Origin of the sequence: Gillisella vitis, assembly GCF_001541345.2 — a bacterium.
GTDB classification, from domain to species: Bacteria; Pseudomonadota; Alphaproteobacteria; order Rhizobiales; family Rhizobiaceae; genus Allorhizobium; species Allorhizobium vitis.
On the sequence record NZ_LMVL02000011.1, the window covers coordinates 1 to 57,671 of the forward strand.

Sequence of the window (57,671 nt, forward strand, 5' to 3'; positions counted from 1 at the left end):
GTGCCAGGCGTGATTGGCACGATACCGCCTCCGAAATAACCGACCGGGATGCCATCGTAAGAAAAGATCTGGTTTGCGTTATCATCGAACGGCAGGTGCTCCATCTGACGTAAGCTAGTGGAGCGACAACGCACTTCAATGCTTCTGAGAGCGGGGTGATCTGACCTTATTTGGGGGTAACAGTCTCGCTAGTGCTCCGAGGGCCTGAGAATCAGCGCCAGAACAACAGCAGACCAATCCCGACGACAACAGGCACAATCCACCCGTAGTTCTGGATGCGTTTTTCGATCTTGGTTTTTGCCGGCGGCGCCCCGAACAGGCTGCCGATAATCATTTCGATGAGTGTACCCATGCTGGCTAATCTAGCAGCGACGCATGCTTGATCAAGGGCTCGCATTTGAAGAGGTTCAAGAACCTTATTTCACGGTCTAGTATCAGCGCGATCTTGGCAATAGTGCCGCTTGAGTGGCTATTTGCCATCGGACCAAGTGAAAGCGGCAAGGTCGAGGCCGCCTTTCTCTCTTCCTCCAAAGATCTCGAAATGAACAACAGTTCCACCGCACGTAATGACCATCGCGAATATTCTATTTGCGTGTAAGCGGGATGATCTGCCCCCCTTGGTGCAAGTTTTCCGCCCGCCGAGGCGGATTGGCCTTGAACTCAACCACCCGCGCCGTTTCAAGTTTCAACCAGCCAGAAGGCAGAGCTGACAGACTTTCAACATCGTGTGGGAAAAGGGGAAGGTCATGGCAAAGAGCCTCTTTGCTCACCTGTCCTGCGTCAACTAGTGCTTTGAATATATCGGAGAGTAGGCTTGGCTGCTGTAGCCCCCAAGTGTCATCATATGGCTCACCTTTGGTGGAGTACCCTTTTGAACTGTAAATTTTGAACAGCCGTTGAGCGCCATCTTGGTCCAATATATGCAAGCGTTTTAAACGCATGATCTGTGCTTTGATCGAGACTTTCCACCGAGCCTTAAGGCGTTCGAGTTCCCAAATAGCTGCAGAATCAACTTCCAAGCTAAATTGGCTGGCAGGCAGCAAGAATGCAGACGCAAAATTGTGTGCTTGCTCTTCGATGAGCTTGAAGTTCTCTTCAAATTCACTTTCGGTAACTGACCGATGAAGAAGAATATGCGCTAGCTCGTGGGCAGTGTCGAACTGCCTGCGCGAAAACGAATGCTTATCATTCGCTAGAAGAATATAGGGCCTGCCATCGTGGCCCCAACGGCTCAGGCCATCAAGCCTGTCCGTCTCCATTTGTTCTGCCGCAACAATAACGCCTATGCTCTCAGCAAAGACTACCATGTCTAATATCGGGCGGAGGCCAAGACCCCAATGTTCACGCGCTTCCTGCGAGATTGCCTCTATGTCCTCGTCGCGCAGGGTCTTGAAGCTCCTACCGTGTAGCACGTCAGGTATATTTACCTCGGGCAAGTATGCATAGTGCTCCGCCACGGCCGCTATGTCTTCAAGCCAAATCAGACGAGCCTTTTGGACCAGCCTGTCACTTTTGAGGGCTCCGGCAAAAGAGCGGAAGAACGATGGACCTGCGCCTTCCATACGCGGTGTTAAGAAATAATCCTCAGGGAGGGAGAGGATGGCGGAAAGCTCTGACAACGCTTGCGGTTCTGGATAAGAGTCGCCTTCCTCCCACCGCTGCACCGTGCTTGCCGCACGCTGCATCATGTCTGCAAGAGCCTTCCGTGAGGAAATGCCCCGAGCTTGCCGCGCTTCTGTAAGCTTGGCTCCCACAAATGTCTGTATTCCGTTACGCACTTCTCATCCTAAATCACTTTTCGTTCTGATCACGTGAACCGTCTCCGCTCGCGTCTTTGAAACCACCCTTAATGGGCTTTAGCACCACACGACGCTTTGCCGACGCAGCTCCATCCGCCCCGTAATTTGCCAAAAAATCATCAATATCAGACTGATAGATGAAGGTTTCCTGCTTGCTGTCTAGAACGGAGAGCGTAAGCGATGCGATATTCCCAAGCACATTCGGATCACGTCGTACCATAATAAGGACCAGTCGTTGCCGATCACTGAACATTTCGGGAGGATGAAAAAAATCGGGCAAAAGACCGCGATTTTGATAGCAGAGAGCCCTTCGAGTTGCGTTCTTAACCGGCGTATCAATAAGCTCTCTATGCGAGGCGAAACCGACCATTGTATGTCCTAATACGCCAGTGGTTAGATGGACAGGAGCAAGCTTCACTTCGTCGGGCGTGTATTCAACGGGAACGGACTTTACAAACTCTGCGCCGTTACGTGCCAATATCTGCTCAAATGCCTCATCTATGATGTTGTATCTCATAAGACCAACTGACCTGCTTTGGCGATAACGTGATAGCGGTAAGCCATCTGTTACCGCTTTGTGTGAAGTGCTGACAGCGACGTCCGCTTGTTCGGCAGCTCGGGGGAACAGCGTCCTCACCTCAACGAGCATATTGCGGGGTATGTCACGCCGTATCGCAGCTTCAAACTCACGTTTACGCTCATCAGGGATCATTTATCGTTCCTTGCGTTACACATCTCGATTTTGCATTAAGCGGAAAATGACCACAAAATTTTGCATTTTTCAATGGTATTCTTTGTCGCTGACTTGAATTACGCAGTGTTTTCACAGGTTATGGGGTGAGCCGGAATATTGTACCAGTGCTGGCCCACCTGCACCGGTTAACCGGGCGTCTCGGCGCATCCCAGAAAATATCCTTTTTAGGTATGGTCTCATTTAGCCTAAGAGGTGGGTGAGGCTCGTTGTGGTAAGGCGCACATGAGTTCGGCTACTGCTGGATATCTGGCATCGTAGTAGAAATCGAAGTTTTCAGGTCGACGTAATCCGGATTTGATCACTTGGCGGTACAAGTTCGCTAGGTGTTTTTTTACGGGTTAAGATCCTTAGCAATGGCTTCAGTGGTGCTACGCGTCCTGGCAGTAGACGACCCGGTATTCAATGATACTATAAATAAAGGCGTTGTGGCGGGCATAGTCGATGCTCCACAAAGATGGTTGACGAATGATCTTCTCGATGCGAGAGCTTTAATCTGCAACCATGGGGGGAAGGGATGACGGTCGTAGTATCTTGCGTAAATTTGAAGGGTGGCGTCGGGAAAACCGCGCTAGCAGTTAATTTCGCTGCCTACTGCGGAGCGAACGGGCATAAGACTCTTTTGGTTGATTTAGACCCTCAGACTAACGCTACTTTTTCGTGTATTTCACCGGAAGTATGGTCTAGCCATCGAAAAAAAAATGGAACAGTTGCGGACCTTCTCGGGGTGAGAAATGCCGAACACGCTGAAGGTAACAACAAAACCACCGCTGATGTTATCATTAAAGATGTATTCAAAGGCGTTGATCTTGTGCCGTCTGATTTAAATCTATTTACGATTGATCTGGATATTGGGGGGAGAAACGCGCGTGAAAAATTGCTCAAGAAGGCGCTAAAAGATGTCATGAATGACTACGGCGTCATCGTTTGTGACTGCCCGCCGAATCTGACTCTTCCAACCCAGAATGCATTGGCTATCAGCACCCATTATGTTGTCCCCGTATCCCCAGATTTTCTTTCGAGCCTTGGCATTGCTTTGCTTATAAGGAGAGTGAAAAAGTTTGCTGATGATATGGAACTGGAGATACAGAACGCCGGAATTGTGCTATCGCGTGTAGGCCGCCAATCGACTTTTCGGGATCAGACGACTGCGGATCTCCGAAAACAATTCACGAGCCAGATGTTCGTAGCCGAGATAAAAGAGCGTTCAGCTGTGACAGAAGCGACAGCAAAAAACAAACCGATTTACGATATGAATGACGCTCAAGCAAAGCAGGAATTTTCTGCTTTTTCAGTCGAGCTTCTCAAGAAACTAGGTCTCTAATATGAAGACACACGAACTCGCCAAGGCTCTGCAACAGCTCAGCAAACTTTTGCGCTCCCTGCCTAACCAAGAACTCGATAATTTCGGATTAGCTTTAACGAATCCTGTCCCTCAGCAGCAGATTGGTATTAGCCTCTCAGCGTTGGCAGCTCTGTCTAAGTACAACAAGCTAGACTGGGAGAAAGTAATTCGGGATTTCGAACTTCCGCTGGAGGTTCGACCACGTGACGGCGCTCGTGATGTTATGGGAAAGATTATAACGTTCCTAGCAGAGAATGATGCGGAACGTGAAAGGGTGGCTCGTAAAACTAGCCCATCCGGCTCTGATCGCCCGTCTGAACTCTCGAACGCATTGCAGTTTTTGCTCAACAATGGTTAAAATCTCGGATGCGATAGCTGCAAATCATAAAATGTTCGTCGCGGCCTATTCTAAGGCCATTGATGATAACATTAAAGATCTCAGCGGTAATGCTGTTTTGACTGAAAGTTATGCTCGAATAGCAGCGGTGAATGCTGTTAAGGTCGATCTAATTGACCAAAATATGACTTTAGACGCAGCTCACTTTTTCTATGAGGCTCACAATGATGCTGTTCTCTCTCATGTAAATGCGAGTTTTGGTTGTTGGAGGCCTGCGCTGCAAGCTCTTAGGAGCTTCATGGAAAATACTCTTTCTGCTATTTATTATGCAGATCATCCGATCGAATTGGAAAAGTGGAAGAATGGAAAATTCTCCATCCCGCCGAAGGAACTGCGCGCTTACGTTATTGAACATCCAAAAGTACAAGACCTAGCTTTGCATCTGGATTTGAAGTCCTTGTTGGATGGTGAATATTCCACGCTGTCCAAAGCCGTTCATGCATCGAACTCTCTTTTTAGGATGACTTCGGCAGATGGGAAGACTTCAATTACTAAGCCGAATCAGGCGGATCTAGGAAAATGGTCTGCACGAGAAAGAGAAACGATAAGTCTCTGTATGACTATCGTCGCGTCCGTGATGTGCCATCACTTGGAGGGCGCTAAACTTCCTCAACTGCGTGATGCTCTTGGTATCGCGGTAGGAGCGCCTTTTCGAGCCGCGTTAAAAGCTCACTGTAAAATCTCAATTCCAGCGCCTTAAGCCTCCCACCCGTGGTCTCTTCAAAGAGGCTGATTTGAGGATACGGAATTGGGATCAAGGCGGATGCCCCACAAAGATAACTCGCCCTACCACGGCCAGATCCTCAACCCTGTTCGCGTCAAATGTCTCGACCGGGTATTTCCCAGCCGTGTTGTCTGAGATCAGTTCCAGGCGTCCGTCCATCCGCCAATTTGCACGTTTGACCAGGACGGCGTTGCCGACGCTGAAGACGTAGATGCGGCCGTGGTCGACGGTGGTTTGGCTGGCGTCGACGATGAGGAGGGCATTGTCGGGGATTGAGGGCAGCATGCTGTCGCCGGTGGACCACATGAGGAAGCAGTGGTCAGGGGCGCCGCCAAGGTCTCTCAGGAATTTGCGCTCGAATGCTGTTTCGCTGGTTGGCATCTGGTTGACTGGGAGGCGGCCGGTTCCGGCTGAAGCGCAGACGTCGTATTGCGGCATTAACACAAAGTCGCGTTCGACGGTGACAGAAGTATCTTTTCCGATCTCTTCTGAAAACATGCTGCCTTGGCCAGTCAGCAACCAATTCGCATTGATTCCAAAGTTTTCTCGATATGCCTGGAGAACAGACGCATCGGGAACTCGCTCGCCGCGCTCGTAATGCGCTAGGCCGCCTTTGCTTAAGCCAAGCTGCGACGCAAAGACATCTCTGTCCTCGATTTTAAGATTCGCACGGACCTCACGTAGGCGCAGTCCTAAAGGCGTCTTCGGCTCAATCTCGGGTCGCGCCAATTCGTCACCAATTAAATCACAAATGGACTTTACAAAAATCCATTTGTGATTTAATCCTCTCTATAAATACAGACCAAATCACCCATGAAAAAGGAGGCCAGTCAGGGCCTCCCCGTTCACAACGAGGAACTATTATGCACCGTGCCCGTATTGCGGACAAGGCAGCGAAACTGCGCCTTGATGAGATAAATCGCATAAAAGCCAGGCTTAATGTGGCCGGTCTCACGCTGCTGGCGATCGACCGGGAATATGGCTTGCCGCGCGGCACGGCCGGGAACACGTTGCAGCAGGCCAATCTGGCCGGAGAACGGGCGATTGCCGCTGCCTTGAAGACCCGCCCGCATCTGTTGTGGCGCAGCCGGTATCATCCTGATGGCCAACGCCGCGCACCGCAGCCGCCTGAAAACTATCAGCGCCCGCCCAACATGGAAAAACGCCGCCTCGAAAGCTCCGGCGCCCGCGAGGCGGCCTGAGGTGTGGTGCGGGCGGCACGCTGTTCTAGCCTTTGGCATCCGGGTTTTCACCGGCAGAACAGAAAGCGTCCATTGCAAGAGCTCTCGTTCCGGCTGTCCAGTCCAGCCGTCCGCTCCACACATAAATCTTCACCCGAAACGTCGAGCTGAACAATGACAAATCGAGACACCCAAATTGTCACCAAAGCCCTTCCCATTCCGGAAAAAAGAAGGGCAGTCCGAAGACTGCCCGATAACAAAGCCTGAAAAGGCTGTTTGACGGAGCTATAGTTAGATGAACAAACATGTTTTCACAAGCCCCCCGACCGGTCAGCTGAATGGCGGATCGTGGGAGCGGCCATTGCAGGCCCCGGAAGTCTCGGCCAACAAGACTGAAGCCGATATCGAAAAATGGTGGGAGCTGGTCGACCGGGTGATTGCCGTTGCCCGCCAGTTTCGCTGGACAAAGGCCGAGGTCACCCGCCGTTCAGGCATGAAGGACGCAACGTTCAGCCAGTGGTTCTCAGGGCGTTACGAAGGACGGCTGGATAACCACAACGCTATGATCGAACAATGGCTGGATGCCCTGCAGGCCGCTGCCAGCGTGGCCGCGATGATCCCGCAAGCGCCCTCATTCATGCAATTGCGCGGCTCTGCCGAAGTGTTGGAAACCCTGACCTGGGCGCAGATTTGCCCGGATCTGGTGATGATCACGCTGGGCGCTGGCATGGGCAAGACGGCGGCCTGCGAATATTTCACCAACATTCTAGGCGAGGTGAATGTTACTCAACAACCCGCTCAAACACCGGGAAACGGAAACTATGTCGGTGTCCAGGCATTGGGTTCTGTATATGCTCCAGCTTCCACTGGAACTGCGAAAGACAGCATTTTCGGGTCTAATTCCTATTGCCGGGTAGTAACAGGAGCTTCTGGCTGGTGGAATGCAGCGGGCGACGAAGCGGATGTCAACGTCGACGAAGACGTGGATTATAAGTGGAGTTATGCCGCCGGTGGGCTTGGCACGAAGCGTGGTACCTTAATAGATACCGCGTTTTATGCTGATTACTGGACTTCCGGGCAAAGTTGGAAAACCGGCTTTCAAGTCGGTGGAGTTTCGAGCATTTCGGCACTTGGCACCGATGGAACATTTCTAAAGGCCGTTGTCGCCGCAGGAATATCTTACGGGCTTGATCTTTATGGTACGCCCGTCAGCCAATCATATTTGCGCGGCAATGACATCAACTTGATCCCTGGAGAGGCCCAATTTTCTAAAGTGGGTCAGATCCTGAAGCTCGGTAATCCAACGACCGCAAGTACCGTTCGCATCTATGGGTATACGACGGGCGGTGGCGCCGCTTCGCCAGATAGCACCATTTCATTTTCGGGTGGAACGGCGGGCACATTAAATGGTGGCAATCTCACTCTTTCGTCATCTAATATTGTCGCTGGCGGCGTGTTCCGGCCAGGCACTGACAATTCTTTTGGGTTGGGTAGTGCCAGCTATCGTTGGTCGCAGCTTTGGGCCGCGACCGCCACTATCGCAACCTCTGACGAGCGGCATAAAGAAAACATTCAAATTGTCGCCAGCCATATTGCACTGTCGTTTCTCAAAAACCTGAATGCCATCACCTATAAGTTAAAGGATGAGGTGACGGATGAAGTTGTCGAGGTACAAACGGCTACTCGACAAAAAATGAAGATGGTCCTTAAGCCAGTAGAGAGTAGTCGGACCGAATTGGTTGAAGGTGTTGCATTCCGTCGCACCGAGGTCGCTTACGAGGAGGTCAGTGAGCCTGAATTCATCGCTCACTTTGTGTATGACCCCGACACGGGCGAACAATTGTTCGAAGATGTTCCGAAGCGCGTGCCGGTGACGGAGCAAATCCCATTTGCTCGCAAAGCCCGTCTTCCAAGTGGAAAATTAGGCATTGTCGAAGGCACTCAACCTCGTGAGCATATGGCTTGGGAAATTCATAAGGAGCCGGTTATTCATCTTGAACCTGTGATGGAGACCTATGAAGAACGTATTTTGGTTTCTCCAGCGCGCTCGAAGAAAAATATTAGGACCCACTGGGGCTTCTCCGCTCAGCAGGTTGAAACCGCCATCCAAGCCATTGGCTTAACTAGTCAGGATTTTGCCGGGCTGGTTTACGATGCCGAGGCCGACATCTACGGCCTTCGTTATGAGCAGTTTATACCAATTCTCTGGTCAGTCCTGCAAACCGCACTCCAACGGATTGAGGACCTCGAAGCAAGGGATGTATAACCAATGATTGATTTAGGCTTTCGAATAACTGGATACCGTGACTAGAGAGGCTGTGATTTGGCAAACGGATTGGTGATTTTTGCAACTGAAGAAAATTTCGATGAAGAGGCTTATTTGCTCCATAATGGAGATGTCGCGGCTGCAGTTAAAATGGGACGGTTCTCGTCGGGGCGTGAGCATTTTGAGAAGCACCGCCATGAGACGCGGATCATTGGCTATGATGCCAGTTACTACGATTGCAAATTCGGGCTTACGTCGAAGCTTCCTCCTCCAGGGCTTGTAGCGCTCGTAAACGGTCATACTGACCTTGTCGCTTTTGCAAATTCACGGCGACCTGCGGCGGATATAATCGTCGAATTTCTAACTGCGGTCGAGGAGCCGCTTCACAGATTCAAGTCGATACTCGACTTCGGCTGCGGCTGCGGTCGAATCGTCGCTGGCTTCGAAGGGCTGCTTCCACAGGGTACAAAAATCTCGGGTTGTGACGTCAATCCGAAGCTTCTTAATTTTAGCCGGGACGCTGTTTCATTTGCTGAGTTTGTCGTTAACGATCAAACTCCTCCTCTTCCTTTTCCCGATGGCCAATTTGATTTGGTTTACTGCTCCTCGGTTTTCACGCACATGTCTCAAAGTGGATTGGAGGCGTGGGCCTCGGAACTCCGTCGCATTGTTATGCCTAACGGTGTTGTTTTGGTTACTCATCATGGGACAAAATATGCCGGTGTGCTGGAACAACTGTCTAGCTTCGGCAGCCGAATTTTGGCGGAGCAAGGTTTCTATGTGCACTGGCATGAGCAGCGTGCGGACGAAGACGGTTCAAATGATATCGCTACGTTCGCAAGCTCTGATTTTATGCTCCGCCTATTTAAGGGCTTTGATCTGATCAGGATCTTCCCAGGAGTGACCTACGGCCCAAATGCTTTTTGCGCCGACCAGGACACTATTATCTTCCGAAGACGATGAATTAAGCAGCGGTCGCCCTGGAACATTGACCGGGTGGCCGGGGTGTTAAAGCACCCCAACGACGGGCCAAAGATTGGCGTCCTAACCCGTCCGACAGTGAAAAACGATAACCGTCGCACCCGTACCCTGCAGGGCCGGATCTGTGTGACTGAGTCGTGAGATATTTGAAATGGTGAATCGTGAAGCCTTCCGGCCGGTCCCCAATACTCAGCCGCCAGCCGCCTGGATCGGTGGCAAGAGGAGCTTGGCACCGCGCCTGGTCAAGATGATCGAGGCGATGCCGCACCAGACCTATGCGGAGCCGTTTGTCGGGATGGGCGGCGTGTTTTTCCGACGTCGGCAAGCGCCCAGGACCGAGGTAATCAACGACCGCAGCGGTGATGTCGTGAACCTGTTCCGCATCCTCCAGCGCCACTATCCGCAGTTCATGGATACGCTCAAATTCCAGATCACCAGTCGTCGTGAGTTCGAGCGGCTGAAGGCATGCGATCCGGCCACGCTCACCGATCTGGAGCGGGCCGCCCGGTTCATCTACCTCCAGAAGCTCGCCTTCGGCGGCAAGGTCGCAGGCCAGACCTTCGGCGTCCAGCACAATGGCAGCGCCCGGTTCAACCTGACCCGGCTGGCACCGCTCTTGGAAGACGTTCACGAGCGCCTATCTGGCGTCGTCATCGAGAACCTGGACTGCCTGGCCTTCATCAATCGGTATGACCGGCCGGGCGTGCTGTTTTACCTCGATCCGCCTTACTTCGGCTGCGAGGACGATTACGGCAAGGCGCTGTTCGGCCGAGATCAGTTCGAGGTTCTTGCAGGGCGTTTAAAGACCCTTCAAGGACGGTTTATTCTGTCGATAAACGACCGTCCGGAAATCCGTGAGATATTCGTGGGCTTTCCGGTTGAGGGTGCGGAGCTGACCTATTCCGTCTCCGGCGGGAAAGGTACCGAAGCGCGAGAGTTGATTTTTGTGTCATCCTCAGTTGTCTTTTAGATATTGCGTTTTCACTCAAGAGACGCTGTCTTAAGAGTAGCGAATTGGGCTGGATTTCATAAGGGGGAGGCGTTCCATGCGCAGTGTCAAAGTCCGACGTTTTAATAGAGATCAGATTGGTGTGAGGTCATACCAAAGCCCGGATGAATATGTAGAAGAGGCATCAACTGGGCGGTCATACTCGATACCTCACAGTGACGGTTCCTTCTTCAGCGACGGATCTGGCTATTCCAATGGTCCCGAATGGGATAGCCGCTATGAGATCATCGAGAGGCTTGAGGAGGTCGTCCTTCGTCTCGCATCTCTGGACTTGTCCGTTTTTCATAAGGACGGCGAGCGGACGGAAAATTCGGATTTTCTTCCTTATGCCCGCGAGATCGAGCAGGATATTCGTGATTGCCGCAAAGCTTTGACTGTCTTTACGTCGGATGGCGATGTGGAGAATTTGGCTTCATGGCTGCAAACCTTTCAGGAAAAGGCAAAGCGATACTTCATAGCTGCTGCAGGTCTTGCGGGCATATTTTTGGAAGAAGCTGCTGCGGCTGCCGGGAAGGAGTTTGGCACTATCGCAATGGGGATAGGAGTGGTGGGATTTTCGCTGTGGTGCGCGGGCACCGATTTCGAGGGAATTTGCAAGGCAATAGAGGCTTATGCGCTGCTAAGGGCAATGCGGTGAGATCGCTTTGAATACGACAATTGAAACATTTAGGACGGCTAAGCTGGGGATTTTACCATGACGAACTACAATTTTCTCGTGCCTAGGCTTCGCGAGAAATTGCAAGAAGGACGAAGCGTACGTCCGCAAATCCTCTATTCGTTGGGGACGTTGGGAACCAAGGCGTCATGCTGTCATGATAACGCTCGGTTGGTGGTCGACAGGTTTGGCGGTGAGGCTGTTCATGGGTGGATGTATATCAATGACGATATTTTTGTTGCTCATTCAGTCTGGCAGTCTGGAAGCGTCTTGTATGAGGTCACCCTCACAAGGGTCAACAAACTGAACAGACAGCCTTTCATCCGTCATTCGGAGTTTCCCGATGTGGAATGGTCAGAGGAGACGCCACCGGTGATCGCACAAACATCTTTCGGGTTCGAGGCGCTCTTGATGCCAAATGCCGTGATGTTTTCGGAGGAGATCGAGGACCGTGCTTTCAGAAATGACTGGTATCTTGACTAGGAAGATTTGGTCCGGGCAATCGCAGACATCGGCGTCAATTTTGACAGCATATCTGGAAATTTCATTTTTCCGATTCTTCGTGTCAAAATTCCGAAACTTCGCGGCGAGCTACATACAATACAGCTACAGCGGCGAGCTACAACAGGCGAACAGCACAAAAATGGTGGGCCTGGAGAGACTCGAACTCCCAACCAAGCGGTTATGAGCCGCCGGCTCTAACCATTGAGCTACAGGCCCGGCCTGGCGCGAGGGCCGGCGGTGGGGTTGGCAATGGTTCCAACGTCCATGGTGACGCTCTAGCGGAAAACGTTGGGTGCGACAAGTGTTTGCCGCAATGGTTTTGCAATAGGTTGTTTAGCGAGAGGTTGCGTAATCAGAAATAGGAGCTTGGGAGACGAGATGGTGAATTTGGGTGCGGTTTTTGGCCTTGGGCGGCTTGGCTTTGTGTTGGCGTCCCTGGCTGTGGTTTCTCCGGCCATTGCACAGGAAGCGTCCCGGCAGGAGGCCGTCATCAATGTGTCGGGCGGAGGGGAGGTCAGTCTGGCGCCGGATATGGCTTTGATGCAATTGGGTGTCGTCACTGAAGCCACTGAGGCCGCGCAGGCGTTGAAGGACAATAACGAGGCTTTGGCCAAGGTGTTGAAATCTCTCAAGGACAAGGGATTGGCAGATCGTGATGTGCAGACATCCGGTTTTCAGATTACGCCGCGATATCGGCAGGAGCCGGAAGACAAGGCCGATAGCCGCCCGCCGGTGATCGAAGGCTATTCCGTCAGCAATGGGCTGACGATCCGTGTGCGTGATCTTTCCAAGCTGGGCGGGGTAATTGATACGTCCGTGGGGCTTGGCGCCAACCAGGGTGGAGAGATCCGCTTTACCAATGACAAGCCGGAAACGGCCATCGATGAAGCGCGCAAATCCGCCATGGCGGATGCCATGGCTAAGGCGAAAGTGCTGACGCAAGCGGCTGGCGTTAAGCTTGGCCGAATCATTTCCATCAATGAAAATTCAGCGCGGCCCTTCGAGCAGGGCATGATGATGAAAGCCAGCATGGCCCGGGATATGGCGCCCGCCCCAACGCCGATGGCGGCAGGGGAAAATACCTATCGCGTCACTGTGAATGTCAGCTTTGCATTGGAGCAATAGGTTTCAATCACAAAAAAAGCCCCGGTCGTTAAACCGGGGCTGATGCGTAAGGCAGTCTATCAGAATTTGATGCCAACGCCGAGATTGACGACATTCTGCTTGGTGTCAAAATCGATGCCGCCAAGGTTCTTGGTGCCGTAATCGTTGTAGCGATATTCGAGGCGGGTAAAGATGCGATTGGTAATCGCATAATCGACGCCAGCGCCGATGGTCCAGCCGTTCAGGGTCTTGTCGAAATCGCCGGACGAAGACTTGATATAGGCTCTGTCTGCCGTCCAGCCGCCAGCCACAAACAGCAGGGCGCGGTCAATGGCGTAACCGGCGCGGGCGCGGGCAGAGCCGGAGACATCCATGCCCACCTTGACGCCGGAATAGTTGTTTTCGTTCCAGTCGTAGTTCACGTCGGCTTCTACGCCGAGAATCACGTTGTGGCCGACATCGAAGTTCCAGCCGCCAAATCCGCCAATGCGGCCGCCATCGAAATTATCCGAGAGCGATGCGCCGCCCTGCGACAGTGTGGCATCCAGCCAGCCGTAGCCGCCGTAAACACCGATATAGCCGCCTGCCCATGAAAACGCTGCGGGGGTTTCAACAGCAGCAGGTGCGGTCGGAACCTGGTCGACTGCATCGGCGGCCATGGCAATGCCTGCCGATACGAAGAGGGTTGCAGCAGTTGCAAGGAGGGTCATTCTATTCATATTCGTCTCCACTCGTTTAATAGGTGAGTGGGATATAATCTATTCATTTGCGTGTATGTAGCAAAAATATCACGTTTTATGCAATTATGAGCTTTAAATTCCGCAAAAGAGGTCAATTAGCAGCTTATTCGTGTGGTTTACTGTCAAATTCTGCGGGTTTTTGCTGGTTGTTTCGCTTCGATAGTGCAGCGAAAAGCCTGTGCATTTCGTTTTTGTGATGAATTTTTAGTTATTGGGAGTGAGGAAATGCCAAGGGCGCCTACAGCGCCGTGCGCCATACATGGCGCACAAAGGTTCGCTGTAGCTCTTTATATCTGCTGCATAATTTTCTCCTGAAATCGAGTCCGATTTAAGGAATTATGCAGTAGCGCCTTGGTGTTCTTTTGGCGGGTTTTGGCTGGAGGCTACAGTGTCGCCCTCCTGGCTCCAGTCACGCAGGCAACGACCGCAAGCGTGGTGATCAGCATGGAGGCGCTGACGGTCTCGTGGAGAAGGGCGGCGGCGAGCGCCAGGCCGAAAAACGGTTGCAGCAATTGCAATTGACCGATGGCGGCAATGCCGCCTTGGGCAAGGCCGCGATACCAGAAGATGAAGCCGATCAACATGCTAAACAGCGAGACATAACCGAGACCGAGCCAGGCGCCGGCGGTGACACCACTCAGCGTTTGCGGCAGGGTGAGGGCGGCGGCCACGACGCTGATGGGCAAGGCCAGCGTCAGCGCCCAGCAGATCACCTGCCAGCCGCCCAGCCGGCGCGATAGTCTTGCGCCTTCGGCATAGCCAAGGCCGCAAATCAGGATGGCGAGGACCATCAGTAGGTCGCCATAGGATGCAGTGGCGGCCCCCTGAGACAGGGCAAAGCCGATCACCAGCGCGCTACCGAGGCCGGAAAACAGCCAGAAGATCGGCCGCGGACGCTCACCGCCACGCAGAACGGCAAAAAGGGCGGTTGAAAGTGGTAATAACGCTATGAAAACCAGCGAACGGGCCGAGGGTATATGCTGCAATGCATAGGCCGTCAGCAAGGGAAAGCCAATCACCACGCAGAGTGAGACCATGGCGAGCGCTGCGATCTCCGCAAGGTTGGGTTTAGCCGGGCGAAAAATCAGAAGCAGGCCGCAGCCGAGCAAACCGGCTATGCTGGCGCGGGCGACGGTTAGAAAAACCGGGTCGAAACTGCCGATCGCAGCCCGGGTTGCCGGGAGCGAACCGCTGAAGATCAGCATGCCCAGAAAACCATTGATCAGCCCGCTCGTCGTCTTGTTCATGTGATGCTCCTGTTTTTGGTGTTCTTGCGCCGAGGTGATGGATATGCCAGAGACGGTGCAATACAATTTTGCCAAACTGTTATGGGTGTTCGGGCAATACAGAGGCGATGATGAGCGATTTGGACGCGCAGGGAACAAGCCGGATCGAGACGGTAATGGCGGCTATCCGCACGCGCATTTCCTCCCGAAGCCTGGCGACGGGCGCGCGACTGCCCTCTGTGCGCGGCTTTGCCAAGACCATGCAGGTCTCGGTTTCCACAGTGGTGGAGGCTTACGAACGGTTGGCGGCGGAAGGGTTGATCCGCTCGCGGCCGGGCTCCGGGTTTTTCGTGGCGGCTCCCTTGGCTCCTCTGTCCTTGACCAATCTCGGGCCTCGGCTGGAGCGGGAGATCGATCCTTTCTGGGTCTCTCGCCAGTCGCTGGAAACCCGTGGCGATATGCTGAAGCCGGGATGTGGCTGGCTGCCGCCCGATTGGTTGCCGCAGGCAGCTCTTCGCCGCGCCATGCGCATCCTTGGCCGTGCCGATGGTGCGGTGTTGACCGATTACGGTTCGCCTCTAGGCTTGCCAGGGCTTCGGCAATTGCTGTCACGGCGGATGGCCGATCATGGGCTGACGGTTGCGGCGGACGCGATCATGCTGACGGAATCGGGGACCCATGCCATCGATCTGGTCTGCCGGTTTTTTCTGGAGCCGGGTGATTGCGTTCTGGTCGATGATCCCTGCTATTTCAACTTTCACGCCCTGCTGCGGGCGCACCGTGCCAATATAGTCAGCGTGCCTTATCTTGCGGATGGGCCGGATCTGGAGGCCTTCGCAGCCATTGTCGAGACGCATAAGCCGCGGCTTTATATTACCAATTCGGGCGTGCATAATCCCACCGGTGCAAGCCTTTCTGCGGTCAATGCCCATCGGCTACTGACCCTTGCCGACCGGGCCGACCTGACCATCGTCGAGGATGATATTTTTGCCGATTTCGAAGATGTCGCGTCCGCGAGGCTGTCGGCCTTCGATGGATTGAACCGGGTGGTGCAGATCGGCAGTTTTTCCAAGACATTGTCGGCCTCGGTGCGCTGCGGTTATATCGCCGCCCGGCGCGACTGGATCGAGGGACTGACCGACTTGAAGATTGCCACCAGTTTTGGTGGTGGGCGGCTTTCCGCCGAGCTGGTGTTGGCTGTGCTGACGGATGGTGGCTATCGTAAACATCTTGAAGGGCTGAAAACCCGGCTGGCCGCAGCGCGCAGCACTGTGGCGGCGGAGTTGTCGTCGCTTGGCTTCACGCCCTGGCTCCAGCCGAAGGCGGGACTTTTTCTGTGGTGTCGAATGCCTGATGGGATCGACTCGGGCGCTCTGGCCCGGCACTGCCTGAAGGATGGCGTCATTCTGGCACCCGGCAATGTCTTCAGCCTGTCACAGAATGCAGGCCGGTTCATGCGTTTCAACGTGGCGCAAACCATGGATGCGAGGGTTCTTGGCTCATTGAAGGCGGGGTTGCAGCAATTGCGGTGAAGGGTACGGCGCGTTCAGAGCGCTGTCAGCAATGATCATCATAGATGGTGTCAGAAGAAACCCAATCAGGAGTTTACATCATGATGTTCAAGACCGGTCTTTACGCAGCCCTTATTGCAACGAGCCTTACGGCATCGGTGGCTTTTGCGGCTGAAACCCAGATCAAGGTCACCGAAACGGGTGAGGGTGGTGGCGCCATGGGGCTGAAGATGGAGCCTGCAACGGTTGCCGCTGGTCCGGCGGTGTTCCACGTTCATAACGATGCCATGTCGGAAGACCATGAGATGATCGTGGTAAAGCTGGCGACGCCGGATGCCAAGATCCCGCTCGATACGGCCAAGCACCGCGTTGACGAAAAGAAGCTGAAGAGCCTTGGTGAAGTGTCGGATTTGAAGCCCGGCGCCGATGGCAAGCTTAAGGTAACGTTGAAGCCAGGCAGCTACCTGGTGTTCTGCAATATCAAGGGCCATTACGAGGCCGGTATGCAGGGTAAGCTGACTGTTACACCCTGATCGGCATCCGATAATCTGGTTGCCTCTTAATGATAGGCCCGCAGCGATGCGGGCTTTTTCATGCCTGCATCTCGGGCCGTTGTGGGAGTATGATGTTTCATTTTGGACGAGCTTTTCCACTGACGGCGCCAACCTTTTAGAAACTCTTAACGACGATAATGCCGCCATTCGACAAGGAGTAAAACATGGCGGCTAGAAAAGCAGCGGGAGGGGCAAGGCGCGGGGGCGCAAACAAACGCCGGTCATCCGGTGGGGCAAGAGCAAAACGGGCAGGGGCGGGCGGCAGCCTTTGGCCATGGTTTGGGGCGCTTGTTGTGGTGGTGGCTGGCGTTTCGGCCTATGACCACCGCAAGGAATTGCCGGGACTGATCGACAAGACGTTCGGGACCGGCGGCAAATATATCGCCCAATTAGAGGGCCATTCGTCCCGCGAAACCAGTAGCCGCAGCGAGACTGGCCCGATTCCACCCGCAAGCGTTCCAACGCCGATGGCACGCAGGCTCGATCCGACGCCACTGCCACCCGCCACGACGATGATCCCGACCGCATCAATGATGCCGCGGTCAAGAGATGATAGTCCCTTGCCGCCAGCCACCACGCTGGTACCGGGACAGGTCGTTGCCTCCCTTCAGCCGCGTGGGGTCGATAAGCAGCGAGTTTCCGGCAAATTTTATTATTGTGGCACGAGCGGGCTCGACAATTGCGTTGTCGACGGCGACACCTTCTGGGTCAACAAGACCAAGATCCGGGTTGCCGATATCGATGCGCCCGAAACCGAACAGGCAAAATGCAAATCCGAGCGCGACCGGGGCTTTGCCGCCAAGGTCCGGTTGCGTGATCTGCTCAGCGCGGGCAGTTTCGATCTGTCTCCCTTTGGCATGCGGGATGAAGACCAATATGGCCGGAAATTGCGCGTGGTCAGCCGCAATGGCCGCTCACTTGGTGCGATGATGGTCGATGAAGGATTGGTCAGGCCTTGGACCGGCCATCGCCAGCCCTGGTGCTGAGAGAGTTTGCTAGGGAAAAGTGGAACGCGAGTTTCCCGAAAAGACAGAAGAAGCGAGAGTTTGTCTGGTTCAATATGGACCTGACAGACTCTAAAGTGCTGTTTCTATCATCAAGAATGGGCCTGACCATCAGCTATTGACGGTTGGTGACCCTTGCTGTGCCGTCGGTTCAATCTGAACCTGACACACTCTGGATGTTTTTTCTGTGCCGTTGTGAGTTTTGCACGTAAATGTTGTGCCGTTTCGTGTCGCACGCCTCCAAAACTTGCCAGTCTTGCCACTTTTGCGCCATCTGCACGACATCAGATCGTAACACCTTGGCTTTATGCTTTCCTCCATAAGCAGAGAATAAAAAACTTTTGGAACTCATGGAGCAAAATCCGGTTTGCGGCGTTCCTAATTGTTTGCTGACTTCAAAGAAGCCTAAGGCAAAGATTGCGCGGCACGCACAGCACGGACAAAGGGAGAAAAGACCAGTGACCTACGATATGACTGACCTGACCATGTCCGAAGTTCTCAAGGACCCAATGATCCGTCAGCTCTTGCGGGCAGACGGAGTATCTCTCAGCGCGTTTGCCGTCCTGCTGGATGATGCGGCCCGCCAGCGTAATCTGGGCTTGCGTTGCCGCAAAGCAGGCGTTCCCGCAGCCCATGTGATCGACAGTCTTTCCCATGTGCAGGGACCAGCCGACTGCCTGTAACGTTTGACGTAACCTGTGCCAGCAGCTCCGTTTTCAATGGCCGCTTTTATTCTGCCGCGATGACCACGCAAGGCTCGCGGCAGTTTCGTCTTCTACCACGATTCATGGTCTGAAGTTGAGGCGAGCGTAAGGGTTGGCGATGAAGATGGCTCGGTTGTTTTTGGCGCTGTCCGTGGCTGCCATTGGTTCTGTAACAGTTGTCTATGCCGCAGGCGCCAAGGAAGCGGCCCAGCCGCAGTTTTCATCGGTCAAGGGGCGATGCCTGCGGGTTTCCATCGGTGATCAGGATCTGACAAAGGCCTGTTCTTCTGAAATTGGCCGCAGCCTGCATAGTGATGGCCGCTCCGGCCTTTATTTCTTCATGGGCACCACGCATATCATTACCTTCACCGGCATTCCCTCCAAGGACAAGCCGCGCGACAAGAGCCAGATTGAGACGCTCAAGCTGGACGAAGTCATCCTCAATGACGGAAGCACCAAGAGTGGCTTGCAGCGGATCGCTGCGAATGGCGCCTGCAATACCAGCCAGATCAATAATGACCGGTTTCTGGTGGCCTGCACCGGCACGTTGCAAAAAGGTACGAAATTCTCGGCCAGTTTCGAAATCGACAAGTCGATGAAATAGAGCATTTCCAGGAAAAGTGTGTAGCGGTTTTCCGTCCGGAAATGCGGAAATGACTTTGATAACCCGCCTTCGGACAGAAGGCGGGCTTATAATGGGTGATGGTCGCTATAGAATTACACGTCCAGCGGATATTCCTGGATGACCTTGGTTAGGCTGCCTTCGGCTGGAAACAGCGGAATAAGGCAGGCTTGAAGGGCGTGATAGATGTCGCCCTTGCCCGGGAATAGGCTGTTTGATGGTACGAGGTCTTCCGTCATCTCTTCGTGCCAGCCGCCGAATTGCTTGTCGATGGTGTTGTTGGCGATGAAATTCCAGATCTTGCGGTAGTTTTCCTCGTTCAGGTCGCGGCCCTGGTGCTGGTTGAGGTAATGGGCAGCACCGGCGGCCTCGCAAAGCGGCCACCACAGTTTGAAGGTCTTGGCGGGCACGTTGTCCCAGTCCAGCGTATAGTAAAAGCCGCCTTTCTTGCGGTCCCAGCCCAGCAACATCGATTGGTAGAACAAGCCGCTGGCTGCTTCCGGCATCCAGTCGTGCTGCTTGCCCGTCAGCACCCAGAGCTGCAACACCAGGCGCGCCCATTCCAGCCAGTGACCGGGCGTGGTGCCGGCAGGGCGAAACATTTCATTGGGGTGATAGTAATTGCGGTCCACCACCCATTCCTCATCGAAATGTTCGGCAACGCGGAAAGCTTCTTCGCGGGCGCGCCGGTTGATGATCAGATCGGCGATCCGGGTGGCCTTGTCGAGATAATGCTGCTCGCCGGTTGCCTCGAAAGCGGCCATCAGCGCTTCAGTCAGGTGCATGTTTGAATTCTGGCCGCGATAGCCGGCGACCGGCTGCCAATCCTGCGAAAATTCCTCGGCAATGGCGCCGTGGCGCTCCTCCCAGAATTTGGTCTCCAGCACCTCGGTAATATCTTCCAGCATCCGGTCGGCCAGTGGATGGCCGACGGCTTTGGCGGAGGAGGCGGCCAGCAGCACGAAAGCATGGCCATAGCCCTGCTTGGAGCCATCGGCGACGCCATCGTCGTTCAATTGCCAGACATAGCCGCCGTTCTTCTCGTCACGATGTTTGCGCCACAGATAACGCATGCCGTGATCCACCACATCGGCAGCGCCGGGACGGCCCAGCAGATCGCCGATGGCATAGCAATGCACCATGCGGGCGCTGGCATGGATGCCGCGCACCGGATTGTCTGTCGTCAATGGTGTGCCGTCGCGGGCAAGATCGTAGAAGCCGCCCTTGGGGTTGATTGCCGCTGTCTGGAAGAAATCAAACAGGCCATCGGCCTGATCCAGCAGCCATTTGCGATGGTAAGGCCGTCCGCTCCATTGGTCAGCCAGCGGTTTTCCTTGATTGACGTTCGACATATCATCCTCCACGCGGTACAAAATCGCCCGTGTCTATACTGCATAATGGACAAAATCGAAATCGATTTAAGGAGAAAATTATCCAGCAGCCATAGAGTGTTACCGGTCCGTTCACCCTTTATGATAGACTGTGCCGCAATGCGTTTGGAAGCCGCCGTGCCGCCTGACTGGCACAAGCAAATGACGGGCCGCATATTGACATAAACATATCTTTATGTGATTGGGTACGTAACCCTGGGAATGGAAGGAAGTCGCTCATGCTCGATCAATTGTTTGGACGTGAAGGGGCGAACCGCGACGGCGCAGAGATCCTCAAAGCTCTGCAACAGGCGGCGCGTGAGCGTATTCTGATCCTCGACGGGGCCATGGGCACGGAAATTCAGGGCCTTGGTCTGGATGAGGATGACTTTCGCGGCGAGCGCTTCATTGGTTGTGCTTGCCACCAGAAGGGCAATAATGACCTTCTGATTCTCAGCCAGCCGGAAGCTATTGAAGATATTCATTTTCGCTACGCCATGGCGGGAGCGGATATTGTTGAGACCAACACATTCTCTTCGACCCGCATCGCCCAGGCGGATTACGAAATGGAAGGCGCGGTCTACGATCTCAACAAGCATGGGGCGCAGGTCGTGCGCCGCGCAATTCTTCGTGCCGAGCGCGAAGACGGCAAGCGCCGCTTTGTGGCGGGTGCGATTGGCCCAACCAACCGCACGGCGTCGATCTCGCCCGATGTCAACAATCCTGGCTACCGTGCTGTTTCTTTCGATGATTTGCGCCTTGCCTATGGCGAGCAGATCGATGGCTTGATTGATGGCGGTGCCGATCTCATCCTGATCGAGACGATTTTTGACACGTTGAACGCCAAGGCAGCGATTTTTGCCTGCGAGGAGCGTTTCCTTGCCAAGGGCATTCGCTTGCCGGTGATGATATCAGGCACGATTACCGACCTTTCTGGCCGCACCCTGTCTGGCCAAACGCCATCGGCTTTCTGGAATTCTGTGCGCCATGCCAAGCCCTTCACCATTGGCCTGAACTGCGCCTTGGGTGCCGATGCCATGCGCCCGCATTTGCAGGAACTGTCTGGCATTGCTGATACGTTCGTTTCCGCTTACCCCAATGCCGGTTTGCCGAATGAATTTGGTCAGTATGACCAAAGCCCGGAATACATGGCGAAATTGGTGGAAGGCTTCGCTGAGGAAGGCATCGTCAACGTGGTTGGCGGCTGCTGCGGCTCCACACCTGCGCATATTGCGGCCATTGCAGAGGCGGTGAAGGGCAAGACGCCACGCAAGCCCGCAGAGCATCGCCCGTTCATGTCGCTTTCGGGTCTTGAGCCTTTTGAGCTGACGAAGGAAATTCCATTCGTCAACGTGGGTGAGCGCACCAACGTCACTGGTTCTGCCAAGTTCCGCAAGCTGATCACTGCTGGCGATTACAACGCGGCCCTCGTTGTGGCCCGCGATCAGGTGGAAAACGGCGCGCAGATCATCGACATCAATATGGATGAGGGCCTGATCGATTCAGAAAAGGCCATGGTTGAATTCCTCAACCTGATTGCTGCTGAACCCGATATTGCCCGTGTTCCGGTCATGATCGACTCATCCAAGTTCCAGATCATCGAATCCGGCCTGAAATGCGTGCAGGGCAAGGCCATCGTCAACTCCATCTCGCTGAAGGAAGGCGAAGAGAGTTTTGTCGCCCATGCTAAATTGATCCGCAATTACGGAGCCGCTGTTGTCGTCATGGCCTTTGACGAGCAGGGGCAGGCGGATACCTATGAGCGCAAGGTGGAAATCTGTTCCCGCGCTTACAAGATCCTCACCGAAGAAGCGGGTTTTGCGCCGGAAGACATTATCTTCGACCCCAATGTGTTTGCTGTTGCCACGGGCATTGAAGAGCACAACAATTACGGCGTCGATTTCATCGAGGCCACCCGAACCATCCGCCAGCGCATGCCGCTGGTGCATATTTCCGGCGGTGTTTCCAACCTGTCCTTCTCGTTCCGTGGCAATGAGCCGGTGCGTGAAGCGATGCATGCCGTGTTCCTCTACCACGCCATTCAGGCGGGGATGGATATGGGCATTGTCAACGCTGGCCAGCTGGCGGTGTATGAAAGCATTGATGCAGAACTGCGGGAGGCCTGCGAAGACGTGGTGCTGAACCGCCGTGAAGACGGCACGGAACGGCTGCTGGAGATTGCCGAACGCTATCGCGGTACGGGCGAGGCCAAGGCGCGTGTGCAGGATATGTCTTGGCGTGAACTGCCCGTGGCCAAGCGGCTGGAACACGCTTTGGTCAATGGCATTACCGAATTTATCGATGCCGATACCGAGGAAGCACGCCAGGCGGCGGCGCGTCCGCTCCACGTCATTGAAGGTCCGCTGATGGCGGGGATGAATGTGGTCGGTGACCTGTTTGGCGCGGGTAAAATGTTCCTGCCGCAGGTGGTAAAATCCGCCCGCGTGATGAAGCAGGCCGTGGCCGTGCTGCTGCCCTACATGGAAGAAGAAAAGCGCGCCAATGGCGGCACGGGCGAGCGCGAAGCCGCAGGAAAAATCCTGATGGCCACCGTAAAGGGCGATGTGCATGACATTGGCAAAAACATTGTCGGCGTGGTTTTGGCCTGCAACAATTACGAAATCATCGATCTTGGCGTGATGGTGCCTGCGGCCAAGATTCTGGAAGTGGCGATCAAGGAAAATGTCGATATCATCGGCCTTTCCGGCCTGATCACCCCATCGCTGGACGAAATGGTGCATGTGGCGGCGGAGATGCAGCGCCAAGGCTTTAACGTGCCGCTGCTGATTGGCGGTGCCACCACCAGCCGCGTGCATACGGCGGTAAAAATCCATCCGCAATATCAGAAGGGCCAAGCGGTCTACGTGCTGGATGCCAGCCGCGCCGTGGGCGTTGTCTCGTCCTTGCTGTCGCCCGATACCCGCGACACCACCATTGAAACCCTACGGGCTGAGTATGCCAAGGTGGCCGATGCGCATGCCCGTGCGGAGCTGGAAAAGCAACGCCTGCCGATTGCCCGCGCCCGCGCCAATGCCGCCAAGGTGGATTGGGCCAGCTACAAGCCGAAAAAGCCGAGCTTCACCGGCATCAAGGTATTTGAGGATTACGACCTTAGGGAATTGGCGAAATATATCGACTGGACACCTTTCTTCCAGACATGGGAGCTAAAAGGCCGTTATCCCGCCATTCTGGAAGATGAAAAGCAGGGCGAAGCCGCACGCGCACTCTATGCCGATGCGCAAGCCATGCTTACGAAAATCATCGATGAGACATGGTTCTGCCCGCGTGCCGTCATCGGCTTCTGGCCCGCCAACAGCGTTGGCGATGATATCCGCCTGTTCACAGACGATAGCCGCAAGCAAGACCTGGCCACCTTCTTCACCCTGCGCCAGCAGCTTTCCAAGCGCGATGGCCGCCCGAATGTCGCCCTGAGCGATTTCGTGGCCCCTGTTGATAGCGGCGTGGAAGATTACGTTGGCGGCTTTGTGGTCACGGCAGGGATCGAAGAAGTGGCGATTGCCGAGCGCTTTGAGCGCGCCAATGACGATTATTCCTCCATCATGGTCAAGGCACTCGCCGACCGCTTTGCCGAAGCCTTTGCCGAGCGCATGCACGAGCGCGTGCGCAAGGAATTCTGGGGCTACGGCGCAGACGAGACCTTTGCACCAGAAGAGCTGATCTCGGAATCCTACGCCGGTATCCGCCCAGCTCCCGGCTATCCGGCCCAGCCTGACCACACCGAAAAGGTCACGCTGTTCAACCTGCTGGACGCCACCGCCACCACAGGCGTAACGCTGACGGAAAGCTACGCCATGTGGCCTGGCTCTTCCGTTTCCGGCCTCTACATCGGCCACCCCGATAGCTATTATTTTGGCGTGGCCAAGGTGGAGCGCGATCAGGTGGAAGATTACGCCGCCCGCAAGGGCATGGAGGTGCGCGAGATTGAGCGTTGGCTTGGGCCGGTGCTCAATTACGTGCCGAAGGCAGCGGTGGATACGGATGCGGCGGCGTGATCGTCTGAAGGTCGAGGGAACATGCAGATAAGACCGGCAAACTCTCTTGATGCCCAAGGGATGAGCAAGGCTATCGACGAGATATTTGCTGCGGGCCTGCGCAAAAGTGCGGGTGATCCTGAGTGGGTGCTTGCGCATTATATCGACCACAAGAACCGCATTGAGTGCTCGGTTGCTCAAGATGAGGACGGTCGCATTCTTGGGTTTCAGTCGTTGCGATATGCGACGGCAGATAACCCCTATGGCACCCCTGAGGGCTGGGGCATTATCGGCACTCACGTAAGCCCACTTGCCGCACGGCGAGGGGTTGGTTCTGCCCTTTTTCGAGAGACGTTACGGGCTGCCGAAGCATTTCCGGTTCAGAATATCGAAGCGACCATTGGCGCCGATAACGATGTAGGGCTTGCCTATTACGAGGCGATGGGTTTTCGAACCTATCGCTCTTCAGATGGGTTGGTTTGCAAAGTTTACCGCATGGAGGCGGGTGCTTAGAGTTCGTCAGGGAAAATAGAAATTCTCTGGATCTCTGCTCTCGAAAGTCATGATTTCATCACCGCCTCCGCACGCGGCATGACCTCCCTGGTATCTCCCTTCTGGGCCGTGAAGCTAAATTTCTTCCGTAGGCGCAGGATCGGCTTTTCAATGTAGTGCCAGGAGCCCATGGCGATGATGGTGGCTATCGGAAGCGAAATGGCGAAATGCAGCCAGGGTGATGTCAGCTTCGGAAAAAGGTTTACCAAGGCCTGCTGGAACGGATATCCATACAGATAGATCCCGTAGGAATAATCTCCCTGATGGTAAAGCGGAATGGGTGGAATGCGCAGCATTCCGACATAGACGGTGATATAGACCAGCATCGGCGCAAAAATGGTGCAGAGCGTGCTACCGCTCACGTCGGGAAGCGCAAAAGATGTGGCAATCGGCACTACGCAACAGATGACCACCAAAACCCAGTGTTTTGGAATGAAACGGCGAAACAGGAAGAACACCGATCCCAGCATGAAATTGACATAGAGCATCAGGCCGCGCAGGCCGATGAAGTGGTTAAGCAGGGTGTAGCCGGGGCTTTCAGGCGGAAACAGCCCGCCCAGGCTCGACGGGCTGATGTTTTCGACCTTCAGGGCGATGATGATCACGGCGACACAGGCCGTCGCCACCAGTGCCATCGTAGGGCGCTTTAGAAACCCAAAAATGATCAGCGCTGACATGATGGCATAGCAACCGATCTCATAGGGAACGGTCCACAGAGAGCCATTCACGGTCGATGGAAAAGGATTGTGCTCGAAGACACCCGGTAGGACATAATGGATTACGCCAAAGATATTGGCGAAATAGGCCCAGAATTCATAGGACTGAAAATAGGTCGGGAGGCTGGCGGTGGTAAACAGTGGACCGAGGATCAACGCAGCAAACACAATGTCGACCGCAAGGGCCGGCACGATCCTGATGCCTCGATTGAGCAGAAAGTCTTTTAGTCGAAGACGTATGGCACTGCCGGTAATCAGAAAGCCGCTGAGTGCAAAAAACATTGGCAGGATAGCAGCCTGCAAGACTGTGATTCCGGGCTGCGAAAACTGATATTTTTCACCTTCGGCAATCAGGAATGAATGGTCTAGTAAAACCATGACTGCCAGGAAAATTCTGAGGAAATCAAATCCCGGACCGATGCCTCGATGTTCATCCAAGACAGAACCAATCGACTTCATCTAAAATACCTCGATTATAAAAGACTAGAATTAGTTATATTGTAAAACTGATATGAACTAATTCGTAATTTGCTCAGTTTCGTTCCTTATTCAGGACAATACTGTTCAAATTTTGATCGATATATTGAGTTGAAATTTTTGATACTGCACTTTCGTGGGAGGGGGTCTGCTTCACCCAATCGTTGGACCAGAAAATGGACGATGCTCAGGCCCCGGCATTGCCATCACAATGCAGGCCTGTGGTTATAGGTGATTGGGTTTATGGAGAGGTCAGGCCCGGTATTCTACCGGTTTAAGGAGCTTGGAGCCGTGTGGACTTTGCCGCCGTGCCGGACGAGCGCTAACGCGCAGATGCAATCTGTTCGATAATGGAAATAATGATTTTGCGTGTATTAGAGTTTTTGATGCTGGCGAAACATGTGTTGAGTTCAAGCGCGTCTGACCGTGATGTCGCTTTAACCAGATCTGTCAGCTCGCTTGAACTATCCTCAGGCGGTGCGTCGACATTATCGGCGGTGTAGGAAAAATCGGGGTCCATTCCCAAGAGAGTGGCTGCAACGGCAAGTCTGCTGGCGCTCATGCCGTTGATGCCCTTTTCATATTTATGCAGCTGTTGGAATGTCACACCCAGTTCTCTTGCAACGTCGGCTTGGCTCATCCCCTTGTTCTTTCGGGCGCTTTTCAAGCGTTCACCCGCCAGGATGTTATAATCATGCACATCTGATGTTTTTTTGAGCAATGTCATGGGCGATCTCAATAGACTACAACGGAAATTAGCTCATGCTTCGTTCTGTGTTTTGCAATATGATCAACAGTCAAAAAATGAGAGAATACTATCGTATGTTCGTTCTATTTTAAGAATTTAATACTGTAAATTGTGTTTATTTTTGGATTTTCCTAATCAATTAGCGGGGTTTTGTTTTTTAAGGTCCTTAAATAAATATCTTTTTAATCAGCGCTTTCATCGTTTTACCATCGTTTCTTGTTCAAGTATTGAAAATTTTAAACGTTACAAAAAACTTTAAATCCGCGTAGTGGAGGAAAAGCCACCTTGACAGATTTCAGCATATCAATTTTTGCCGGAAGGCTTCTGCAATGGCGTGTGATCTGCTGACGGCGCCGAGTTTCATCATGATATTGCCGACATGCTTGGTTACTGCTTTTTCGGAGACCCCGAAAATCACGCTGATTTCCCAATCCGTTTTGCCATTGGCAATCCAGCCGATCACTTCCCTTTCCCGTGGGGTCAGGGGATTGGCCTGCTTATGATTTTCGCTATGCAGTTCCAACGTGCGTGCGAAGATGAGGCTTGCGATCAGCGTCATGCCGGTTCTTGCCTGTGGCGAATCATCAATGTCGCTGCCGGCGAACGTCACACCCGCGCAGCGTCCGTCCAGGGATAGGATGGGGAGGGTGAAGCCATTGCTGACAAAAAACTCCTTGGCCTGATCCATCAGCCATTTTTCGTCGCGGCTTATAGCCAATGTTTTGGAAAAATCCGACCAGACGAAGGAGGGTTCCGATCTGACGATCTGCCGGATGGCAGGGTCTTTAAATGCCAGATTGTCGCGGAAATAGAGGTGCGACCATTCGTCAGGCCAGTCGGCAAGTAAAATACCCTGCATTTGCTGGCTGGGTAGCATTCCAATTTTGGGTGGAAATCCTAGAACGATATTTTTAACACCGTACCGGCATGTTTCATGTTTTGTTAAATCTACAAGATTTTTGATTGTGTCTGTTTGCTTTATTTGAGATAGAAACGATAGGGTTGCATCAAGATTTGTCGATGTTATGTCTTTAGTCATTGCTACCCATAATTTTTAAAGGGTTTTATATTACTTGTTTTGTATGAAAATTATATAAGACATACTTTCAAAAAAAGTCAAACCCCGCGAGAGAGGATCATCCTGACATAAATTGGGGGGTGGTGAGCGCAGTCGCCACTGAACCTGGTGAATAGTGTTTCGCTTGCGGCTCTCTTGCGGCATTCGAACCGGCGGCGCGGCTGAAAAGGTTAGGATGCATGAATATCTGCTGTGCCTTGGCATCAATCTGCGCCTGAGATATCAAAAATGAAAATTGATTGCCGCCACACTCTATCCCGCCTCCTATCCGTGGAGAATTTTCATGAGCCGCTTCTGGAGCCCGATCGTTCAATCCCTGATGCCTTATGTGGCGGGTGAACAACCGGCGATCAGCGATCTGGTCAAGCTGAATACCAATGAAAGCCCCTACGGTCCTTCGCCGCATGCGATTGCCGCGATGCGACAGGCGGTGGATGGCACGCTTCGGCTTTATCCCGACCCGACCGGCCTGCCGCTGCGCCATGCTATTGCCAAAAGCCACAATCTCGATCCGGGCGAGGTGTTTGTCGGCAATGGTTCCGATGAGGTCTTGGCGCACACGTTTCAGGCCCTGCTGAACCATGATAAGCCGCTGCTGTTTCCGGATGTCAGCTATATTTTTTACCCAACCTATTGCCGGCTCTATGGCATCGATTTCCGAGAGATCCCCTTGAATGATGCCATGCGGGTGCGGATAGAGGATTATCGGCAGCCGTGTGGCGCGATCATCCTGCCCAATCCCAATGCGCCAACGGGCATTGCCCTGTCTTTGGCGCAGATTGAAACTCTTATTCGTGACCATCCCGATCAGGTCGTGGTGATTGATGAGGCTTATGTGGATTTCGGTGCGGAAAGTGCCATTCCGCTGGTCAAAACCTATCCGAACCTGCTGGTGGTTCAGACCTTTTCGAAATCGCGGGGCCTTGCCGGATTGCGGGTTGGTTTTGCGGTCGGGCAACGGATGTTGATCGAGGCCTTGGAGCGCGTCAAGGACAGTTTCAATTCCTATCCGCTCGATCGGCTGGCGCTCGCTGGGGCCGTTGCCTCCTGGGAAGACCGGGAATGGTTCGAGCGTCACCGCGATCTGGTTATAGCCAGCCGGGAGCGTCTCTCCCTCGGTCTTCAGGGGTTGGGTTTCGAGGTCCTGCCATCCTCTGCCAATTTTGTGTTTGCGCGACATTCGAACCGGGCCGGTGCCGATCTCGCCTTGGCGCTGCGGCAAAAATCGGTCCTGGTGCGCAATTTTCAAAAGCCTCGGATCGGTGATTTTTTGCGCATTAGCATCGGCACAGATGCCGAATGCGACCGGCTGCTGGGGGCTCTGAGAGAGATATTAGGCTAAGCTCAACGATCGATCCGGCAGAGGATCGCCGTCGTGTCGTCGCTTTGCTTGAAACGTGGAAATTGTAGCCCGTCTGGATCGACCTCGCGTTCCAGATGTCGCAATTCGGTGACCAGGGCCTTCAATCCGGCGGTTGCGGCGCGTTTGACCAGACCGGCAGGATCATAGGCCTGGTAGAGGCTGATGAGATCGGCCAGTCCATCCGAGCAGATCAGTGCCGTGGCGCCGGTCTCGATGGTCAGAGCTGTGCGAACCAGATGATCAGCGGTATCGGGTATGAGCCCCAGAGACCAGACACTGCCGCCAGGCGTGTTTTGCTGTTCGCGTTTGCTGCGTAAATTTTCCAATGTTTCGGTGTCGCTTGTGTGGGCCATGCCGCTTGCACCGATGCCGCCCGCGCGCTCCACATGGGCGCGGGCGGCCTGCTGTTCACGCTCAAATGCATCCGGCAGAGCCATATGGGTTTCTACCCGGCCATCGTCATGCAGAAGATAAAGCACGCTATCGCCAAGGCCAATGAATTCTGCGCCATCCGGCGTTACCCGCAAGCCGGCCAGGGCCGCCAGTGGCCAGGTATATCGGGGCTGGTCGCCTGCCGCTGCGGTAAAAAGCTCATGGGCGTCAAAAGCAATGGCGCGGATCACCTCGGTGACATTGGTGTCGCAGGTCAGTTCCGTGGTCAGCCGTTTTGCGGCAAACTGGGCGATCCAGGCGGCATCGGAACCGTAGCCCTCCATGAACTGGACGTCGCCCAACCCGGTTGCGCCGTCGAGCACGAACGCGGCCTGCTCATTATATCCCAGTCTGTCCTCGTTGCTGCGGTCGCTTTTGCCCGGATCGCTGATCGTGTCGATGATGGCCAGGGCAGGGGTGGTCAAGGCTGGCGTGGCAGACATAGGCACTCTTTCGTTAAGCCGCAGCTTTGAAGATGCGCGAAAATTGGCCTATCGCTTCATGGACCGCAAAATAAAAATGCCGAAAACCAAACACACTGGCGATGTTTTCGCCAATGTGTTGCTCAAAGGTGGGTGTTGCTTAAAGGAGGCGTGCTGTCTCAAAGGTCTTTTGGTCAGGCCGCCGAGCGGTTGCTGTCCCGCCTGTTGTTTCCGCGCATCGCAGCATCGCTTCCCGGCCCACGGATCGTTGATCGCCTGTTCAGCTGGAACCGGCTGGCCAGTTCTGTCAGCTTGGCAGCGCCGCTGGAAAGCGCGTCGCTGATGGTGTTGATCGTATTGACCATGCCAGCGTTCTTTTGCGTCATCTGATCCAGCGCATTCACTGCGGAACTGATTTCGCCAAGGCTGGTGGATTGCTTTATTGCGGCTGTAGCAATGGCCTCGATATTGTCATCGATGGACTGAACGAAGGATTCGATCCGGTTCAGAGCGCTGCCTGTTTCCCCGACCAAACGCACACCGTCTTTCACTTCATTGCTGGATTTGCCGATCAGTTCCGAGATTTCCTTGGCGGCCTTGGCGGAACGCTGGGCCAGTTCACGCACTTCTTGTGCCACGACAGCAAAGCCCTTGCCGCTTTCGCCTGCACGGGCGGCCTCCACGCCCGCGTTCAAGGCCAGGAGATTGGTCTGGAAGGCGATTTCATCGATGACGCTGATGATGTTGCTGATTTCTTTCGAAGCACCCTCGATGCGGCTCATCGCGTCCACCGTCGAGTTGACAACTTTCACAGATTCGGTCGCAGCCTGGCGCGCATCACGCACCAGATCTCTGGTGTTCTTGGTGCTCGCACTGGATTGATTAACGACGGTGGTAATGTCCTCCAATGCGGCTGAGGTTTGCTCCAGTGCGGCGGCTTGTTGTTCGGAGCGGTGAGCGAGACTGGCGGAGCTTTCCTGGATTTCCTTGCTGTTGGCGGCCACGGACGCCGTTTCCGTCAACACCTGTGCCAGCGTTTCCTGAAACTTACCGATCGACATGTTGAAGTTTGTGCGCAGATGGTCGAAGGCCGGGATGAACGGCTCGTCGATTGTCATGCGGATATTGCAGTTTGAAAGACGTTCCAGACCGGCAGCGATGGCGTCGATGGCTTTGACGCGGCCAGTCACATCGGTTGCGAATTTCACAACCTTAACGACTTTCCCCTTTTCATCGAAAATTGGATTGTAGGTTGCTTGAATATGGACGGAATTGCCGCCTTTGCCGATGCGCAGAAATTCGTTGCTCTGATATTCGGCCGCAGCGAGGCTGCGCCAGAATTGCTTGTATTCAGGCGAGGCAGCATAGGCGGGTTCGCAGAACATCGAATGATGCTTTCCGACGATTTCGCTTAAGCTGTAGCCCAATGTTTTGCAGAAATTCTCATTGGCTGTGAGAATCTGGCCGGTTGGCGTGAATTCGATAACGGCTTGAGAGCGCATCAGCGCATCGATCTTGCCGTCACTGTCCATGGTCTTGTTTTTTGCGGCTGTGATGTCGGTTGCGATTTTCACGACCTTGTAGGGCTTATTGCCCCGAAAAACCGGATTGTAACAAGCTTCGATCCAGATCGCTTCGCCGGTCTTGGTGAAGCGTTTGTATTGACCCTGATCGAACTGGCCGGAACCGAGTTTTGCCCAGAACTCGGCATAGGCTGGGTTTTTAACGTCTTCCGGATCGACAAAGATCCGGTGGTGCTTGCCGACGATTTCCGATTTTTGATAGCCGATCGCTTTGCAAAAATTATCATTCGCATCAAGGATATTGCCATTGAGGTCAAATTCAATAATGGCTTGGGACCGATTGACGGCTTCCAAAACGCCTTTATTGTCTGCACCGAAGCCAAACGACAACAGTCCCATTTAAGATGCCTCCTACGTGATGAGGCTTTATATTTGATTTCTATTGATAATGCGTAAACACATGAATTAGCATGTTTAAATTCAATTCATGGGTGGATTTTTGCGCTCTGTCAATTCTGGGTATGGTGCGGAAAGATCATCAATCCGCCACCACCATCAGGTCGTCACCTGCAAATTTCAGGGTGACAGTTTCGCCAATCACTGCCGGCGTAACGCCCGGATCGTTGAACATGTCGAAGGACAGCGTGGCACCGCCGACATCCAGCCGTGTACGGATGACCGAGCCGAGAAAATGGCTTGATGTGACTTTGCCGCTCAGCCGTACATCCCCTTTGGCGCCTTCGGCGGGTGATCCGGCTTCCGGGCGCAAAGCCACGGTGACGGTTTCGCCATTGGACTTGCCCAGTGGCTTTTTCAGGCTCACCTGCTGGTCGCCGATCAGGATCGTATTGCTGGAGGTGTCCGTTACCTTGGCTTCGATCAGGTTGAGCGTACCGACGAAGGAGGCGACGAAACGGGTTTGAGGATGATTGTAGATTTCCGATGGCGTGCCGATTTGGTCGGCGCGCCCGCCATTCATCACCACGATCCGGTCGGAAATCGACAGGGCTTCTTCCTGGTCATGGGTGACGAACACGGTGGTGATGCCAAGCTGGCGCTGGATCTGGCGGATTTCCTCGCGCAGCGACACGCGGATCTTGGCATCCAGCGCCGACAGCGGCTCGTCCAGCAGCAAAACCTGTGGCTTTGGCGCTAGCGCCCGGGCCAGCGCCACGCGCTGCTGCTGGCCGCCGGACATCTGATAGGGATAGCGCTCCGCCAGATGATCCAGATGGATCAGCTTCAGCATTTCCATCACCCGGCTGTGAATTTCCGCCTTGGGCTTCTTGGCGATCTTCAGGCCGAAGGCGACATTGTCGAACACATTCATGTTGGGAAACAGGGCGTAGGCCTGGAAGACCATGCCGATCCGGCGGCGATTGGGCGGCAGTTTCGTGACGTCCTGTCCATCAATGACAATCGAGCCGGAGGAGGGCGTTTCAAACCCGGCCACCATGCGCAGAACGGTTGTCTTGCCGCAGCCGGACGGTCCCAGGAAGGAGATAAACTCCCCTTTGTTCACCGGCAAATCGAATTCCTTGACGACGGTATTGGCCGCGAAACTTTTGCTGACCGCTTCGATCCTGAGGAAACTCATCGGGTTGCACTCCTTGGGGGCATGGAAGAGGACAGCGGGGCCTGACGTGCGATACGGCGTGGCAACCAGCGCTGTCCGGGTTTTTTATTGGCGAATACTTGCATGAGGACCATGCAGCCCCAGGTCAGCGCGAAGGACAGAATAGCCAGCGCTGCGGGCTCATAGGCGCGATCCTGGCCGATCTTGACCATATAAGGGCCAAAGGCCGGGCGATTGAGCAGGCTGGCGAAGACGAACTCACCCAGCGAAATCGAAAAGGTCAAAAAGGCGCCGGAGACGATGGCCGAGCGGACATTTGGGAAAATCACCGCCGCAATGGTGCGCAGTCGCGATGCGCCAAGACTCTCAGCCGCTTCCGTCAGGGTGACGATGTCGATGGCGGCCATGCCATTGTCCACAGCCCGAAACATATAGGGGAGAGACAATGTGACATAGCCGATCACCAGCAGCACATTGGTGCCATTGTCCGACATGGTGAGCGGCAGATAGGAATTGGAACCAAACAGCCGGATATAACCGAACACCAGCACGACGGGCGGAATGATCAGCGGCAGGAGGCTGACGAACTCGACGATTGGCCGCAGTTTCGGCAGCCGCAGCCGTACCCAATAGGCAGTGGGCACGACGATGACGGCACCGACCACGATCGCCATCAGTGAGGCAAAGGCTGAATAGCCGAGGGTAGACAGAAACTCGTCGCTGGAAAACACCGAACGGTAAGCGGCGAAGCTCCACTGGCCCCGCAGCATTTGCAGGGAAAACTGGAAGGTCGCATAGAGCGGTACCAGGAAATAGGCGGCAGCGATAAGGACGATGACGGTCGAGACCAGCGGAAAGGGCTTTTTCATTTTTGCCACCGTTCGGCGCGGCTGCGCAGGATAAGATAGAGTGTGTTGGTGACGGCCATGATGGCCACCATGCCAACCGCCAGCGCATAGCCGAGATTGGGATTGTAGAGCACATTGCCCTGAATCTGCTGGTAAAGCACGATCGGCACGACGCCGAAGCTCGAGCCGGTCAGGGCATAGACGGTGACCAGCGTGCCGAAGGCATTGGCAAACAGCAGAAGGAAACAGCCGAGAATGGAGGGGGTCAGCACCGGCAGGGCGACCATTTGCCAATATTGGCGGCGGGTAGCGCCGAGAATTTCCGCCGCTTCGCGCCATTCGCCCTTCAACCCGTCCAGAGCGGGGGTGATGATCAGCACCATCAGCGGCAGCTGGAAATAAAGATAGGTGATCGCCAGGCCCCAGAAGGAGAACAGGCTGAAACCAGTGCCATAGAGATTGAAGCCGAACATGTCGCGCAACAGAACCGTGACTAGGCCCAACCGGCCCAGAGTGGCAATGAAGGCGAAGGCCAGCGGAATACCGGCGAAGTTCGAGGCAACGCCCGAAAATGTCATGAACGCGGTGCGCACCCAGCGCGGCAGGCCACCGAGAATGATGGCATAGCCAACCAGAAGACCGGCGATGGCGCCAAGACAGGCTGCGGCCAGGCTCAGGCGCAGCGACAGGGAATAGGCGGCCATGATATTGGGGGTGGCCAGGCTGATGAAATTCTCCAGCGTAAAATCACCGGCCGGATTCTGGAAAGAGCCTTTGACCAGATAAAGGATCGGGCCGATCAGAAACAGAATGGCAAACAGGAAAAACGGCAGCACACCCAGCCAATCCCAGTTCATCAGGCTTTTGGGGCGAGGCGCTGGTTGCGGTCTGGAGCCTTCGACTATGGGTAGGCTGGGCAGTGGGGCGTTGAACGTCGGCGCACTGGGCCTGGATGAATTTGGCACGGATGCACTGGCTGGCGAATGAGGCTCGGTCTCCACAACGGTCATGCCACTTTTTCCCTTCAAATGAGCCGCGCAGGCCGGTAAAAACCGGCCTGCGCAAAGGTGGAGTGAAATTTCAGCACTGGCGCTAACTTATTGCGCGCCCATCTGCTTTGCCCAATCCGAGGCAACGACGGCCTTGGCGGCAGACTGTTCGTCGAGGGACGGGAAGATCGCCTTGGCATAGCCTGCGGCATCCGGCATCTTGTCGAGCAGGGCCTGCGGAATCTTCTTCTTTTCAGCCAGATCGTTGAAGCGGATCGGATGGCAATAGCCAGCCAGCCAGCCAAGCTGACCTTCGTCGGAATAGAGATATTCCATCCACAGCTTGGCAGCATTCGGATGCGGTGCGAAGGCCGAAATCGCCTGAACGTAAACGCCGGCGATGACCGAATCCGAGGGAACGACAACGTCCATCGGCGGGTTGCCAGCCAGCTTGTCGCGCATGGCGAGCACGTTATAGTCCCAGTCGAACAGGATCGGCGTGGTACCCTGCGCCATGTTCTGGGCCGAACCGTTGACCGGCACGAGATTGCCCTTTTCCTTGAGCGACTTCATGAACTCGATACCGGCCTTTGCGGCATCGGCACCGGCTTTGCCAGGCTGCGCGGCGCCAGCGGCATAGACCGTCATCATCGAGCTGTTGCCGGTGCGTGGATCGCCAGGCATGGCAACGGAATTGGCATATTTGGAAGCGGTCAGGTCGGCAAAGCTCTTCGGAACGTCCTTGACGATATCCTTGTTCACACCGATGGCCAAAACGCCGTAATAATCGCCATACCAATAGCCGTCTGCATCCTTGGCCGAAGCCGGGATCGAATCCCAGGTGGAGACCTTGTAAGGCTGAACGAGACCGTCTTTCTTGGCGGCAGGACCGAAGGACAGACCGACATCGATAACATCGGGGGCCTGCGGGCCGGTATTGCCCTTATTGGCCTTGATCGCTTCGATTTCGTCGCCGGAACCTGCATTCGGGTTCAGTTCGTTGACCTTGATCTCAGGGTATTTTTTCTTGAAACCAGCGATCACGTCGCCATAGCCGCACCAGTCATGGGGCAGGGCGATGGTGGTCAGCATGCCTTCTTTTTTGGCAGCTGCGATCAGCTCGGCGCTTGGCTCGGCGCTCGCATAGGCGGCCGATGCAACGACCATGGCGGTTGAGAGGGAAAGAATGCGGTGCAAACGGATGTTCACGGGTGTCCTCCTTGTGGATCTGCAAATCTTTGATCTGCAAAATTGTCTGCGGTAAGCCGAGCGACTGCATAGGGGGCGCAGATGATAGTTATGTGACGGATAGGGTGGGCGAGCACTGCTATAACGGGCATATCAGCAAGTATTTCTGCAACGGTATTCTTGGAAACAATCTGCGGTATCGCTGACAGCATGGATGGACTGGCCGGGCAGGTAGAAGCCATAACCCTCGATTTTGCGCGCGTTGCTGCTGAGATGACAGGTATCTGCAAGCGTCGATTGTTCCCCTCCGGTCTTTGCCGGTTTATGGCGCAAAGATAAGACGACAGAGGGTCATCGAGTCAATCTGCCCCAACCGGAAAAATTGAATTTTCCCGGTTCAGACGGAGGCAATGATCGGAGGTGGCCTATTAATTATCTGATTTTAAATAAAAAATAATTTTCATTCCTGGAAAATGCAGTCCTGTGGCTGTACCGGACGGAATGGACTGTGCGATGTACGTCGTCATCCGGGTCTTGGTGTCCGTGCCTATATTGGGGTTTCATGAGGCGTCTTCCCGGCATTCTTTGGTGTCGCGACGGTTGCAGGCTGGGGAATGGCGCGAACAGGCATGTGAATTGCATGGGCATTTGGAAAGCTGGAGGTTGATTTTTTTCTCGACCGAAATTGATTTTAGACAAACACTGAAAACAGGGGCCTGTATCACCGGATCGTGACAGGTCTCAAAGCCATCCGGCCATGCCGGTCCGGCTCAAGATAACAAGATCCATAGGGAGCAGCGAAGACTGCGTGCGGTTTGCAACGGTAACAATCGGCAAACCGAAAGGCAGAGGCTGCCGAGGTGTTTTACCTTGGCTTAACTGGGGGTCATCATGACCGGTTATAGCGACGTCGATAAGCAGGAAGACCTGCATATCCTCCATTCCATGGGCTATGCGCAGGAGCTGGAGCGGCGCATGAGTTCGTTCTCGAACTTTGCGATTTCCTTCTCGATCATTTGTATTCTGTCCGGCGGCATCAATTCGCTGGCCCAGGCGACATCCGGGGCCGGTGGGGCGGCCATCGGCATTGGCTGGCCGCTGGGCTGCCTGATTTCTGGCGTCTTCGCCCTCGGCATGGCGCAGATCGCCTCGGCCTATCCAACGGCGGGCGGGCTCTATCACTGGGGCTCGATCCTCGGCAACCGGTTCACCGGCTGGGTGACGGCCTGGTTCAACCTGATCGGCCTGGTCACGGTGCTCGGCGCCATCAATGTCGGCACCTGGGGCTTTTTTGCGGGTTCAATTGCCAGCTGGTTCGGCATCAATGTCGATACGACGACGGCAGGCGGCTTTGCCAATCAGATCCTGTTCGTGGCGGCGATTACCGCTGCACAGGCGCTGATCAACCACCTCGGCATCAAGCTCACCGCCAAGCTGACGGATCTCTCTGGCTATCTGATCTTCATCACCGCCATTGCGCTGACAATCGTCTGCCTGATCGGTGTAAAAACCTGGGATTTCTCTCGCATCTGGACCTTCACCAATTATTCCGGCACACCGGCTGGCGATGCGCCTGTCTGGCCGCAAACCGGCAGTGTCTGGTATATTTTTGCTCTCAGCCTGCTGTTGCCGATCTATACGATCACCGGTTACGATGCCTCCGCCCATACGTCGGAGGAAACCATCAAGGCTTCGGAATCGGTGCCGAAGGGGATTATTTCCTCGGTCTTCTGGGCATCGCTGTTCGGCTATATCATGTTGCTGGCCTTCCTTCTGGCCATTCCCGATATGAATGAAGCCGCAGCCCAGGGCTGGAACGTGTTCTTCTGGACGCTGAACAGCGTTACCCACCCGGTTGTTGCCAATATCCTCTATCTGGCGATTTTCGTCGCGCAGTTCATCTGCGGTCTGGCAACCGTCACTTCGGTATCACGGATGATCTATGCCTTTTCGCGCGATGGCGGCCTGCCTGCCTCCAAGGCACTGTCCAGCGTCAGCCCGAAGTTTCGCACTCCGGCCACGGCCATCTGGGTCGGGGCGGTTTTGTCAGTGCTGTTTGTTTGGGGTGCCTCGCTTGTCACCATTGCCGGGGCCTCGGCCTATACAATTGTCGTCTCCTGCACGGTGATTTTCCTGTTCCTGTCCTTCGCCATTCCCATTGTGCTCGGCATGAAGGTGATCGGTACGGCGAAATGGCCGAAAATGGGGCCATGGAACATGGGAATTGGCGCCTACAGGTTTGTCGGGCTGCTGGTCATCCTGGCCATGGTGGCCATCTTCATCATCGGCGTACAGCCGCCCAACCAGTGGGCGCTGTATATCACTGTCGGTTTCCTGGCGCTGACGGCGCTGATTTGGGTTCTGTTCGAGCAACGTCGCTTCAAGGGCCCGCCGATTGGCGACGAAGTGGCGAAACGGCAGGCGGAAATTGCCGCTGCGGAAAAGGCTGTTGGCCAAGGCTAAATAGCCTGACCTGACATCAACAGAGGTCGCTCGGATCGGCGACCTCTCTTTATCTAAATAAACGTGTGAGGCTATTTTCTTTTGAAATTTGAAATTGTGGTGGCGAAGCCACCGATTTTCCCTTTTTGATTAGTAGTTATTTATATTAGATACCCTACCATGGCTGGTGTGGGTGAGGAGGAAAGCCCGCATTCGGGAGGTTCAAATTCTCTGAGGTTTGCACTGGTCAGACGCAAGCAGCGGCATGACCCTCGCTATTCCTTTTTGCCTTTTCCGATCCCCTCTTCGATCCTCCGGTGGAAGGAGTGATGCGACCATGAAAACCTATGCGAATTGGAGTTATCCGACCGACATCAGGGTTGGGCGCGGGCGAATAGAAGAACTCGGCGATGCCTGCAAATCTCTTGGTATGCGCAATCCGCTGCTGGTGACCGACCGCGGGCTGGCATCGCTGGCGATTACCAGGGTGGCGCAGGAAACGTTGAGTGATGCTGGGCTTGACTACGCGCTGTTTGCTGATGTCGAGCCCAATCCGACGGAGCTTAATCTGGAAGCCGGTCTAGTGGCGTTTCGGCAAGGCGGTCATGACGGCGTTGTCGCCTTTGGCGGTGGGTCGGGGATCGATCTGGGTAAATGCGTGGCTTTCATGGCTGGCCAGACCCGATCTGTCTGGGATTTCGCCGCTGGCACCGAAGGCTGGCGCGACGCCGACGAGGCGGCAATCCTGCCAGTTGTGACGGTGCCAACTACCGCAGGGACCGGTGCCGAAGTGGGACGCACCTGCGTAATCACCAATACCGTCACCCGCGTTAAGACCGCGATCTTTCATCCGAAAATGCTTCCGGCAATCGTCATTTGCGACCCGGAACTGACGGTCGGCATGCCGAAATCCATCACGGCTGGCACCGGCATGGATGCCTTTGCTCATTGCCTGGAGGCCTATTGTTCACCGGTCTACCATCCACTCGGCCAGGGTATCGCCATCGAGGGGATGCGTTTGGTCAAGGAGTTTCTGCCCAAAGCCTATCGTGATCCGGTGGATCTGGAAGCCCGGCTCAACATGATGTCGGCGGCGGTCATGGGGTCGATTGCCCTGCAAAAAGGGCTGGGGGCCATTCACGCGCTGTCGCACCCGATCGGCGCGGTCTATAATACCCATCATGGCACAACCAATGCCGTGCTGATGCCAATGGTGGTGTCTTTCAACCGCAAGGCGATAGAGCGCAAGATCGAGAAACTGGCGGGCTATCTGGAAATCCAGGGCGGCTTTGATGGCTTCCATGATTTTCTGATGGTGTTTCGTGATGATCTCGCCATTCCGCATAATCTGAGCGAGCTTGGCGTGCCGGGTGACCGGCTGGACGACCTGGCCGCCATGGCGATCCGCGATGCAAGTGCCGCGAGCAATCCCGTCAAGATGACTTTGGAAAATACCACCGCATTGCTGGCGGAATGTTTTTGAAAATCTGGCTCCAGCTTACGGCAAGCAAGGTAACCTAGAATTTCATTCACAAGAACTGATATATGTCATTTGCTATTTATTAACCATTTTTAGCAAGGATGTATTAACCGGGCGCCATGAATAGCCGGGTGCCTGTTAGAGCGATGAGTGGCTCAATCATAGCATCGAGGACACCAATGCCAGTCATCTCATTTGCCAATGCCAAGGGCGGCGCAGGTAAAACCACAGCGGCGCTGCTGCTTGCCACAGAACTTGCCCATCAGGGCTACCGGATCTGTATTCTCGATGCCGATCCGCAACGCTGGATTACCCAATGGTCGGAAGCCGCCGGGTTGCAGCACAATATCGAAGTCATTTCCGAAGTCAGCGTTGGGTCATTGCAGGGCCATATCCGGGAAGGCCGCAAAACTGCCGATTACGTTATTATCGATCTTGCCGGTGCGCGGGACGCCATCGTCACCATGGCCATCGGGCTTTCTGACCATGTGATGATCCCCGTTCAGGGCTGTGCCATGGATGCCAAGGGTGCCGCCCAGATCCTTGACCTGATCGAGCAGATGCGGATCGCCGGCAATCTTGTCATCCCACATTCAGTGGTTCTGACGCGGGTCGCCTCGATGGTCACCACACGGGCGCTTCTCGCCATCAAGGGCCTGCTGGCGGCGCGTGGGGTGAATGTCATCAATACGCCGATTGCCGAGCGGAATGCCTTCCGTGATATTTTCGAGACCGGCGGCACGGTCTATTCGATGGATCCGGCCAAGGTCAGCAATCTGGATAAGGCCCAGGACAATTCACGCGCTTTTGCTGCGGAAGTCGTCCATCTTTTGCCGGTAAAAGTGGTGCGCAGCCTGCGCCCGCGCCTTTTGCGGCTGATTGGCGATGCCGCCTGAGACTTATAATTGATAGAAGCCACATAAAAACGCCCCGCTACGACAACCGTCGGCGGGGCGTTTTCTGTTGTTTAAGATCGACCGTACTCAGTCTACGAATTCTACGGTAACGCCCGGCTGCACCATCTTGGCCAGTTCCGTTGCATCCCAATTGGTCAGGCGGATGCAGCCATGGCTCTGGGTGCGACCAATCTTGGAGGGCTCCGGTGTGCCGTGAATGCCATAGGTTGGCTTGGACAGGGCAATCCAGACGGTGCCAACCGGACCATTCGGGCCTGGCGGAATATTCAGCACTTTATCATTGGCGCCCTGCTGAAAATTCACCTTCGGATTATAGGTATAACCGGGATCGAAGGCAACGCGCTGCACTTGCACCGTGCCGGACGGCGATGGCGTATCGTTAGAGCCGATGCTGGCCGGATAGGCGGTGATCAACTGGCCATCCTCGCCATATGCCAGAACCTGTTTGCGGCCCTTGTCGGCAACGATACGAGCAACCCGTCCGCTATGGGGCTGGCCAATGCTGACCACTTTGACGGTGCTGCCGGGAACAGTGAAATCGACACCGGGATTGAGCGCTTTCAGATAGCCCTCATCCATGTGGAATTTCTCAGCCAGCATTTCCGTCGTGGATGTATAGCCAAGCGATGGCATCGCAGCCTTCTGGCTGTAATCCTCAGGAATTTCCGCCACATAAGGACCAGCTGCATCGGCGGCGGTCAGCGTGTAGCTGGTGAAAGGCAGGCCGCCATTCATCCGCAGCCGCTCCATGATGGCGTCGGTGTCGTTAGGGTTCAGCGTTTCGCCGGTCTTCTGCTGCCAGGCCTCCAGCGCCTTTTGAACATTCATGCCCATATGGCCGTCGATAGCGCCCGGCGAAAACCCTTCGCGGGCAAGAAACACCTGAAGTGCTGTGATTTCTGGCTTGGCCTTGCCGCTGCTGCCAAGCGTCGACGGCGCCGCGGTTGAAGGGGAAGCGGGCCGTGCCAGAGCATCGTCGCTTACCGCGGGGTCATGATTGACGTTTTGCGGATAGCCCTGGCCGAGCGGCTGACGCTCAACGGGCTGATCCTCGGGAATGCCGCCAGTCGCCATGTCCTCATCGTCATAGCCGCCGCCAGAAGGAGCTGGAGGATAATAATCATTGGGATAGCGGTTACGGTCGGCACGGCCATAGACCATGTCGGCAGGCATTTCCGTGGCGATAAGATTGCCGGAGCGGTCGATCAACACCGTGCGGCCCATGCGGTCGCGGCTGATCATCACCGAGCCCTGTTCGGGAACGAAATCCAGAACCTCGCCTGAGGGAGTAATCAGCACGGTATTCGGGTTCTGCCCGTTATAGGGGCTGCGCGCCAGCGCAGGCTGCGACACGGTTGAGAGAAGCGCGACGACGATGAGACCAGTTTTCCAAAGCGGCTGCACGGGTGATCTTTCCGGTTGGTTTCTTGCATAACGCCCCAAACCCTATCCGGTTCAGGGGAAATCGAGGCGCTTGCGCCAAAGCATGGACAATTGCTTATCATGCGCTGAGACACCGTAATTTTGACGCTAATATGGAAAAATGAAAACGAAGTGAAGAAACTCTTAAACCCTTATGCATCGCTCCAGATAGAGGCCCCAGCCAAGTTTGGAAAAATCGGTGCATAAACAAAGAGCTAGTGAACGACAAGATGACCGATGCGATTACGTCAGTCCCTCAGAATTAACAGAGTTTTACACGGTAAAAGCAGGGACTACTGCGTTTTTACACGGTGTAGGACATGGCATAGGCCGCCATTGGCGCGCTAATGCTATGCGGATTGCAGGAGGAGACGAATCATGAAGCTACAGGCAACCAAGGGTCCAATCGTTGAACTGGACCCGACATCGGTTCTGGATATTCGCACCTTGATCATCGATGGGGTCGATCTTTCGCCGCACCGGGCCATTCCTGATGATGGCGATTCGCGTATCGACCATTCCCTGGAAGGTTTTCTCTTCACCTGCGGCCCGGACCATATTCGTCACCCGGAACCGATTGGCGATGGCAGCGACCGACGCTACCCGCTGCATGGCTCGTTTTCATCGCATCCGGCCAGGATTATTGACCAGAACGACACCGAATGCCGGGCTGAAATTCCAGTGCGCCATGCCGATGGCGGCCAGTCGCTTCTGGAGCGCCATTGGCGCATCGACGCTGAAGCCGGTGTTGTCGCGTTGCGCGACCGGATCACCAATAGCGGCCAAACCCCGTTTCCCGCCATGCTGATGTACCACATGAATGTTGCCGCAAAACTGTTCGACGATGCGGTGCGGATGGAAGGGGCAATGCTGGAGGAAGGCGGTTTCGGCTGGCGTTTTGGCGCAGAGCCGGGCGGGGTGTTCTGCGTCGCCGCCAACGACGACACCGCGGGAGCGGATGGCTGGGCAGAGTTTCGGCTCGGCCCAATCGCCTCGGTTGGCGGGCTGACGCTGGTGGTGCGTTTTGACACGGCAAGTCTGCCCTTCCTGCAAATCTGGCGCAACCAGCAGGCTCCCGCCAATGTGGTGGGCATCGAGCCGGTCTCGCATCGCTGGGTTGGACGCGACGATCTCGCCAAGGGCGGCGAACTCGACATGCTGGCGCCCGGTGAGAGCCGTGAATTCGGGCTGGATTTCTTCTTCATATGAGATCCGGCTCGTCTGGAATCCGCTTGCGGCGTTGACGCCCCGGTATCCACATCGTAAATGTTTGGCCGGTTTCGATTAAGCCGGTTTTGAAAAGGATGCGACGATGAATATCAGGCCGATCAACGAGGAATATTCCGTCAGCGGTCAGATCAGTCTCGATGATCTGGATGATATCAAGGCGCTGGGCTTCAAATCCATCGTTTGCCATCGCCCGGATGGCGAAGAGCCCGGCCAGCCGGATTTTGCCGCCATTGCTGCGCGGGCCGAGGAACTGGGGCTAACCATCCGCCATATTCCGGTTGGCCCGATGGGCGTCACGCCGGATGCCGTCGCCGCCATGGTCGACGCGCTGGATGATCTGGAGCGCCCGATGCTTGGCTATTGCCGCTCCGGTGCCCGCTCCACGGCGACCTACGAACACAGCTTGCGCCAGCGCTAAGCGGTCAAAAAAACTTACCCACGCTGCGGCAAAACCCGCAGCGTTTTCGTGTTTCATAACCTCAAGGAGATAGTCCATGTCCATCAAGCGTATCGAGCCCGGCAAGCGTATGAGCGGTGCTGTCGTCCACGGCAATACCGTCTATCTGGCTGGCCAGGTCGGTGAAGGCTCTGGTGTCACCGAACAGTCCAAGTCGGCGCTGGCCGAAGTGGATCGCCTGCTGGCCGCTGCCGGTTCTGACAAGTCGAAGATCCTGCAAACCATCATCTACCTCTCCGACATGTCCACCTTCGCTGAAATGAACGCTGTCTGGGAAAGCTGGATCGACCCCGCCAACCCGCCAGCCCGCGCCACCAGCGAAGCTGCTTTGGCAACCCCGGATTACAAGGTCGAGTTCATCGTGACGGCTGCGATTTAATCGTACTTCACATCTTGGATGAAAAAAAGGCCGGGATTGTCTCCGGCCTTTTTGTTTTTCTTTTAAACAGTTTGTCAGCTTTTCTCACGAATTTGAGTCAGCGTCCGGGTCGGCGTAATCGCTTCCGCATCCAGCTTGATTTCGATGAGCGACGGCTTTCCAGAAGCGCGTGCCCGCTCAAACGCCGCTGCGAAATCCTCAGTCTTTTCCACCAGTTCACCATGACCGCCATAGGCCTGCGCAAAGGCTTTGAAATCCGGGTTCACCAGATCGGTTGCGCTGACGCGGCCCGGGTATTCGCGCTCCTGATGCATGCGGATAGTGCCGTAGCTGCTGTTGTTGATCAGCAAAACGATGATGGGCAGATTGTAGCGCACGGCGGTGATGAATTCCTGCCCATGCATCATGAAGCAACCGTCTCCGGCAAAGCAGATGACTTCACGTTCGGGAAACTGCGCCTTGGCCGCCACGGCGGCAGGAAGGCCGTAGCCCATCGAGCCGGAGGTGGGAGCCGCCTGAGTGTTGTAGCCCTGAAAACGATGGAAGCGGTGCAGCCATGTGGCGTAATTGCCAGCGCCGTTGGTGAAGATCGCATCTTGGGCGGTATTGGCTTCGATCCATTCCATGATCGGCCCCATCCGCACGGCACCGGGTCCGGTCGTGGGCGGCGTGGACCAGGTCAGATAGGCGGCATGCATGGCTTTTGTCCGCTCGGCCCAAACCGGCGAGGCTGGCGCTTTGAGGCTTGCCAAAGCCGCAACGAAATCCTTGGGGCTGGCGCAGATCGCCAGATCCGGGCGATAGACCCGGCCAAGCTCGGACGGATCGGGATAGACATGCACCAGCTTTTGTTTGGGGTAGGGGATGTCCATCAGCGTGTAGGAGGAGGATGGCATTTCGGAAAAACGACCGCCCAGCAATAGGATCACGTCGGCCTCCTTCACCTCTTTCGCAAGCGCCGGATTGATGCCGATGCCGACATCGCCTGCGTAATTGGCATGCAGATGATCAAACAGCATCTGGCGGCGGAAGGAGCATCCGACCGGCAGTTTCCACTGCGCGGCAAAATCCTCAAACGCCTTCACCGAGGCCTCGTCCCAGCGGGTGCCGCCAAGAATGACCAGCGGGCGCTCCGCCTTTTCCAGCATCGCGCCAAGCGCGGCAATCTGGCTGGGGCCTGGATGGGCCTCCACCGGCATATAGGGGCGGGCTTCTGGCGCGTCCGCCTCTTCCACCAGCACATCTTCCGGCAGGGTCAGCACCACAGGGCCGGGACGCCCGGAGGTGGCCACGGCAAAAGCCCGGCTGACAAATTCCGGGATACGGGCCACATCATCGATCTCGCCAACCCATTTGGCAAATTCGGTAAAGGCACGGCGGTATTCGACTTCCTGAAACGCCTCGCGTTCGCGCATGTCGCGGGCGACCTGTCCGATGAACAGGATCATCGGCACCGAATCCTGCCGGGCGATATGCAGGCCCGCTGAGGCATTGGTGGCGCCGGGACCGCGCGTTACCATGCAAATGCCGGGCTCGCCGGTCAGGCGCCCCCAGCAATCGGCCATCATCGCTGCGCCGCCTTCCTGACGGCAAACCACGGTTTCAATTTGGCTATCGACCAGCGCGTCAAGTACCGCCAGATAGCTTTCGCCGGGTACACAGGCGACGCGCTTCACGCCATTGGCCTTCAGGGCTTCAACGATCAATTGTCCGCCGGTTCTTTTCATCGAGTAATCCTTGGATGGGGTTGGGCCGAAATTAAGGTTGTGGCGGCCCACTGCTGTCGGAAATAGGCCTGGATGCATGTTTGCGCTCCCGCCAGATGATGGTGAGGCCGGAGCCGATGATGATGGCGATGCCCAGCCATTTCAGCGCATCCGGCAGGTCATGGAAGACCAGCCAGCCAAACAGGGTGGCGGTGACGATTTCCAGATATTGCAGCGGTGCGAGCATCGAGGGTGGTGCGGCGCGATAGGCAAACACGCCCAGCAAACCACCGACGGCAGCGGTGGCCCCGGTGCAGACAAGCCAGAGGGTACCGGTCATGTCTGGCTGGACCAGATCGAACATGGCGATGTTCATCGTCTGGCCTATGGCGATCATGATGGTGCAAAACACCATGGCCCAGCAGCCGGTTTCCACCTGCATGACGAACGGGTCCTGATGGCGCGACAATAGCCGTGTCAGAATTGCAAAAATGGCGATGCAAAAGGCCGTAATGATCGGCAGGAAGGCGACGGCTCCGACTTCCTGGAAACTGGGCTGCACCACCAGCATGGCACCGATAAACCCGGTGCCACAGGCGAGGTAGCGACGCCAGCCGATTTTTTCCTTGAGGATAATGCCGCTCAAGATGGTCAGGATGATCGGCTCTACGAAAAAGATTGCCACGGCATCCGCCACTTCCATGGTCCTGAGAGCCGTAACAAAGGTCAGCATCGACAGGCAAAGCACCCCGCCACGGATCATGTGCAGGCGGGTGTTGGACCAGGACAGTTTCAGCCATGTGCCGCGTATCATCAGCACGGGAAGCATGAAAAGGATCTGAAAGAAAAACCGCGCAAGGCTGATTTCGGCAGCAGGCATGGTTTGCGTTGCCAGCTTGGAAAACACATCCACCAGCGGCGTGACCAGTACCGATAGCACCATCATGCCAAGTCCGAACGTGACACCGGAGAACAACGGCGCTTGGCTGGTTGTGCCTGAAGGGGCACGCGGTCGAGTGGACATGCGGGATTGTCTCGCTTTTGATCGTCTGTCTATACCGTCCATCATGCCGGACGGCACGTGACTTTCTGTTATAGGCTCATTCCAAACAGGAATGAGCGGCCTCTAGGCCCAGCGCCGTTCGCGCCCAATCCCGAAACGCCGCCATGGCCTCGTCGCGGCCAATTTCGTTCAGCGTTTCATGCCGCATGGCGGGATAAAGGGTCAGCGTCACATCGGTCAGACCGGATTGCCGCAGGCGGTGGTCCAGTGCGCGGGTGGCCTCGCCGCCTTTGGTGGCCGGGTCCTGCCCGCCGCCGACCAGATGAATGGGCAGGTCGGTCCGCAGCCGGGCAAGGCGGGGCAGGGTGGCGGTCTGCGCCGTCAAGTCAAGCACGTCCATCCACAGGGAATTGCTGGCCTGAAACCGGCAGAGCGGATCATTGGCGTAGAGATCGACTTCTGCGTCATCGCGGCTCAGCCAATCGATCAAGGTGCGCCTGCCGGAGACGGACTTGCCCCAGGCCTCGAAGGTTGCCTTGGCCATCAGCAGACTTGGCACGTCAGAGCCTTTCAAGGCCCGCTCGATCTTCAGAACCAGCCGGGCGAACCGGGTCTCGATGCCGTTGTTGAAATTGGAATTCCACACGGCCAGCGCCTGAAAGCTCTCCGGGAACTCAGTGGCGGTGCGCAGCGCGATCAGCCCGCCCATGGAATGACCGAACAGCAGAACCGGCAGGCCGGGATGATTGGCACTGGCCATATCGCGGATTGCCTTGGCGTCTTCGATCACCAGCGAAACGCCATTCTTTCGCGCAAAGCGGCCAAGTGGTGCATCCGGGGCCTGGGTTTCTCCGTGTCCACGGTGGTCATGGGCGTAGACGTGAAAGCCCGAAGCGGCCATGAAGGTGGCAAAGCGGCGATAGCGGCGCGAATGTTCGATCAGCCCGTGATTGACGAGTAGAATGGCCTTGCCGTCATTGCCGGCCTGATGATGGTAGGCGATCCGGGCGCCATCCGGCCTTTGCAGGTAAAGCGTTTCGTCAAACATGCTGTCCTCCCGATCGTGCCGAACGCGAATGATATATCGCGAGTCTCAACCCGTTTCGCCCCGAAAAATGACGTGATTTTGCAGCCAAGTGCAATTGCTGAAAGGCAGGTTCATGCCGTTATTCAGGGTTGCAAGCCTGTTTCAACCGTTCCATGAAGACCTTAAGCGATTCGGGGAGAGCATCATGAAGCATTTTCACTATCTGGGTCTGGCTGCGGCGGTCTTTCTGACCTGTCATCCGTCTTTCGCAGCGGAAAAAGGTAGGACGACCAGCATTCTGGCCGTCAGTTGGCAGCCGGGTTTTTGCGAGACCAAGCCGGACAAGCCGGAATGCAAGAGCCAGACGGCGGATCGTTACGATGCCAGCCATTTTACCCTGCATGGTCTTTGGCCGATGCGCCAGAACTATTGCGGTGTTGATCAGGCCGATATCGATGCCGACAAGAAAAGCCGCTGGACCGATCTGCCGGAAGTGACCCTGTCTGCCTCGACCCGCCAAGTGCTGGACCGGGTTATGCCCGGCACGCAGTCATCATTGGAACGGCATGAATGGATCAAGCATGGCACCTGCACCGGTCTTGGTCAGGAAGCTTATTTCGCTGAGGCGATCGCGCTGATCGAGACCCTGAACAGTTCGGCGGTCAATGCGCTGTTTGCCGCCAATGTGGGCAAGGCGGTCACCCAGGAAGATGTGCAGACGGCGTTTGATGCTAGCTTTGGTACGGGCGCTGGACGGCGGGTGAAGATGAGCTGCGAACAAGATGGTAACAGACGGATTGTGACGGAATTGACCATAGGACTTGGCGATGGCGATGCCGGGACGTCGCTGCAGGAGCGCATCCAGGCGGCAGGCTCAACCAAGTTTGATTGCAACCAGGGTATTGTCGATCCGGTTGGGCTGCAATGAGCCTGCTTTAAGACCGAATATTGCGGCTGCATTCTATCCCGTAAACAGGGCAAGACCTGAAGGAATTGCGCGGGCGGCATTGCCCCCGCTTGCGGTTTCGCCTACATAGCGGGCAATTCCATTTACCCGTGCGGAGCATTTTACCGATGGCACGTCAGTTCATCTACCACATGTCCGGACTTAACAAGTCCTATGGCGCCAAGAAGATCCTTGAGAACGTCAACCTGTCTTTCTATCCCGATGCCAAGATTGGTATTCTCGGCCCTAACGGTGCCGGTAAATCGACGGTGCTGCGCATTATCGCCGGTCTCGACAAGGAATATACCGGAGAAGCCTGGCTCGCCGAAGGCGCGACCATGGGCTATCTGGAGCAGGAGCCGAAGCTCAACCCTGATAAGACCGTGTTCGAAAACGTTATGGAAGGCGTTGCCTCCAAGACTGCCATCCTCGACCGTTACAACGAGTTGATGATGAACTATTCGGATGAGACGGCCGACGAGGGCGCCAAGCTCCAGGACATGATCGACAGCCAGAACCTCTGGGATCTGGAAAATCAGGTCGAAATGGCGATGGATGCGCTGCGCTGCCCGCCCGGTGACAGCGATGTAACAAGCCTGTCCGGCGGTGAGCGGCGTCGCGTGGCGCTGTGCAAGCTGCTGCTGTCAAAACCCGACCTGTTGCTGCTCGACGAACCAACCAACCATCTGGACGCTGAAACCATCGGCTGGCTGGAAAACCATCTGCGGGAATATCCCGGCTCCGTGCTGATGATTACCCACGATCGCTACTTCCTCGACAATGTCACCGGCTGGATTCTCGAACTCGACCGTGGTCGTGGCATTCCTTACGAAGGCAATTACTCGGCTTATCTGCAAGCCAAGGCCAAGCGCCTGATGCAGGAAAGCCGCGAAGATGCGTCCCGCCAGAAGGCGCTGTCGCGCGAACAGGAATGGATTGCTTCCAGCCCGAAAGCCCGTCAGGCCAAGTCCAAGGCGCGTATCAAGTCCTACGAGCAGCTGGTGGAAGCGGCTGAAAAGCAGCGTCCCGGCGATGCGCAGATCATCATTCCCGTTAGCGAACGGCTGGGCCAGGTGGTGATTGAGCTGGACGGGATTTCCAAATCCTATGGCGACCGTCTGCTGATCGACAATCTGAGCTTGAAACTGCCGCCAGGCGGCATTGTCGGCGTGATCGGCCCGAACGGTGCCGGTAAGACGACACTGTTTCGGATGATCACCGGCCAGGAAACGCCCGATTCAGGCTCGGTCAAAGTCGGCGACAGCGTGCAGCTTGGTTATGTCGATCAGAGCCGCGATACGTTGGCTGCCGACAAGACGGTCTGGGAAGAAATTTCCGGTGGCGCCGAAATCATCAAGCTCGGCAAGTTCGACATGAACTCCCGCGCCTATTGCGGTGCCTTCAACTTCAAGGGCGGTGACCAGCAACAGAAGGTCGGCAATCTCTCCGGGGGTCAGCGCAACCGCGTGCATCTGGCCAAGATGCTGAAGGCCGGCGGCAATGTTCTGCTGCTCGACGAACCGACCAACGACCTCGATACCGAAACACTCGGCGCGCTGGAAAATGCGCTGGAAAGCTTTGCCGGTTGCGCGATCATCATTTCGCATGACCGCATGTTCCTCGACCGTCTGGCCACCCACATCCTCGCCTTCGAAGGCGATAGCCACGTGGAATGGTTCGAAGGCAATTTCGAAGACTACGAAAAGGACAAGATCCGCCGGTTGGGTGCCGAAAGCGTCAACCCGAAGCGCGTCAGCTACAAGCGCCTGACCCGGTAATTGTGATTGTTGGCAACCCTGAGATGTTTTTTCATCTCAGGGTTGCTTATTGGATCTCATAATTTTAACAGTATATTAGTTGCTTGCGTGATGAAATTCATCCAGGGGTTTGCTGCCTTTGGGGGGATTATGTTTTCTATACGGAACGTTCTGGTTTCAGTCTTTCTTATTATCAGCATTGCCTTGGGCGCCATGGTGTCGCGATCGCTCTATGTCGCTTACAACCAGTTCGGTGTGTTCCGCGATGTCGCAAAACTGACGGCGGTCAATAAGGCGCTGTTCGATTTTCTGCTGAATTACCGCCTGGAACGCGGCCATACCAATACCGTCTTTATCACAAGCCCGGAAAAGGCTGGCCAGACAGCGAAGGATGTTCCTGTCGATCGCCAGAAGGTCGACGCGGCAATGCAGGATTTTACCGCGGCGGTCACCGTTATCGGCACCCCCGAATTCGCGGCGATGTTGAACAAGATCAAAGGGCACTACGACACGATCGTCTCAATGCGCCAGCCGCTTGACGCGCAATTTTCGCTTCCGCTGGAAAGTCGCAATAAGGAGCTAAATGCAAAGCAGCTTTCCTATGGCGATAGCGTGCTTGATGATCTCGAAAAAAGCTCGGTTTTTACCGAATCTGCCATTCGGACGCTGGATAACAGCCTGACGGATCTTTTGCAGGTCAGAACCAATGCCTGGGTCGCCCGCTCAGCGGCGGGCGCGGAAAACATCCTCCTCAACAAGGCGATCGCGCTGCAGACGCCGCTCGCTATGCCTGACGTTCTCGAAGTCGCAAACCAGCATTCAAAAATCATGTCCGGCTGGCTTCAGGTTCGCGCACTCGTTAATCATTCGACGATGCCGGAAGAATTGAAACAGGCGCTTAGCAATGCCGAGGCTGTGTATTTCGGCGGCTCATTCGCGGAGATGCGTGACAGTCTGTACAAAAAAGTTGTTGCCCGCGAGCCGACTGATTTGACGCTGGATAAATGGTTGTCACCAAGTTCCAAAGCCCAGGCCAGCATTGCCGGTGTGGTGGTTACGGCGATGAAGGTCGTGGACGATAAAGCGAATGTTTTGGCGAACACCGCGTTCTCCATGGTCATTTTGTATAGCGCCTTGCTCGTTGGCTCAATTCTTTTGACCATCGCAGGCATGGTCATTGTCGTCAGGCGAGTTGTTGCTCCCATCGGTACTCTTACACTGTCCATGCGAACCCTTGCCGAGGGCAATACGGAGAAGAATATCCCGTTCACCATTCGTCAGGATGAAGTGGGAGCCATGGCCCGTTCCGTCGAGATTTTCCGGGAAGCGGCCATTCGGAATAAACTGCTCGAAGCCGAAACCGAAGAGATGCGGCGTCGTGGTGAGCTTGAACGCATTGAAGTTCAGCGCGTTGCGGAGGCGGAGGCCGAGGAGCGTCTGAACCGCGCGACAGGTTCGCTCGCATCCGGTTTGAAGCGTCTGGCGGCCGGGGATATGCTCTGTGAAATCCGCGAGGAATTCGCTCCAAGGTTTGAAGCCCTTCGCCATGATTTCAACCGCTCTGTCGAGCAATTGCGATCGGCCTTGCTGAATGTCGGAAGTGCCGCCCATGCGGTGCGCAATGGCAGCGGCGAAATCTCCCAGGCGTCCGACAATCTGGCAAAGCGCACGGAACAGCAGGCGGCCTCTCTGGAACAAACAGCTGCCGCACTCGAGCAGATTACCGTCAATGTCAGGGCAACGTCGCAACGCACGGGCGACGCGCGAGATCTGGTGCGCAATACGCGCACGCGCGCCGAACACTCCGGGGCGGTTGTAGGCAATGCGGTCACGGCCATGGGGCGTATCGAAGAGGCCTCGTCAAAGATTACCCAGATCATCAGCGTCATCGATGAGATCGCGTTCCAGACCAATCTTCTGGCGCTCAATGCGGGGGTCGAGGCAGCGCGCGCCGGGGAGGCCGGTAAGGGTTTTGCCGTCGTTGCCCAGGAAGTCCGCGAGCTTGCGCAGCGTTCCGCCAATGCGGCCAAGGAAATCAAGGCGCTGATTGCCAATTCGGAAGTGGCGGTGGGCGACGGCGTTAGGCTTGTGAACGATACCGGCAAGGGCCTGAGCGAAATCGCCGAACTCGTGCAGGCCATCAATGCGCATATGGATGCCATCGCGACGGCGGCGCAGGAACAGTCGGTTGGCCTTGGCGAAGTCAATACCGCCGTCAATCACATGGACCATGCCACCCAACAGAACGCGGCCATGGTAGAGGAAATGAGCGCGGCGGGGGCGGGCCTTGCCAGTGAAGCAACCAGGCTTGCCGAATTGTTGGCGAATTTCGAGACAGGCGGGCAAAAGGCTGGTTTGTCTCTCGCCTCGACAGGTGGCGTGCAGCGATCCGGCCAAGCGGCTGCGACAAAGCCTGCCCGTATGGAGCGGCAGGCAGACCCCGTGTCGCGGGCCAGCCGACCGGTAGCCGCTACGAGCCGAAGCAGCGCCGCCGTTGCCGTTTCGAAGGATGCCTGGGAAGAATTCTGAAATCCTCTCCGATTGAAAATCCCTGTACCTTTGTGGTGCGGGGCTTCTCGTTCCAGACGAGGCTGGGGCGCAGCTTTTAAAAACTATGCCTGGAAAATTTCCACAGCATTTTTCGATCCATAGGATGTGATGCTCATTTTCGCTGTAGATCCAAAATACACATCCTCAAGTTGATTCCGTTTGTTGTAATTTACTTACGGAAAAATAATAAATTTCTCGCAAATTGAAAATCACTATGATTTTTTGCTGCTTGATGCGGCGAATCCTGTGATTTTGGGGGGTATTCATGCGCATTATTTCCGCTTTACCGTTTAAGGTACTTTTGACGAGCCTTGGGATCGTGCCTTTGTTGGCTGCAATCGGCCTTGGTGGCATCCTGAGTTGGGAGGCCTGGGAAAAATATACGAAAACGTCCAAGGCCGTGACTTTGGAGCAACTGGCACGGGCCGGTGGCAATCTGTTGTTGGTCATGCCTCTGGAGGGCGCGGCGCCGCCAGCGGCCAGGAAAGAGGCGCGGGCAACATCAGACGCGGCCTATGCGAAGGTGGTCAGCGCCTATGACGACGCCATCTCCGCTGGTTATGATGACGCAATCCTGAACGACCTGAAGAACCGGCTCGTTGATTCCTTTTCCCGGATCGGTGAATTCCGCTCCGCTGTTGATGCTGACCGCGTTGACCCGATCATGCCACTGAAATATCTCCAGCCTGTTTCCGCTATGGGAATGGAATTGGCTGGCCGGGCTGCCAATCTGGTCGACGACCGCCTGCTGTCACAAGGTATCCAGGGCTATTATTCCCTCTTGCAGGTCAATGATTCCTATCTGATTATCAACCGGATCGGCCAAGTTTATACCCAGAAGGGCGCACTGTCTCCGGAAGAGACCTCGCGTTTCCATTCCGGATTCAACAAAGCTCTGATCTACTTGAAGCCGATGCAGCAATTCGTGCCCAAGCCATTGATCGACCAGTATGACCAGTTCTGGCGAGGAAGCGATGCCGCACCTGTTCAGAAAGCCATCGATGCGATGGCTGCGGGTCGTACATATACACCTGCCGCAGGCGATCTCGACACGTGGAACACGATCATGGCCAAGCGGCGGGATGTGGTCGCCGGCTTGATCAAATCCACGTCGCAGGACCTGGCCGCCTTTGCCGACGCGCAGCTGTCGGACGCGCGTAACTCCCTCTATTTCATGGTGACGGTCCTCGGCATTCTGGTTTTGGTCACCGCACTGTTCAGCATTTCGGTCCTGCGGATTCTCTCGAATGCCATTCGCCGGATCTCGGGCCGGATGAGCGGCTTGGCCGAGGGGGATAAGGCTAGCGCTATTCCCTATCTTGACCGCAAAGATGAGATCGGCGACATCGCCCACTCCGTCGAGGTGTTCCGCCAGGCAGCACTTCGCAACGATGAGCTGGAACGGTCGGCCCAGGAAAATCGCCGCCGTGCCGAGATCGAGCGCGAGGAAATGCAGGCCAAGGCCGAGGCGGAGGCAAATGAGCGTCTTGCCCGCGCCACCGGAGCTCTGGCCGCCGGGCTGCGCCAGTTGGCGGCGGGTGATTTGCTCTGCGAAATCCAGGAGCAGTTTGCACCGCAATTCGAGGCGTTGAGGCATGACTTCAATACATCGGTCAACCAGCTGCGGTCGGTTCTGATTTCCGTTGGCATATCCGCGAGCGGTGTACGCAATGGCAGCGGTGAAATTTCTGATGCGTCCGACGATCTTTCCAAACGGACCGAAACCCAGGCGGCCTCACTGGAGCAGACAGCGGCGGCTCTGGAAGAAATCACCGCCAATGTAAAGGCGACGTCGTTGCGAACCGGTCAGGCCCGTGATCTCGTTCGGGATGCTCGCGGCCGTGCCGACAGGTCCAGCAACGTCGTCGGCAATGCAGTGACGGCGATGGGCCGGATCGAGAATGCGTCTCGGCAGATTGTCCAGATCATCGGTGTGATCGATGAAATTGCGTTCCAGACCAATCTGTTGGCGCTGAATGCCGGTGTTGAGGCAGCGCGCGCCGGAGAGGCGGGCAAGGGCTTTGCTGTCGTTGCCCAGGAAGTACGTGAGCTTGCACAGCGTTCCGCCAATGCAGCCAAGGAAATCAAACAGCTGATCGGCAATTCGGAAGTCGCGGTTTCCGAGGGGGTCAAGCTGGTCAACGATACGGGCGAGGGCCTCGGCGCGATCGCGAAGGTGGTCGAGGAAATAAACGAGCATATGGATGCCATCGCAACGGCCGCCCAGGAGCAATCGGTGGGGCTTGGCGAAGTCAATGTCGCTGTCAACCATATGGATCAGGCCACACAACAGAATGCTGCGATGGTTGAAGAGATGAATGCTGCCGGTGCAGGGCTTGCCGATGAAGCAGCCAAGCTCGCGGAACTACTGGCGAATTTCAATACGGGTCACCAGAATTCCGACCGTGCTACGGCCTCCGTAGGACGGGCGGATTTCGCACGCCAGCGGGTGGCATAGAGTTCGTTCGGAAAAATCGATCCCGCGATGCCGAGCCTATTTGGTTCAGTACGCTTGGCTTCCTATACCGCCGGTGGCACCAGTCACCGGCGGATTTTTGTTGATTCACTCTGCTGGGAGGATAGTGAACGGCAATTTGGGGCTTGCGAAAACTCCGTACATCACATAAAGATATGTTTATATCTTGATTGATGGAAGCGGCATGAGCATGTCTTTTACCTTGGACGGTCTGGTCGATCTTCTCAAAGCGGCGGGTGAACCGACCCGCCTGCGTCTGCTGGCGCTTCTGGCGGCGGGAGATCTGACTGTATCTGACCTGACCGACATTCTCGGTCAATCCCAGCCGCGTATTTCGCGCCATCTCAAGCTTCTGGCTGAGGCGGAATTGGTGGATCGTTATCAGGAAGGCGCCTGGGCCTATTTTCGTCTCAAGCAGGACGGGGCTGCGGGCGATCTCGCGCGTCACCTGCTTGCGGTTGCCTCCAGCTCCGATCCTGTCTTGGCGCGTGACGGCGAGCGGCTTGGGGCGGTTAAGCGGGCGCGGGCGGAAAAGGCACAGGCCTATTTCAGTCGCAATGCCGCCGAATGGGACGAGTTGCGCCGGCTGCATATCAATGACCGCGAGGTCGAAGATGCGCTGGTGAAGCTGATTGGCGAAGACACGGTCGAGGCACTGCTGGATCTTGGCACCGGCACCGGGCGTATCCTGCAATTGCTGGAAAGCCGCTATCACCGGGCGGTGGGTATCGACGCCAGCCGTGACATGCTGGCGGTTGCCCGGGTCAATCTCGACAAGGCTGGCGTGGCCAAGGCTGCTGTGCGCCAGGGCGATATTCTCAATCTGCCGCTCGATGGTGGCGAGTTCGACGTGGTGATCATCCATCAGGTGCTGCATTTCCTGGTGGAGCCGGAGTTGGCGCTGAACGAGGCGGCGCGTATGCTGAAGCCCGGCGGTCGGCTGGTGATCATCGATCTCGCACCGCATAAGCTGGAGCATTTGCGCGAGGATCATGCGCATGTGCGGCTGGGTTTTTCCCATCAGTTGATGGCGGGTTGGCTGACCAAAACCGGCTTTGACGTCACAAACGCAATCGATATCGCGCCGAACCACAGGGATGGGGAGGCGCTTACGGCAACAATCTGGCTGGCGACCTATGGTCAAGCCACAGCATCCGTGGCGCAGCAGGCCGCGCGGGCGGGAGTTTACTGATGGCACATACATCTTCCAACAGAGATCAGGCGCGGCCTTTCAAGCTGTCCTTTGAATTCTTTCCGCCTAAATCCGAGGAGATGGAAGCCCAACTCTGGGCCACGGTCGATGAATTGACCGGCTGGGAGCCGGAATTTGTCTCTGTTACCTATGGCGCTGGCGGCACCACCAAGGCGCCGACCCTGGCCGCCGTGCGCCGCTTGCTGGCGGAAACGCCGCTCGCCACCGCATCGCATCTCACCTGCGTCGGCGCGACACGCGAGGAAATCGCCCAGGTGGTCGAAGATTTCCGGGCGGTTGGCGTCAAGCATTTCGTGGCACTGCGCGGCGATCCAC

Annotated in this window: 50 protein-coding genes and 1 tRNA gene (1 of these 51 running past the window's edge); 30 read left to right on the forward strand and 21 right to left on the reverse strand. The window is 55.6% G+C overall.

Annotation, left to right across the window (positions count from 1 at the left end; all coding sequences use genetic code 11):
* Positions 1-211: 211 nt before the first annotated feature.
* The 3 genes from ASB66_RS26370 to ASB66_RS24540 all read right to left on the reverse strand — a co-directional run bounded on the left by ASB66_RS26370 (position 212) and on the right by ASB66_RS24540 (position 2,511).
* Positions 212-352: a hypothetical protein gene (locus ASB66_RS26370; protein WP_156545202.1), complete on the reverse strand. Its 141-nt coding sequence runs from the start codon at positions 350-352 to the stop codon at positions 212-214.
* Positions 353-584: 232 nt separating this feature from the next.
* On the reverse strand, positions 585-1,778 hold the full coding sequence (locus tag ASB66_RS24535; protein ID WP_114386993.1) for a helix-turn-helix domain-containing protein: 1,194 nt from the start codon (positions 1,776-1,778) through the stop codon (positions 585-587).
* Between the two features lie 13 nt (positions 1,779-1,791).
* The gene (locus ASB66_RS24540; RefSeq protein ID WP_060717694.1) at positions 1,792-2,511 is read right to left on the reverse strand and encodes a hypothetical protein; all 720 of its coding nucleotides are present in this window, start codon (positions 2,509-2,511) and stop codon (positions 1,792-1,794) included.
* A gap of 556 nt (positions 2,512-3,067) precedes the next feature.
* Between ASB66_RS24540 and ASB66_RS24545 the strand changes: the two genes are divergently transcribed.
* From ASB66_RS24545 to ASB66_RS24555, 3 genes are read left to right on the forward strand one after another with little or no spacing between them, the layout of a single operon-like run.
* Positions 3,068-3,874, forward strand: coding sequence for a ParA family protein (locus tag ASB66_RS24545; RefSeq protein WP_060717693.1), 807 nt, complete (start codon positions 3,068-3,070; stop codon positions 3,872-3,874).
* Position 3,875: 1 nt separating this feature from the next.
* A complete protein-coding gene (locus tag ASB66_RS24550; protein ID WP_060717692.1) occupies positions 3,876-4,253 on the forward strand; it encodes a hypothetical protein in 378 nt (125 codons plus the stop codon).
* Positions 4,246-4,992 carry a hypothetical protein gene (locus ASB66_RS24555; protein WP_060717691.1) on the forward strand — a complete coding sequence of 249 codons (747 nt, stop codon included), beginning with the start codon at positions 4,246-4,248 and terminating at the stop codon, positions 4,990-4,992. The genes ASB66_RS24550 and ASB66_RS24555 overlap by 8 nt, the downstream gene beginning before the upstream one ends.
* A gap of 54 nt (positions 4,993-5,046) precedes the next feature.
* On the opposite strand, the gene ASB66_RS24560 is transcribed toward ASB66_RS24555, so the two are convergent.
* Complete coding sequence (locus ASB66_RS24560) at positions 5,047-5,745, reverse strand: S24 family peptidase (RefSeq protein WP_081088997.1); 699 nt, start codon at positions 5,743-5,745, stop codon at positions 5,047-5,049.
* 134 nt (positions 5,746-5,879) lie between these two features.
* Between ASB66_RS24560 and ASB66_RS24565 the strand changes: the two genes are divergently transcribed.
* The 6 genes from ASB66_RS24565 to ASB66_RS26135 all read left to right on the forward strand — a co-directional run bounded on the left by ASB66_RS24565 (position 5,880) and on the right by ASB66_RS26135 (position 11,591).
* Positions 5,880-6,218 (forward strand): helix-turn-helix domain-containing protein, encoded by a 339-nt coding sequence (locus tag ASB66_RS24565; protein WP_060717690.1) that lies wholly within the window; start codon positions 5,880-5,882, stop codon positions 6,216-6,218.
* A gap of 274 nt (positions 6,219-6,492) precedes the next feature.
* Positions 6,493-8,463 (forward strand): tail fiber domain-containing protein, encoded by a 1,971-nt coding sequence (locus ASB66_RS26375; RefSeq protein WP_156629353.1) that lies wholly within the window; start codon positions 6,493-6,495, stop codon positions 8,461-8,463.
* 57 nt (positions 8,464-8,520) lie between these two features.
* Complete coding sequence (locus tag ASB66_RS24575) at positions 8,521-9,426, forward strand: class I SAM-dependent methyltransferase (protein ID WP_147274078.1); 906 nt, start codon at positions 8,521-8,523, stop codon at positions 9,424-9,426.
* A 169-nt stretch (positions 9,427-9,595) separates the two neighbouring features.
* On the forward strand, positions 9,596-10,414 hold the full coding sequence (locus tag ASB66_RS24580; protein WP_060717688.1) for a DNA adenine methylase: 819 nt from the start codon (positions 9,596-9,598) through the stop codon (positions 10,412-10,414).
* Positions 10,415-10,490: 76 nt separating this feature from the next.
* Complete coding sequence (locus ASB66_RS24585; RefSeq protein ID WP_060717687.1) at positions 10,491-11,090, forward strand: hypothetical protein; 600 nt, start codon at positions 10,491-10,493, stop codon at positions 11,088-11,090.
* A gap of 57 nt (positions 11,091-11,147) precedes the next feature.
* Positions 11,148-11,591, forward strand: a complete 444-nt coding sequence (locus ASB66_RS26135; protein ID WP_060717686.1) for a hypothetical protein — start codon at positions 11,148-11,150, stop codon at positions 11,589-11,591.
* Positions 11,592-11,752: 161 nt separating this feature from the next.
* Here ASB66_RS26135 and ASB66_RS24595 read toward each other — a convergent pair.
* Positions 11,753-11,828: transfer RNA gene (locus tag ASB66_RS24595), tRNA-Ile, on the reverse strand.
* A 162-nt stretch (positions 11,829-11,990) separates the two neighbouring features.
* Here ASB66_RS24595 and ASB66_RS24600 point away from each other — a divergent pair.
* Complete coding sequence (locus ASB66_RS24600; RefSeq protein ID WP_114386997.1) at positions 11,991-12,737, forward strand: SIMPL domain-containing protein; 747 nt, start codon at positions 11,991-11,993, stop codon at positions 12,735-12,737.
* Between the two features lie 59 nt (positions 12,738-12,796).
* Here ASB66_RS24600 and ASB66_RS24605 read toward each other — a convergent pair whose 3' ends face one another.
* Positions 12,797-13,435, reverse strand: coding sequence for an outer membrane protein (locus ASB66_RS24605; RefSeq protein ID WP_081088996.1), 639 nt, complete (start codon positions 13,433-13,435; stop codon positions 12,797-12,799).
* Between the two features lie 404 nt (positions 13,436-13,839).
* Positions 13,840-14,703: a DMT family transporter gene (locus ASB66_RS24610; protein WP_060717683.1), complete on the reverse strand. Its 864-nt coding sequence runs from the start codon at positions 14,701-14,703 to the stop codon at positions 13,840-13,842.
* 107 nt (positions 14,704-14,810) lie between these two features.
* Between ASB66_RS24610 and ASB66_RS24615 the strand changes: the two genes are divergently transcribed.
* The 5 genes from ASB66_RS24615 (at position 14,811) to ASB66_RS24635 (ending at position 19,059) form a co-directional block, all read left to right on the forward strand.
* Positions 14,811-16,214: an aminotransferase-like domain-containing protein gene (locus ASB66_RS24615; RefSeq protein WP_114386999.1), complete on the forward strand. Its 1,404-nt coding sequence runs from the start codon at positions 14,811-14,813 to the stop codon at positions 16,212-16,214.
* Between the two features lie 80 nt (positions 16,215-16,294).
* Positions 16,295-16,726: a plastocyanin/azurin family copper-binding protein gene (locus tag ASB66_RS24620; protein ID WP_060717682.1), complete on the forward strand. Its 432-nt coding sequence runs from the start codon at positions 16,295-16,297 to the stop codon at positions 16,724-16,726.
* 185 nt (positions 16,727-16,911) lie between these two features.
* Positions 16,912-17,733 carry a thermonuclease family protein gene (locus ASB66_RS24625; protein ID WP_081088995.1) on the forward strand — a complete coding sequence of 274 codons (822 nt, stop codon included), beginning with the start codon at positions 16,912-16,914 and terminating at the stop codon, positions 17,731-17,733.
* 476 nt (positions 17,734-18,209) lie between these two features.
* Positions 18,210-18,434, forward strand: a complete 225-nt coding sequence (locus ASB66_RS24630) for a hypothetical protein (RefSeq protein WP_060717680.1) — start codon at positions 18,210-18,212, stop codon at positions 18,432-18,434.
* A gap of 145 nt (positions 18,435-18,579) precedes the next feature.
* Positions 18,580-19,059 carry a hypothetical protein gene (locus tag ASB66_RS24635; RefSeq protein WP_147274079.1) on the forward strand — a complete coding sequence of 160 codons (480 nt, stop codon included), beginning with the start codon at positions 18,580-18,582 and terminating at the stop codon, positions 19,057-19,059.
* A 113-nt stretch (positions 19,060-19,172) separates the two neighbouring features.
* On the opposite strand, the gene ASB66_RS24640 is transcribed toward ASB66_RS24635, so the two are convergent.
* On the reverse strand, positions 19,173-20,429 hold the full coding sequence (locus ASB66_RS24640; RefSeq protein ID WP_060717678.1) for an AGE family epimerase/isomerase: 1,257 nt from the start codon (positions 20,427-20,429) through the stop codon (positions 19,173-19,175).
* A gap of 257 nt (positions 20,430-20,686) precedes the next feature.
* Here ASB66_RS24640 and metH point away from each other — a divergent pair, with 257 nt between their 5' ends.
* Both metH and ASB66_RS24650 read left to right on the forward strand, forming a co-directional pair.
* Positions 20,687-24,460, forward strand: a complete 3,774-nt coding sequence (metH, locus tag ASB66_RS24645) for a methionine synthase (protein ID WP_060717677.1) — start codon at positions 20,687-20,689, stop codon at positions 24,458-24,460.
* A 21-nt stretch (positions 24,461-24,481) separates the two neighbouring features.
* Complete coding sequence (locus tag ASB66_RS24650; protein ID WP_060717676.1) at positions 24,482-24,952, forward strand: GNAT family N-acetyltransferase; 471 nt, start codon at positions 24,482-24,484, stop codon at positions 24,950-24,952.
* 47 nt (positions 24,953-24,999) lie between these two features.
* On the opposite strand, the gene ASB66_RS24655 is transcribed toward ASB66_RS24650, so the two are convergent.
* The 3 genes from ASB66_RS24655 to ASB66_RS24665 form a co-directional block, all read right to left on the reverse strand.
* Positions 25,000-26,166 (reverse strand): acyltransferase family protein, encoded by a 1,167-nt coding sequence (locus ASB66_RS24655; RefSeq protein WP_060717675.1) that lies wholly within the window; start codon positions 26,164-26,166, stop codon positions 25,000-25,002.
* A gap of 340 nt (positions 26,167-26,506) precedes the next feature.
* Positions 26,507-26,911, reverse strand: coding sequence for a helix-turn-helix domain-containing protein (locus ASB66_RS24660; RefSeq protein WP_060717674.1), 405 nt, complete (start codon positions 26,909-26,911; stop codon positions 26,507-26,509).
* Between the two features lie 316 nt (positions 26,912-27,227).
* Positions 27,228-27,971: a helix-turn-helix transcriptional regulator gene (locus tag ASB66_RS24665; RefSeq protein WP_081088994.1), complete on the reverse strand. Its 744-nt coding sequence runs from the start codon at positions 27,969-27,971 to the stop codon at positions 27,228-27,230.
* 322 nt (positions 27,972-28,293) lie between these two features.
* Here ASB66_RS24665 and hisC point away from each other — a divergent pair, with 322 nt between their 5' ends.
* Positions 28,294-29,352 carry a histidinol-phosphate transaminase gene (hisC, locus tag ASB66_RS24670; protein WP_060717672.1) on the forward strand — a complete coding sequence of 353 codons (1,059 nt, stop codon included), beginning with the start codon at positions 28,294-28,296 and terminating at the stop codon, positions 29,350-29,352.
* Positions 29,353-29,354: 2 nt separating this feature from the next.
* Here hisC and ASB66_RS24675 read toward each other — a convergent pair whose 3' ends face one another.
* From ASB66_RS24675 to ASB66_RS24700, 6 genes are all read right to left on the reverse strand, one after another.
* A complete protein-coding gene (locus ASB66_RS24675; RefSeq protein WP_060717671.1) occupies positions 29,355-30,248 on the reverse strand; it encodes a protein phosphatase 2C domain-containing protein in 894 nt (297 codons plus the stop codon).
* Between the two features lie 173 nt (positions 30,249-30,421).
* The gene (locus ASB66_RS24680) at positions 30,422-32,149 is read right to left on the reverse strand and encodes a methyl-accepting chemotaxis protein (protein ID WP_060717670.1); all 1,728 of its coding nucleotides are present in this window, start codon (positions 32,147-32,149) and stop codon (positions 30,422-30,424) included.
* Between the two features lie 139 nt (positions 32,150-32,288).
* Positions 32,289-33,347, reverse strand: coding sequence for an ABC transporter ATP-binding protein (locus ASB66_RS24685; protein WP_060717669.1), 1,059 nt, complete (start codon positions 33,345-33,347; stop codon positions 32,289-32,291).
* Positions 33,344-34,195 (reverse strand): ABC transporter permease, encoded by an 852-nt coding sequence (locus ASB66_RS24690; RefSeq protein WP_060717668.1) that lies wholly within the window; start codon positions 34,193-34,195, stop codon positions 33,344-33,346. Before ASB66_RS24690 ends, ASB66_RS24685 begins: the two co-directional genes overlap by 4 nt.
* Positions 34,192-35,031, reverse strand: a complete 840-nt coding sequence (locus ASB66_RS24695) for an ABC transporter permease (protein ID WP_060717667.1) — start codon at positions 35,029-35,031, stop codon at positions 34,192-34,194. The genes ASB66_RS24690 and ASB66_RS24695 overlap by 4 nt, the downstream gene beginning before the upstream one ends.
* 240 nt (positions 35,032-35,271) lie before the next feature.
* The gene (locus ASB66_RS24700) at positions 35,272-36,330 is read right to left on the reverse strand and encodes an ABC transporter substrate-binding protein (protein ID WP_060717703.1); all 1,059 of its coding nucleotides are present in this window, start codon (positions 36,328-36,330) and stop codon (positions 35,272-35,274) included.
* Between the two features lie 912 nt (positions 36,331-37,242).
* On the opposite strand from ASB66_RS24700, the gene ASB66_RS24705 reads away from it, so the two are divergent.
* From ASB66_RS24705 to ASB66_RS24715, 3 genes are all read left to right on the forward strand, one after another.
* The gene (locus ASB66_RS24705) at positions 37,243-38,814 is read left to right on the forward strand and encodes an amino acid permease (RefSeq protein ID WP_060717666.1); all 1,572 of its coding nucleotides are present in this window, start codon (positions 37,243-37,245) and stop codon (positions 38,812-38,814) included.
* Positions 38,815-39,130: 316 nt separating this feature from the next.
* Positions 39,131-40,276 carry an iron-containing alcohol dehydrogenase gene (locus tag ASB66_RS24710; protein WP_060717665.1) on the forward strand — a complete coding sequence of 382 codons (1,146 nt, stop codon included), beginning with the start codon at positions 39,131-39,133 and terminating at the stop codon, positions 40,274-40,276.
* Between the two features lie 176 nt (positions 40,277-40,452).
* Entirely contained in the window at positions 40,453-41,169 is a 717-nt protein-coding gene (locus tag ASB66_RS24715) for a ParA family protein (RefSeq protein WP_015916544.1), read from the forward strand.
* A gap of 87 nt (positions 41,170-41,256) precedes the next feature.
* Here the strand turns inward: ASB66_RS24715 and ASB66_RS24720 are convergent, their stop codons facing one another.
* Positions 41,257-42,594 (reverse strand): L,D-transpeptidase family protein, encoded by a 1,338-nt coding sequence (locus ASB66_RS24720; protein ID WP_060717664.1) that lies wholly within the window; start codon positions 42,592-42,594, stop codon positions 41,257-41,259.
* A 393-nt stretch (positions 42,595-42,987) separates the two neighbouring features.
* Between ASB66_RS24720 and ASB66_RS24725 the strand changes: the two genes are divergently transcribed.
* The 3 genes from ASB66_RS24725 to ASB66_RS24735 all read left to right on the forward strand — a co-directional run bounded on the left by ASB66_RS24725 (position 42,988) and on the right by ASB66_RS24735 (position 44,678).
* Positions 42,988-43,821, forward strand: coding sequence for an aldose 1-epimerase family protein (locus ASB66_RS24725; protein WP_060717663.1), 834 nt, complete (start codon positions 42,988-42,990; stop codon positions 43,819-43,821).
* 103 nt (positions 43,822-43,924) lie between these two features.
* Positions 43,925-44,260: a protein tyrosine phosphatase family protein gene (locus ASB66_RS24730; protein WP_060717662.1), complete on the forward strand. Its 336-nt coding sequence runs from the start codon at positions 43,925-43,927 to the stop codon at positions 44,258-44,260.
* Positions 44,261-44,336: 76 nt separating this feature from the next.
* Positions 44,337-44,678: a RidA family protein gene (locus ASB66_RS24735; protein WP_060717661.1), complete on the forward strand. Its 342-nt coding sequence runs from the start codon at positions 44,337-44,339 to the stop codon at positions 44,676-44,678.
* A gap of 74 nt (positions 44,679-44,752) precedes the next feature.
* On the opposite strand, the gene ASB66_RS24740 is transcribed toward ASB66_RS24735, so the two are convergent.
* From ASB66_RS24740 to ASB66_RS24750, 3 genes are all read right to left on the reverse strand, one after another.
* Positions 44,753-46,405 (reverse strand): thiamine pyrophosphate-binding protein, encoded by a 1,653-nt coding sequence (locus ASB66_RS24740; protein WP_060717660.1) that lies wholly within the window; start codon positions 46,403-46,405, stop codon positions 44,753-44,755.
* 31 nt (positions 46,406-46,436) lie between these two features.
* A complete protein-coding gene (locus tag ASB66_RS24745; protein ID WP_156545206.1) occupies positions 46,437-47,408 on the reverse strand; it encodes a DMT family transporter in 972 nt (323 codons plus the stop codon).
* Between the two features lie 76 nt (positions 47,409-47,484).
* Positions 47,485-48,435 carry an alpha/beta hydrolase gene (locus ASB66_RS24750; protein ID WP_060717658.1) on the reverse strand — a complete coding sequence of 317 codons (951 nt, stop codon included), beginning with the start codon at positions 48,433-48,435 and terminating at the stop codon, positions 47,485-47,487.
* A 184-nt stretch (positions 48,436-48,619) separates the two neighbouring features.
* On the opposite strand from ASB66_RS24750, the gene ASB66_RS24755 reads away from it, so the two are divergent.
* From ASB66_RS24755 to metF, 6 genes are all read left to right on the forward strand, one after another.
* The gene (locus ASB66_RS24755; RefSeq protein WP_060717702.1) at positions 48,620-49,342 is read left to right on the forward strand and encodes a ribonuclease T2 family protein; all 723 of its coding nucleotides are present in this window, start codon (positions 48,620-48,622) and stop codon (positions 49,340-49,342) included.
* A gap of 146 nt (positions 49,343-49,488) precedes the next feature.
* Positions 49,489-51,138, forward strand: a complete 1,650-nt coding sequence (ettA, locus tag ASB66_RS24760) for an energy-dependent translational throttle protein EttA (protein ID WP_060717657.1) — start codon at positions 49,489-49,491, stop codon at positions 51,136-51,138.
* Between the two features lie 129 nt (positions 51,139-51,267).
* The gene (locus ASB66_RS24765) at positions 51,268-53,646 is read left to right on the forward strand and encodes a methyl-accepting chemotaxis protein (protein WP_081088998.1); all 2,379 of its coding nucleotides are present in this window, start codon (positions 51,268-51,270) and stop codon (positions 53,644-53,646) included.
* 286 nt (positions 53,647-53,932) lie between these two features.
* On the forward strand, positions 53,933-56,125 hold the full coding sequence (locus ASB66_RS24770; RefSeq protein WP_060717656.1) for a methyl-accepting chemotaxis protein: 2,193 nt from the start codon (positions 53,933-53,935) through the stop codon (positions 56,123-56,125).
* A 208-nt stretch (positions 56,126-56,333) separates the two neighbouring features.
* A complete protein-coding gene (locus tag ASB66_RS24775; protein WP_070148960.1) occupies positions 56,334-57,335 on the forward strand; it encodes an ArsR/SmtB family transcription factor in 1,002 nt (333 codons plus the stop codon).
* On the forward strand, positions 57,335-57,671 hold the beginning of the coding sequence (metF, locus tag ASB66_RS24780; protein ID WP_060717655.1) for a methylenetetrahydrofolate reductase [NAD(P)H]. The gene runs 581 nt beyond the window's last position; the window shows 337 of its 918 coding nt (coding positions 1-337); the start codon lies at positions 57,335-57,337; its stop codon lies beyond the right edge, outside the window. Before ASB66_RS24775 ends, metF begins: the two co-directional genes overlap by 1 nt.

Bases quoted from the DNA above. Each gene is read 5' to 3' on its own strand.
- ASB66_RS26370 (WP_156545202.1), bottom strand. From the start codon at position 352: ATGGGTACACTCATCGAAATGATTATCGGCAGCCTGTTCGGGGCGCCG.
- ASB66_RS24540 (WP_060717694.1), bottom strand. From the start codon at position 2,511: ATGATCCCTGATGAGCGTAAACGTGAGTTTGAAGCTGCGATACGGCGT.
- ASB66_RS24545 (WP_060717693.1), top strand. From the start codon at position 3,068: ATGACGGTCGTAGTATCTTGCGTAAATTTGAAGGGTGGCGTCGGGAAA.
- ASB66_RS24550 (WP_060717692.1), top strand. From the start codon at position 3,876: ATGAAGACACACGAACTCGCCAAGGCTCTGCAACAGCTCAGCAAACTT.
- ASB66_RS24555 (WP_060717691.1), top strand. From the start codon at position 4,246: ATGGTTAAAATCTCGGATGCGATAGCTGCAAATCATAAAATGTTCGTC.
- ASB66_RS24565 (WP_060717690.1), top strand. From the start codon at position 5,880: ATGCACCGTGCCCGTATTGCGGACAAGGCAGCGAAACTGCGCCTTGAT.
- ASB66_RS26375 (WP_156629353.1), top strand. From the start codon at position 6,493: ATGAACAAACATGTTTTCACAAGCCCCCCGACCGGTCAGCTGAATGGC.
- ASB66_RS24580 (WP_060717688.1), top strand. From the start codon at position 9,596: ATGGTGAATCGTGAAGCCTTCCGGCCGGTCCCCAATACTCAGCCGCCA.
- ASB66_RS24585 (WP_060717687.1), top strand. From the start codon at position 10,491: ATGCGCAGTGTCAAAGTCCGACGTTTTAATAGAGATCAGATTGGTGTG.
- ASB66_RS26135 (WP_060717686.1), top strand. From the start codon at position 11,148: ATGACGAACTACAATTTTCTCGTGCCTAGGCTTCGCGAGAAATTGCAA.
- ASB66_RS24600 (WP_114386997.1), top strand. From the start codon at position 11,991: ATGGTGAATTTGGGTGCGGTTTTTGGCCTTGGGCGGCTTGGCTTTGTG.
- ASB66_RS24605 (WP_081088996.1), bottom strand. From the start codon at position 13,435: ATGAATAGAATGACCCTCCTTGCAACTGCTGCAACCCTCTTCGTATCG.
- ASB66_RS24610 (WP_060717683.1), bottom strand. From the start codon at position 14,703: ATGAACAAGACGACGAGCGGGCTGATCAATGGTTTTCTGGGCATGCTG.
- ASB66_RS24615 (WP_114386999.1), top strand. From the start codon at position 14,811: ATGATGAGCGATTTGGACGCGCAGGGAACAAGCCGGATCGAGACGGTA.
- ASB66_RS24620 (WP_060717682.1), top strand. From the start codon at position 16,295: ATGATGTTCAAGACCGGTCTTTACGCAGCCCTTATTGCAACGAGCCTT.
- ASB66_RS24625 (WP_081088995.1), top strand. From the start codon at position 16,912: ATGGCGGCTAGAAAAGCAGCGGGAGGGGCAAGGCGCGGGGGCGCAAAC.
- ASB66_RS24635 (WP_147274079.1), top strand. From the start codon at position 18,580: ATGGCTCGGTTGTTTTTGGCGCTGTCCGTGGCTGCCATTGGTTCTGTA.
- ASB66_RS24640 (WP_060717678.1), bottom strand. From the start codon at position 20,429: ATGTCGAACGTCAATCAAGGAAAACCGCTGGCTGACCAATGGAGCGGA.
- metH (WP_060717677.1), top strand. From the start codon at position 20,687: ATGCTCGATCAATTGTTTGGACGTGAAGGGGCGAACCGCGACGGCGCA.
- ASB66_RS24650 (WP_060717676.1), top strand. From the start codon at position 24,482: ATGCAGATAAGACCGGCAAACTCTCTTGATGCCCAAGGGATGAGCAAG.
- ASB66_RS24655 (WP_060717675.1), bottom strand. From the start codon at position 26,166: ATGAAGTCGATTGGTTCTGTCTTGGATGAACATCGAGGCATCGGTCCG.
- ASB66_RS24660 (WP_060717674.1), bottom strand. From the start codon at position 26,911: ATGACATTGCTCAAAAAAACATCAGATGTGCATGATTATAACATCCTG.
- ASB66_RS24665 (WP_081088994.1), bottom strand. From the start codon at position 27,971: ATGACTAAAGACATAACATCGACAAATCTTGATGCAACCCTATCGTTT.
- hisC (WP_060717672.1), top strand. From the start codon at position 28,294: ATGAGCCGCTTCTGGAGCCCGATCGTTCAATCCCTGATGCCTTATGTG.
- ASB66_RS24675 (WP_060717671.1), bottom strand. From the start codon at position 30,248: ATGTCTGCCACGCCAGCCTTGACCACCCCTGCCCTGGCCATCATCGAC.
- ASB66_RS24680 (WP_060717670.1), bottom strand. From the start codon at position 32,149: ATGGGACTGTTGTCGTTTGGCTTCGGTGCAGACAATAAAGGCGTTTTG.
- ASB66_RS24685 (WP_060717669.1), bottom strand. From the start codon at position 33,347: ATGAGTTTCCTCAGGATCGAAGCGGTCAGCAAAAGTTTCGCGGCCAAT.
- ASB66_RS24690 (WP_060717668.1), bottom strand. From the start codon at position 34,195: ATGAAAAAGCCCTTTCCGCTGGTCTCGACCGTCATCGTCCTTATCGCT.
- ASB66_RS24695 (WP_060717667.1), bottom strand. From the start codon at position 35,031: ATGAACTGGGATTGGCTGGGTGTGCTGCCGTTTTTCCTGTTTGCCATT.
- ASB66_RS24700 (WP_060717703.1), bottom strand. From the start codon at position 36,330: ATGGTCGTTGCATCGGCCGCCTATGCGAGCGCCGAGCCAAGCGCCGAG.
- ASB66_RS24705 (WP_060717666.1), top strand. From the start codon at position 37,243: ATGACCGGTTATAGCGACGTCGATAAGCAGGAAGACCTGCATATCCTC.
- ASB66_RS24710 (WP_060717665.1), top strand. From the start codon at position 39,131: ATGAAAACCTATGCGAATTGGAGTTATCCGACCGACATCAGGGTTGGG.
- ASB66_RS24715 (WP_015916544.1), top strand. From the start codon at position 40,453: ATGCCAGTCATCTCATTTGCCAATGCCAAGGGCGGCGCAGGTAAAACC.
- ASB66_RS24730 (WP_060717662.1), top strand. From the start codon at position 43,925: ATGAATATCAGGCCGATCAACGAGGAATATTCCGTCAGCGGTCAGATC.
- ASB66_RS24735 (WP_060717661.1), top strand. From the start codon at position 44,337: ATGTCCATCAAGCGTATCGAGCCCGGCAAGCGTATGAGCGGTGCTGTC.
- ASB66_RS24740 (WP_060717660.1), bottom strand. From the start codon at position 46,405: ATGAAAAGAACCGGCGGACAATTGATCGTTGAAGCCCTGAAGGCCAAT.
- ASB66_RS24745 (WP_156545206.1), bottom strand. From the start codon at position 47,408: ATGTCCACTCGACCGCGTGCCCCTTCAGGCACAACCAGCCAAGCGCCG.
- ASB66_RS24750 (WP_060717658.1), bottom strand. From the start codon at position 48,435: ATGTTTGACGAAACGCTTTACCTGCAAAGGCCGGATGGCGCCCGGATC.
- ASB66_RS24755 (WP_060717702.1), top strand. From the start codon at position 48,620: ATGAAGCATTTTCACTATCTGGGTCTGGCTGCGGCGGTCTTTCTGACC.
- ettA (WP_060717657.1), top strand. From the start codon at position 49,489: ATGGCACGTCAGTTCATCTACCACATGTCCGGACTTAACAAGTCCTAT.
- ASB66_RS24765 (WP_081088998.1), top strand. From the start codon at position 51,268: ATGTTTTCTATACGGAACGTTCTGGTTTCAGTCTTTCTTATTATCAGC.
- ASB66_RS24770 (WP_060717656.1), top strand. From the start codon at position 53,933: ATGCGCATTATTTCCGCTTTACCGTTTAAGGTACTTTTGACGAGCCTT.
- ASB66_RS24775 (WP_070148960.1), top strand. From the start codon at position 56,334: ATGTCTTTTACCTTGGACGGTCTGGTCGATCTTCTCAAAGCGGCGGGT.